This window comes from Caulobacter sp. CCNWLW153 (genome assembly GCF_036889365.1).
Lineage (GTDB): Bacteria > Pseudomonadota > Alphaproteobacteria > Caulobacterales > Caulobacteraceae > Caulobacter > Caulobacter radicis.
The window spans coordinates 456,371-512,743 of the sequence record NZ_JBAKFV010000001.1 but is presented as its reverse complement, the minus strand read 5'-3'; the positions used below and the strand labels follow the sequence as shown (position 1 = coordinate 512,743).

Genomic DNA, 56,373 nt, shown 5'->3' with positions numbered 1-56,373 from the left:
GTCTCGCGCTCGTTCGATTTCCGCACGCCGGGCATGGGCAGCGCTTACGCGTTCTCGATCACCTGGACGCCAGGCAGCATCGCCCTGGCCGGCGACGTTGGCGAAATCACGCTGACAAACCATTCGCTCGGGAATCTCGTGGGCGCCCTGAGCTGGGCGGCCACAAGCGACACCAGCTACCTCCTGGAGAAGACCGACCGCCGCAAAGTCTACGATCCCCAGCAGACGGCGGCCGACATCATCGGCTTCGCCAACGAAAGCGCCCTGTGGGAGGAAGGCGACCGGCTCAAAGACCATCGCCGTTGGCTTCGTGAGCGGCCCGATCCCTACGCTTGGGTCGAGCCCTGGACCAATGGCGAATACCACTGGTGGGATCAGGCCCCAGGCGAGTGGGAAATGTGGGCCGAAGATCGTCCGGCACCCCGGGCGTTCACCAAGGAACGCGCCTCCCGGAAGGACTTCTGGTCGGGCCGAGCGCTCGAAATGGAGGTCGTCGAACCTCCCCGCGGATGGTGGATCTGGCACCGGCTACGCGAGGAGATCGCGCCTGAGCTGCCCAACGAAGCGATTTTTCGGAGTCGCCATCGACGGCGGATCGCCCGCGGCCTGCTCACCCACCTCAAGCAGGCCCGGCCCGACCAGGCCGCCGAGCTGTGCTCCAACCTGCGCCTCGACGACTACTACGGCGCCACGCGCTGGGATCCGCGCTCACTCGGCCAGGTCGAGTGCATCCGCTACGGCGCCTGGCTGGCCCTGATCCACCTCGAGCCCGAGCGCGCCTACACGTGGCGACCGCCCGGCTGGAACGAGCTGAGCGACGCCTTCCCCGAAACCCACCGCGCCCTCGAAGCGCGGCGCGCCGAAGAGGCGAAGGCTTGGCGCGCGAGCAAGCTCCAGAAGGCGGCCGCGTGACCCCTCCAACCCGCCCCACTCTGCGATATCTCGGCGGCAAGTGGCTGCTGGCGCCCTGGATCCTGGAGCACTTTCCCGCGCACAGGACCTATGTCGAGCCATTCGGTGGCGCGGCCAGCGTGCTGCTGCGCAAGTCCCGCTCCCATGCCGAGGTCTACAACGATCTCGACTGCGATCTGGTGAACCTGTTTCAGGTCCTGCGCGATGACGCGATGGCGGAACGGCTGGTGCGCATGGTCGCCCTTACGCCGTTCTCGCGCGCCGAGTTCATGGCCACCTATGCCCCATCGGACGACCCCGTCGAGCGCGCCCGACGCCTGGTCGCCCGTAGCTTCATGGGCCACGGTAGCAATGCGGCGAACATTGAGCGCTCGACGGGTTTCCGGGCCGATAGCACCCGCAACGGCACCACCCCGGCCGTCGATTGGATGAACCTCCCGCCTGGCCTGGCGCTCGTCGCACAGCGCCTTCGCGGCGTCGTCATCGAACAACGGCCGGCGCTGGAGGTCATGCGTCGCTTCGATCGGCCTGACACGCTGGTCTATGTCGACCCACCCTATGTTCACGACACCCGGTCAGCGAAGAAGGTCCGAGGGGCGCTCTACAACGCCTATCGCCACGAGCTGAGCGACGAACAGCAGGTCGAGCTGCTGGAGGCCCTGGACGGCCTCAAGAGCATGGTCGTGCTCTCCGGCTACCCCCACCCGCTCTACGACGAGCGTCTGGCTCACTGGAAGCGCGTGACACGCGAGGCCATGGCCGACGGCGCCCGCGTCCGCACCGAAGTCCTCTGGATCAACCCCGCGGCCGCCGCGCGCGCCGCCGACCTGTTCGGAACAGCTGCATGACCGAGACGCCTACCTGCACCTACACAGCGCTCGCGACCGCCTGCCGGCAGTTCATGCCGAAGGGCCTGGCTCTAGACAATGCCAACGTCGCCGACGACCTGACCATCCCCCTCGACGCGACCATGGGGGAGCTACGGCGCCTGCAAGCCGCCATCGACGCGGCCGATCAGGCGGCAGACCGCGAGGTCTCGGGCGTCGCCCTCCTGAAGTTGGTCCAGGACGCCGAAGACCTGTCGACGGCCTCCGCCCTCGTGCAGGCCGCGCTCGATTTCTTGACCAACGACGAGGCGGCGCTTGCCGAGGGCCGCCGCTGGGCGCCCGACGAGGGAGGCGGGAGTAACTTGCAAAAAATGCAAGTTATTATGCCGGTGGAAGTCGTGCAGGACCTTGTGACCGCCGCTGTCGAGCTGGATCGCTTGTCCTTGGTGATCGACAGCGCCGTCCGCCACAGCGAGGGCGCTAACCACCAAAACACCAGGGAAGTCAAAGCAGCCCTGAAGTCCCTTCGCGTCGCTCTGGCCGCTGAAGGGGCCTCAAGCCGATGACCGTCCAGTACGAAAAGATAGTCGCAGCCCTCAAGGCCGCGCCAGGCGGCCGATATGAGGTGACAACCCGGCATCTGGCCGCCGATATCTACGAGGCCCTAGGCTATCAGGTCGTGCGCGGCCGGACTCAGCCGAAAGGCATCGTCTGGCGCTATCGCGGCGCCGGACAGCTGGGCCTAGTCACGCACTGGCGCACCATGCAGGACTTCACCACCTCGATCGACGACGCGCTGGGCCTGATCGAAAAGCTGATCGGGCGGGGGTTGCTTAGCATCGAGATCACTCACGAAACCTCGTCTCCGGGCGTCTACCCGGCCGTCGTCCTGCGCTGGCGGCCGATCGGCGAACCAGGCAACTGGCATTGCGCCATCCAGGGCGCAGCGACGGTTCCGCTGGCCCTGATGGCGGCATTGTTCGAGGCCATGGGCCGGCCCTCGTGGCGCGCCCCGGGGGGTGATCGTGGCTGATACGTTCCTCCCCTCAAGCCAGGGCAGCAGCGGATCCTCCGGCTGTTCTCCGGCTCGAACCACGACGTGATCTTCATCCCCCACGACCCGTTCGAGATCAGGATCTGCAATGCACTGGTCGCTCGCAAGTTGCTGCTGCCATTCGAACACGCAGAAGGGTCAGGCTACGAACTGTCTGACGCCGGCCGTGAGGCGGTTCAAAGGGAGGTCGACTAGGTGATTGCTCAGCAAGTCGCCCCCTCGCCGGCCAACTCGCCGCACACCGTGGCGATCGGGCCCATGACCGAGGCCAGGATCCGAGCGTACTTCGAGCGCAAGCCGATCATCACCGCGAAGGCCTGCGCCGACCTCCTGGATCTCGACCCCAAGACCTTGCGCGGCATGACCGCACAGGGCTTGATTAACTGCGTGCTGACCGGTGCGAAGGGAACCACGAAGGCCTATACCGAGGCCGACGTGCGGGACTATTTTACCCGTCCGCGCGCCCCTGTACGCCCGCAGGAGCTAGATAAACCTTGTCCGTCTATAAGCCGAAAGGCTCGCGCTTCTATCAATTCGACTTCCAATACAAAGGTAGTCGGTTTCACGGAAGCACTGGCCAGACGACGCTCCGAAAAGCCGAAGAAGTAGAGCGCGCCAAGCGGGAAACCGTCGCGCTCGCCTTCGCGCGAGCGCAGCCCGGAAAGGAACCCGACTTCGCCCCCAAGAAGGCCATGCCGACGCTCGACGTCGCCGCCCAGGAATGGTGGGAGAACAAGGGCCAGCACAACGGCAAGCCCCAGGATCCGGCTGACGTGCGCCTGCGCGAAACGCGCCTGGCCAACGCGGTGCGCTTCGTTGGCGGCGATCTGATCGTCACCGAGATCACGACCCAGGATATCTCCCGCGGTATGCAGCGCCGGCGGGGGCAGCTTGTCGACAACGGTGGTCGCTGGTCTGAAGCGAAGGTGCCGTCGAACAGCACCGTCAACCGCGACGTCATCGACACCATTCGACCTGTCATCCGGCACGCCTGCAAGCTGCGGCAAGTGCCCGCGCCAGCGATCGACTGGGGCGAAATCCGGCTCCCCGAGCCCAAGCCCAAGCCGAAGTATTTCGACCAGGCCCAGCTGGCGGCGATCGATAAGGCGCTGCCCAGGTGGTGGCGCTTCTTCGCCCACTTCCAGCGCCGCTACGCGCTGCGCGTCAGCGAGATGTTCTTTTCGCTGGAGTGCATCGACGTCCCGGGGCGACGGATCACCATTCCCGACCGTAAGGGTGACGACGACCACATCATCCCGGTTCTTGCCGACGACATGGCCGTGCTCGCCGCCCTGAAGGGTCGCGCGGCGGCCGCCGGCCTGGAGCACGTATGGTTCAGAGAGCTGAAGACCGGCGAGCTGCTGCCGCTGCACCGTGGTGGCGCCGTCAACGTCATCCGCATCGCCATGCGGCTGAGCGGCATGAGGGAGGCCAAAGGCGCCCGCGGCTCCCACGCCTTCCGCCACCACGCGGCCATGACCTACCTGCGCGCGACCAAGGACCTGCTCGGGACTAAGCAGCTGCTGGGCCACGCCAATATTCAGTCGACCCTGACCTACGCTCACGCGCTGGAAGACACGGTTCGGGCTGGCCTGGAGGCTGCTCTAAAGTCCCAGAATAATCCCGAAGAAGAAGCGATGACGCCTGATTTTGTCGCGCAAAATCAATTATTTATCAAGCGGTGACGCTGGAACCTAAATCCAGTGCGTCTACCAGTTCCGCCACATCCGCGTGGGCGCGTCATCTAGCGCGAGTGATCGCGTTCGTCATCCGAAACCGTGCCCCGCGCCAATTTCCCCAGTTCTCTACGGTGAGGCCGATGTAGTCGTAGAGCTTCTTGTGAATGGGGCCGGGTTCGGAGAGCTCGCCCCACGACGCCCAGTCGTCGACAAACGCCTGCGGCAGCGCGCCCGAGAGCACCACCAGGTTGTCGACGGCGGTTACATCGAAGCTCTGCGCGTCCTCCACGGACATGACATAGAATCCGGGCGTCGCCTCAGCCCGCAGATCATCCGCGCCGCCGATCCTGAAGCGACGCGGAAGCGCCGATGCCCGCCGCCAGGCCTCAAGTCGGTCCACCACCAGATGGTGATGGAAGGGCGAACAGATCAGGAAGCTCGTTTCGCTCGCCATCCGGAACTCGAAGTCCTGGGAGATGAATGCGCTGATCGCTTCCCGGGCGGCGTCCTCATTCATGCGCATGGCGCTGCGCAGCGCCGAGGCCGCCCCGCCAGCCTTGATGAACTCCACGGTGAGCCGCTTACCCTCGAGCTCCCGCCCCTCGAAGGCCATCGCGAAACGCAGGTTGTGGGGAAGATCCATGCCCACCGGAAGCCCTTGAGGCTCCCAGGACAGCACGCCGTAGATCCTTGCCGCGGGATAGGACCGCCTGAGGTCGGTCAGATCGCTGGCGGGATGGACGTCGGACACGAACAGGTGGCTGAAAAACTGCTCTCCGGCCCATCGGCCCATCTGCGCCACGGAGGCGACCTGGATCATTTCCGGATCGCTGGATCCTCGCCGGCCATCCAGCCCGGGCAGGCCCTTGAGGATGCTGTCCCTGAACTTGTCCCGCAGCGCCCTGTGCGGCGCCACGAACACGCCGCGCTCGATCTCGTCCTGCGCCAGAAGCTCGCCAGCCACGCGTTCGAGCACCGTGGTCTTGCCCGCGCCCGACGGCATCACGGCCCATGACACGTCCTGCCCTCGCAGCAGGGCGCGCGCCGCCCGGAGGCGATGATCGCGAAGCACCGGGACATCCCGGCGCGACCGCGGGGCGGGCGCGGGGCGCCCCGACTCCGCCGCACTCGGAACCGGGAACCTGGTTCCGTGCACCAACGCATCCCTGAAACACGCGCCCTCGACACGCGCCTGGCTCAAGTCCGCGCCCGAGAGGTCGGCGCCGGTGAAATCGAACCCCTTCAGGTCGGCGGCGGCGAAATCGACTCCTCTCAGGTTGGCGTGACGGAAGTCGCTTCCAGGGTCGAGGCCGGCCGCGACGACCTGCGCGGCGAAACCCTGGCCCTCGGCCGCGCGAATCGCGCGCACCCGCTCTCGCTGCTCTTCGGTGAGCTCCACTCCCCGCCCCCTTCCCGCGCCGCGCGATGCGCACGCGACCCGACGCAAGCAAAACAACCTTCGGTGCTCACTGAAGCTGATCTTGGCGGTGGATTGCAACGCCGCCTCGGCTCGCGCGAAGATTTTTATCGCAACCTCGGAACCGCCCTCGGGCGACGTCGTTTTCTCCGTGTCCCGTCGAGCGTAACGCCACGGGACATTGACCGGCCCGGGCCTTGCCCCCCCGACTGACGCCCGGGCCGGTTTTCCCTCTCCCTACGGATCAGGTCCGGCGCGCCATCAGGTCGCGCTTGAACTTTCGTGGATTTGCACGCAACCATTCCAGATCAGCGACGGTTAACTGCGCCATGGCGTAGGAGAACAGCGTATGCGGACGATCGAGGTCAACCAGACCGACGGCGGTTGGGAAGTCACCTGCGACCATCAGGTGGTGTTCACCGATGCCCTCGAGCAGCGATCGTTCCAGGCCGCGCTCGACTACGGCAGCCGGCTGTTCGACGAAGGCGTCCGCGCCGAAATCGTCCTGCACCGCCTCGAAGCCTGATCCGCCCTTCCCGCCTGTCCGCCCCGCGAGCGCGACGTCGCGTCCCCTTGCGGCCGCGCGCCCCGCGCTTTAAAGCCAAGCCTGCATCAAGAGTTGGGCTCGCCCAACGCCAACCTGCTTCCCGAGCAAGGTGGCGCCCCGTCGGGGGGATGCGGCCGCGACGGCAACGAAACGGGTGAGCCCTAGAGCCGTCGCGAGTCTTTGCTCTATCGACGGACGGACGCTGCCCATGCCCATCAAGATCCCCGACGACCTGCCGGCCCGCGCCTCGCTGGAAGCCGAAGGCCTGTCGCTGATGGCCGACACCGAGGCCGCCCGCCAGGATATCAGGCCGCTACGCATCGGCCTCCTGAACCTGATGCCCGACAAGCCCAGCACCGAGCGTCAGTTCGCGCGCCTCCTGGGCGCCAGCCCGCTGCAGGTGGAGCTGTCGCTGATCCAGCTGGCCAGCCATTCGCCCAAGACCACTTCGGCCGAGCACATGTTGGCCTTCTACCGCACCTGGGAAGAGGTGCGGCACGAGCGTTTCGACGGCCTGATCGTCACCGGCGCGCCGGTCGAGACCCTGCCGTTCGAGGAGGTCAGCTACTGGGACGAGCTGTCGCGCATCTTCGACTGGAGCGAAACCCACGTGCACGCCGGCCTGGCCGTCTGCTGGGGCGCCCAGGCGGGCGTGAAGCACTTCCACGGCGTGCCCAAGCACGTGCTGGCCGACAAGCGCTCGGGCGTCTTCCCGCACGCCAACATGGCGCCGGCCTCGCCCTATCTGCGGGGCCTGGCCGACGAGATCGACATCCCCGTGTCGCGCTGGACCGAGGTGCGCCCCGAAGACCTGCCGGCCGACGGCGACTTGAAGGTGCTGCTCGATTCGGAGGAATCGGGCCTTTGCCTGCTGGAGGACGCCCGCCGACGCTGGCTCTACATGTTCAATCACCCGGAATACGAGACCGGCACCCTGGCGGCCGAGTACGCCCGCGACCGGATGATCGATCCCTCGACCCCGCCGCCGGCCCATTACTTTCCTGGCGATGATCCGAGCCGTCCGCCCCGCAACCGCTGGCGCAGCCACGCCCACCTGCTGCTCGGCAACTGGCTGAACGAGGTCTACCAGACCACGCCGTTCGAGCTGGAGACGATCGGGGCGTAGGCCGGACAACCTCTCCCTATGGGAGAGGTTGTCCTCGTGCTTCCCACAGCCTCTTCAGCACCGCCGGCGCCAGGCCCGGCAGGTCCTCGGCGATCAGGCCCGGCCCATGGATCGCCGCGCATTCGGCGTGGATCCAGGCCCCAGCGCAGGCGGCGTCAAAGCTGTCCATGCCTTGCGCCGCCAGGCCGGCGATGAAGCCGGCCAGCACGTCGCCCGAACCGGCGGTGGCCAGCCAGGGCGAACCGTTGAGGCTGACGGCCGTGCGGCCGTCCGGCGCGGCGATGACCGTGTCGGGCCCCTTCAGCAGCACGATCGCCCCGGCCCGGCGCGCGGCTTCGCGCGCGGCGGCGATGCGCTCGGGCGAGGCCTTGAGCAGACCCGGAAACAGCCGCTCGAACTCGCCCGCATGCGGGGTCAGCACGTCGTCGCGATCCAGGCGCGCGAACAGCTCGTCGGGCGCGTGGGCGAAGCTGGTCAGGGCGTCGGCGTCGACCACCAGGGCCGCGCCCGTGCCGGCCAGGGCGGTCAGGTTTCGCGCCGTCGCCTCCCCCACCCCGGCCGCCGGGCCGATAACGGCGGCGGCCGCGCGATCGGCCAGCACGGCCAGATCGGCGTCGGTCTCGAACGGCGCCAGCATGACCGCTTCCAGGTGGGCGGCGTTGACGGCCAACGCCCCCGGCGGCGACAGCAGGGTGACCACGCCCGCCCCGACCCTCAGGCCGGCTCGGGCCGACAGGCGCGCCGCGCCGGTGCTCCAGGCCTCGCCGCTGACCACTACCAGCCGGCCGCGCGCGTGCTTGTGCGCGTCGTTGGACGGCCAGGGAAACCGCGCGCCCCACAGGCCCGGATCGTTCTCGACCAGATCGCCGGCGCCGGTTTCGGAAAGACCGATGTCGATCACCTCGACCTCGCCGCAGGCCGCGCGGCCCGGGGCCAGCACGTGGGCCGGCTTGCGGCGGTGGAAGGTGACGGTGAGCGCCGCGGCGAAGGCGTTCTCGCCCAGCGGCTCGCCGGTGTCGCCATGGACGCCGCTGGGCGTGTCGACGGCGACGATGCGAGAAGACAACCCTTGCGCCGCTCGCGCCAGTTCTTCGGCGAGCCCTTCCAGCGGCCGCGACAGGCCGGCGCCGAACAGGGCATCGACATAGAGTTCGGCCGGAGAGACGGCCGGGTTCAGCGGATGGACCTCGCCGCGCCAGCGCTCGGCCGCCCAGCGGCACGCGGGCGAGGCCGGCGACGCCAGGGCCTCGACCCGCACCGGCCAGCCGCGTCGCCTCAGGCTCCGGGCGATGACATAGCCGTCGCCGCCGTTGTCGCCGGGACCGCACCAGATCACCACGGGACGCCGCGACCAGCGCGCCCGGATCGCGTCGGCCGCGCCCTTGCCGGCCCGCTCCATCAGCGTGGTCACCGGCGCGCCGGCCGCCACCGCCGCCGCGTCGGCCGCCTTCATCTCGTCGACGGTCATGATCTGGCGGGGCGACACGGGCGGCTCCATCAAAGAACCCCGGTGGAGGCCTCCCTGCCTTTCTCGACCAGCCGCAGGCGGTTGTCGACGACTTCGAAGACGGTGACGCTGGCGTGGTCGGGCCTAAAGGCCATGACGGCGCCGGTCCCTTGCGCCGCCGCGACGGCGGCGTTGAGCGCGACGAAATGGCTGAAGACGGCGCATCCCTCGTATCGAGCCAGAGCGCCAGCGACCTCGATCGTCCAGGCCAGGTAGTCGCGGTCGCCCTCGATATCGGACCAGTCGCCGGCGAAGGCTCGCTTCAGCCAGGCCGGACGCGCCTCGGGCGCCAGGTCGGCCGGCGTCGGGATCTCGCCCACGGCCGGCTCGATCTCGACCTCGACGCCCAGCAGCGCGGCCAGGGGCGCGGCGGTCTCGCGGCAGCGGCGCAGCGGCGAGGAGACCACCCGGGCCGGCCTCTCGCCTTCCGGCAGGACGGCCAGCACGGCGGCCACCGCCCTCGCCTGCCCGCGCCCCGCCTCGTCGAGGCCCGGATCGTCATCATGGCCGCCCCAGGTCGAAGCCGGCTTGCCGTGGCGGATGACGTGAACCCGCCCCATCAGGCGGCGTCCGGCGTGAAGAGGTTGCGGACCCCGTCGGGATGCGGCCCGACCACGCCCTTGCGTCCGACGCCCTCGTGGCTCTCAAGGTCGGCCAGGGTCGCTTCGTCGTCCGGGGTATTGGCCACGAACCGCGCGCCGCCCTGAGTGCGCCCGATGACGATGCCCATGCGAGCCCCCTGCCGGGCATGGACGACGGTGTAGGTCTCGATGGTCGCGCGGCCTTGCGGCGCCTCGGCGATCGGCGGATGTGGCAGGGCGTCGATCTCCCTCTGGATCACGGCCGGATCCTCGCGTCGCCATTCGCCCTCGACGGGACGCGTGGAATAGACGCCCACCGACTGCTTGGTCAGGAACCAGCCGTTGGCGGTCGACAGGCCATAGGCGCCCGGCCGCTGGCGCAGCCGATCCATCAGCCGCACCACGGCGTGCAGGCTGTAGTTGTTCCCCGGTCCGCCGAAATAAGGCAGGCCGCCGGTGATGGTGAGGCCGCGCGGGTCGTCGAGCGCGATCCCCAGCTCCTCGGCGGCGACCTGCACGGCCGAGGGGAAGCAGGAATAGAGGTCGATCACGTCGAGATCGGCCAGATCGATCCCCGCCATGTCCAGCGCCCGCTTGCCGGTCAGGCGGATGGCCGGGCTGGAATGAAAGTCCTGGCGTTGCAGCGGATACCAGAGGTCGGCCGCGTCGGCGCAGCCGTGCAGGAACACCCAGCGATCCGGCGGCACGCCCAGTTCGCGGGCCATGCCGACGCTGGCGACCAGGACGGCGGCCGACTGGTCGACCTCCATGATGGCGTTGAGGTACTTGGGGTACGGATAGCCGACCATGCGGTTGCGCTCGGTCACCGTCATCAGCTCCTCGGGAGAACGCTCGACGGGGAACCAGGCCTCGGGATCGGCGGCTGCAATCTTGGTGAAGGGCGAGAACAGCGCGCCCAGACGCGCCTGATGGTCGGCCAGCGAACGCCCGTCGCGGGCCCGCAGGGCGTTCTCGAACAGGGGATAGGTGTTGACCGGATAACCGAGGCCATGGGCGGCCTCCTGCTTCGTCACGCCCGGACGCGGATCGCCGATGCGGGCGGGCTTGCTGTCGATGTCGTCGGCCCAGCCGTCGAAGCCCAGGCCGTTCTTCATCCGCTTCATCAGCGAACCGAGAAACTCCGCGCCCGTAACGAGACCCAGCCGCGACTCGCCCCGGGCGATGCGCTCGGCCAGGACGTTGATCGCCTGCTGGGGGCTGTTGCCGCCGGTCTCGGTATAGACCGACCAGGCCGGCGCCGCGTCGATCGCCCGCGCCAGGCTGGCCGGCGGATCCGACAGGCGGGGAAGCGGCAGTTTCGAAAGACCGCCCGGGGCGTCGATGCTGAACGCTACGACCGCCAGAGCGTCCAATCGCGCAAGAACCGTCCCTTCCAACCCGGCGTCGGCGACAGCGCGTTTCGCCGCAATCTTCAGCAATTCCAGCGGCGAAGGCGAATTTTCGGCGGGTCCGCGAAATGTGAACTGGCCCGCGCCGATCAAAACCGGCGTCTCGTCGCGCATGTTCACCCCCGTTCAAACGATCGTTTTCGCGATCCTAGGCAGCTATCGGGTCGCGACAAGGCCGTTTCCAGCCACAATTCCGAAATGCATATTTTTCGATCAAACGTCGCTCAAGATTCACTCATATGCCTGAATGCTCGTCCGAACCGCGACAATCCCTGGAACCCCGGCTTGTAGCGCTCCGGGCGGCGTGATCCTTGCCGCTCAAAGTCAGAGGCCATGCGCCGTCGGGCGCGGAAGAGACCGATGAAAAAGATCGAAGCCGTCATCAAGCCGTTCAAGCTGGATGAGGTCAAAGAGGCGCTCCAGGACATGGGCGTCCAAGGGATGACCGTTCTGGAAGCCAAGGGCTACGGACGCCAGAAGGGCCACACCGAGCTCTATCGCGGCGCCGAGTACGTCGTGGACTTCCTTCCCAAGATCAAGGTCGAGGTCGTCGTCGAGGACGGCCAGCTCGACGCCGCCCTCGAGGCGATCACCAACGCCGCCCGCACGGGCCGCATCGGCGACGGCAAGATCTTCGTCTCGGAGATCACCGAAGTCGTCCGCATCCGGACCGGTGAAACCGGTCCGTCCGCCGTCTAGCCCACGGCCCTCTCCTCAGACTTTCTCGCTCAAAGGGGATATCAATGAGCACCGCCAAGGAAATCCTGGACCTGATCAAGGAAAAGGACGTGAAGTACGTCGACGTCCGCTTCACGGACGTTCGCGGCAAGCTGCAGCACGTCACCTTCGACATCGACCTGGTCGACGACGAATTCCTGAACGACGGCACCATGTTCGACGGCTCGTCGATCGCCGGCTGGAAGGCCATCAACGAGTCGGACATGAAGCTGCGTCCGGACCTGACCTCGGCCATCATCGACCCGTTCTACCAGCAGACCACCCTGGCGCTGTTCTGCGACGTCGTGAACCCGGACGACGGCACCCCCTACAACCGTGACCCGCGCTCGATCGCCAAGGCCGCGCTGAACTACGTCAAGTCGGCCGGCGTGGGCGACACCGTCTACTTCGGCCCGGAAGCCGAATTCTTCATCTTCGACGACGTGCGCTGGTCGACCGCCCCGCACGACACCAGCTACTCGTTCGACTCGACCGAACTGCCGGTGAACTCGGGCAAGGCCTATCCGGAAGGCAACATGGGCCACCGCCCGGGCCCCAAGGGCGGCTACTTCCCGGTGAACCCGGTCGACTCGGCCCAGGACCTGCGCGGCGAAATGCTGGCCGTCATGGGCGAGCTCGGCATGAAGCCGGAAAAGCACCACCACGAAGTGGCGCCGGCCCAGCACGAACTCGGCCTGAAGTTCGACACCATGGTCACCATGGCCGACCGCATGCAGCTCTATAAGTACGTGATCCACAACGTGGCCCACGCTTATGGCAAGACCGCCACCTTCATGGCCAAGCCGATGTTCGGCGACAACGGCTCGGGCATGCACGTGCACCAGTCGATCTGGCAGGACGGCAAGCCGCTGTTCGCCGGCGACAAGTACGCCGGTCTGAGCCAAGAATGCCTGTGGTACATCGGCGGCATCATCAAGCACGCCAAGGCCATCAACGCCTTCTCGAACTCGACCACCAACAGCTACAAGCGCCTGGTGCCGGGTTACGAAGCCCCGGTGAAGCTGGCCTACAGCTCGCGCAACCGCTCGGCCTCGATCCGCATCCCGCACGTCGACTCACCGAAGGCCAAGCGCATCGAAGCCCGCTTCCCGGACCCGATGGGCAACCCGTACCTCACCTTCGTCGCCCTGCTGATGGCCGGCCTTGACGGCATCATCAACAAGATCGACCCGGGCGCGGCCGCCGACAAGAACCTCTACGACCTGCCGCCCCGCGAGCAGAAGAAGATCCCGGAAGTCTGCGGCAGCCTGCGCGAAGCCCTGGAAAGCCTGGACAAGGACCGCGCCTTCCTGAAGGCCGGCGGCGTCATGGACGACGACTTCATCGATAGCTACATCGAGCTGAAGATGGAAGAAGTGATGCGTCTGCAACTGCACCCGCACCCCGTCGAATTCGAGATGTACTACAAGTGCTAAGCCGAAAGGCCTGAAGCACTTTGGGATCGGCCCGGGGCGCAAGCTCCGGGCCTTTTCTTTTGGAAGGACGCCAGATGATCCGCACCAGCTGCCACTGCGCCGCCGTGGGCTTCGAGATCGAGACAGCGCCGGCCGAGGTGACGCAGTGCAACTGCTCGATCTGCCGCCGCTACGGAGTGCTGTGGGCCTATTACCCCCTGGGCGCCGTACGCCGCGCGGAAGATGGCCCGACCGACACCTACGAATGGGACGACCGCTCGATCGCCTTCCATCGCTGCCGCGCCTGCGGCTGCGTCACCCACTGGAGCGCCAACGACCCGGAGCGCGACAAGATCGGCATCAATGCGCGGCTGATGGAGCCGCGGGTGCTGGCCCAGGCGCGAATCCGCCACCTGGATGGAGCGGTGACGGAGCGGTATGTCGACGAGCCGAACCCCGACGCCTTCTGACTAGAAGCGCCCCGCCGCCGTGATGCGCACGACCCGGCCCAGCGGGTCCTGATCGTCGCGCCCGTAGGCCGGCGCCGGGCGGCCGTCACCGAGCCTGGCGCGAGGGCGCGCGTCGAACAGGTTCTCGACTTCCAGGACCAGCTTGAGGTCGGCGCGGCCCGCGCCCGTCCGGCCGGGCAGCCGCTGTAGAAAGCCGAGCTTCAGGTCGAGCCCGGCGAAGGCGGCCAGCCGCAGGTCATCGGGGCCATCACGACCGACATCGCGGCGGATGCGATAGGCCTGACGCCAGCGCGCCGTGGCGTTGACCGACCAGCGCCCGCGCCGGCCGTCCAGCGTCGCCGCCAGTTCGTGGCGCGGCGCCCCGCCGCCGTCGCCGGCCAGGCGATCCATCGCCGGCAGGCCTTCGCGGATCACCATGACGCTCTCCAGGCGCCAGGCGTGGCTCAACGACACCCGCAGCGAGGTTCCTGCCGTCTCGAACGGCGGGCCGAAGCCCAGATTAGACGACAGCATCCGCGAGTGGTCCGAGCGGATGTTGATCGGCCGCTGGTCGAGCCCGACCAGCCGCCCCTCCCCGTCTCGCAGGAAACGCTCGGGGAAAGCGGCCTCGACGGCCGGCGTAAGGGCGGGCAAGACGCCGACGCCGTCGCGGGTCGCGGCCGCCTCGAAGGCGATCGCGGCCGACGCCGTCCACCGCGTCAACGGTCCCGTCGAGACGCCCAGCGAGACGCGGTCGGCCTCTTGCGGGACCAGGGCCGGATTGCCGCCGAGGATCGGCAGGATCCGCACCGCTTGGCCGGTCCGAAAGTCGAAGACCAGCGTCGGCTCGCCGGACACGACGGGATCGAAGCGCTGGGCGTTGGTCGGATTGTCGGCGGCGCGCGACCAGGCGCCGTTAAGGCGCAGCTTCGGCAGCGGCGTCCAGGACAGACCGGCGGTCATGCCCGCACCGCCGCCGGTTCCGCTGGCCTGGCGCCGGCTCGCGCCCAGGCTCAGGACCACGTCGCCCAGCCTTTTGTCCGGCGAGGCGCGGGCCAGCGGCGCGGCGAGGCCGAACTGCAGATCGGCCGTGTCGCCATCGCGACGCGTTTCCTTGCCGCCGGTCTCGACGGTCGAGACGGTGCGCGACGCCCGGCCCGACAGGTTGGCCTGCACCGGCCCGGCCGGCAGGTCCAGCAGGCGACGGTCGGCGCCCAGGCTGGCGGCGATCGAGCGGCTGGCCGAGGCGGTGTCGGAAACGCCGCTGAGCACCGCCTCGGACAGTTGCCCGTCGACGCCGAGGCGCACCGACCAGCCGGCCAGCTCCCCGCCCGCGCCGGCGGTGAGCGCCAGGTTCCGCAATCGCCTGCGGGAGTCGACCATCCCCGCGCCCTGCCGCGCGGTCGAGCGGTCGGCCTGCGTGCGTCCGTTGACGCCGAGCGAGGTCGTCCAGTCGCCGAGCGCCCGGTTGAAGGACAGGTTGGCGCCGAAGGTCCGGCTGGCCGGACGCAGGGTGACCGCGTCGTCGCCGGGATGGTCGCGGCGATAGGCGTCACGCTCGCCGGCCCGCAGCGCGCTGTCGCGGGACGCCCGAGCGCCGAACTGCCGGGTGTCGTCGCCGGCGATGAAGGCGCGACGTGCGTCGGCCGCCAGGGCCGAACGGCCGCCAGCGGTGGGACGCGCCTCGCTGAGGCGAGCGTCGCGGCTGTCGTAGCGCCGCTTGAGGACGAGATTGACGACCCGGCGCGACGGATCGGCGCCATAGAGGCCCGCCGCCTCGGGTCGCAGGATCTCGACGCGATCCAGCGCGTCCGGCGGGAAACCCATGTAGTCGGCGGCGTTCAGCACCCGCCGGCCGTTGATGACGACGACGGGCCCCGCGCCCAGCCCCCGGACGGCGGTGATCCGGTCGACGGCCTCGCCTATGTCGTAGGCGCCCAGGGCGTCGATCTCGGCCTCGCCCAGTTCGACCTCGGGCGGCGCCTTCGCCGCGCCTCGGCGCGCGACGACCTCGACGCCGGCCACGGCCGTGGGCGTCATCGCCGCGTCGGAAAGCAACCAGGGCATCTGCGGAAGAGACGAAGGCGTCGGGGACGAAGCCGCCCCCGACGCCCTCGCGCCGGATCAGTTGATGGTGATCGACGGCGAGACGCTCAGGGTGCCGTTCAGTTCGCACACGCCGCCGCCCAGGGTCGTGCCGACCGGGAAGGTCACCGACGAGTTGGCGAAGGTCACCGGGATGTTGGTGTTGGCGCAGTCGCCGAAGCGGGTGCTGACGACCAGCGACTGGACGTTCAGTTGCGTGGCCGAAACGGCGTCCACGCGGATCGGGAAGACCAGCGAGTCGTCGCAGGCCAGGTCGCCGCCGTTGACGTTCGTGCCCGTGTAGGAGGTCAGGGTCAGACCGGTGGAGTCGGCGACGCCTTGGAAGACGACGTTGCAGACGGTCAGGAACTGACCGCCGGCGAGCGACTGGTTCAGTTGACCCGAGACGACGACCGGACCGGTCGGCGAGACAGTGGCGGCCGAAGCGGCCGAGGCCAGGCCCAGGGCGGCGATAGCGCTGATCACAGTCTTGGCGAGAAGTTTCATAATCTCAGTCCTTACTTGATGTGAAAGCGAACGCTGTAAAAGGTGTTTCCTCTACCAGCAGGTTCAATGTAGTCTTCGTTTTTGACAAAATGGATTCATTGACCGCACTCATCGAAATTTATATTTTCATCATACTTAATAATACTTGCAACGAAAAACGAAACTCAGTCCATGACGAAGTGACCTCTACATCTATGATGCAAGGTCGCAATTCATCTCGATCGATTGCTTTTACGAACGGCCGCACCTGATGTTGCGACGTCCGGCCGGCGGCTACCGAAGGGGCGAGACGGTCGCCGAAAGAACCTTCATGCGAGCCCCCTCGTCCGAATGAGAAAGGCGGACGCCGCGCGAACGCGGCGTCCGGGCGGTCGTCAGAAGCCCTTGCGCAGCGACACCCCAATGATCCGGGGATCGAGCGTGAAGACGTTGGTGAAGTTGCCGAGCTCGTCCGGGCCCGTGTAGGCGTCGGTGATCGGCGTGTCGTTCAGCACGTTCTTGACGTAGACCTGCAGCGCCAGGTCGTGCTCGCGATTGACCACCGTCGCCGACAGGTTGACGTTCTGCCAGCTCTTCAGGCGGTCGTATTCGCTGTTGTAGACGCGCGCGAAACTGTCGGACTGGCGGTAGTAGTCGCCCCGTAGCGTCATGTCCCAACTGCCCGGCAGGTTGATCCGGTACTGGGCGCCCAGGTTGAACGTCAGCTCCGGCGCGTTCGGCAGGCTGTTGCCCCCGAGATCGGCCGAGAAGCCCCGTCCCTGGTTGGTGGCGTGAACGCCGGTGACCGGGTCGATATAGGTCAGCGGATTGTAGACCAGCGGGCCCCACTGGTCCTTGTAGGCGTTGCTCCAGGTGCTGCCTGGCAGGAAGCCGTTCTGGAACACCGTCGGCCCCGGGCACAGCATCTTGATGAAGATCTGGCCGGTGCTGCTGGACGCCGCCTGCTTGACGTCGAGGTTCTGGATGTAGCGGCCCAGGATCTCGTTGGGCACGATGCAGGTCATCGGGCTGGTCGGCCACGGCCGCATGACGGTGTAGTCGGTGCGCCCCTGTAGGCGATCCATCACGTCGACCGAGGTCTCGCCGCTGGCGATCCGCGTCTGCAGCCAGCCCAGGGTGGCGTCGAGACGGAAGTTCCGGACCGGCGTCCAGGCCGCCTCCAACTCCAGGCCCCAGGTCTTGGCGTCGAAGGTCTCGGTATGCATCGAGCGGTCGATGAACTGCGAGACCTGATAGTCCTTGTAGTCGTAGTAGAACGCCGAGGCGTTCAGCATCAGCCGCCCGCCCTGCAGGGCGTTCTTGGTCCCCAGCTCGAAGGCGTCGACATATTCCGGATCGAAGGTGCGCGGCAGCTTCGGATAGTTGGAGTTGGCCTCGTTCCAGTCCGGCCCGGGCGGATTGCCGCCGCCGGCCTTGTATCCGCGCGAGTAGGACGCATAGACCAGGGTGTCGTCGGTGAACGACAGGTCGGGCTTGTAATCCACGGCCAGGCGTCCGGTGAGCGCGCTCCAGTTCTGGGTCTGCTCGGGGCCGCGCGGATAGCCCTTGCCGACCGTGCCGCCGCCCCAGAAGCTGTCGGCCGCCAGGAGCTGGGTCGGCACCGGGATCGTGCTCTTGGTGTCTTCGGTATAGCGCAGGCCGGCGGTCATGCGCAGCTTGTCGCTGAGCTTGAAGTAGCCCTCGCCGAACACCGCCCAGGACTCGGTCCGCGCCAGGTCCAGGCTGCGATAGTAGTTGTGCCCCTGCCCATCGATCTTATCGATCGGATTGGGATCGATGTAGACGCAGGCGTTCGGCTTGGCCGTCGCGGTCTTGGGCGTGCAGTCGGGATTATAGTTGGCGCTGAGGTTCTGCTGCACCGCGATCATTGTGAACGCGTTGCTGAATATGTAGTAATCCTCCTGCGTCTTGAACTTCAGGTAGTTGGCGCCGAGGTTGAAGTTGAAACGGCCGTCGAAGGACGACTGCAGGCGAAACTCCTGCGAATACTGGCTGCTCTTGGACTGGCTGATGTCGACGGCGGCCAGGCGGTCCAGCGTGCCCAGCTGCGGATCGACGAAGGTTCCGGCGCCGTTGATCGGCGCTCCCAACCAGGCGTTCCAGTCGGCCTTCAGGGCCCGCCCCTCGCGGTTGGCGATCAGGCCCGGCGCGGGATCGTAGCGAAAGAAGTCCTGCGAGCCGTAGTAGCTGTCTTCCATGTACAGCGTCTGCGAATGCAGGGTCAGCTGCGGCGTCAGGTCGAACTCGAGGTTCAGCTGGACGACGTCGTTCTCGGCCTTGAACTTCGGATCATAGAAGGTGGCGATCTCGCGCAGGTCGGTCGACTGTCGGCCCGAGGCCGACCCGAAGGGGTCGATGCCCATGCGGAACAGGTAGGTGTCGTTGTCCGGCCCGCCCCTTGTCGTGAACGGCAGGATGGTGATCAGGCCAGTGACCAGCGGCATGCCGCGACCGTTGGGCGTGCCGTAGGCCGCGTCCGTATAGAGCGACTTGTTCTGGCAACCAGGCGTCAGGCTGTCCATCGTCCAGCGGGTGAAGACCGGCGAGGTGCGCGAGGCGCCGCTGGGATCGGTCCAGAGGATGTCCTTGGGCGGCGCGCCGCGCGTGCACAGCTGCTTGCCGGTGCGCGAGCGATCGTCGTCCTCGTTGAAGTGCTCCCACAGGAGGTTGGCCGAGAACCGCGCGTTCGGCTTCCACAGCGCGCCGACGCGGGTGGACCACAGGTCGCGCCCGTTCACGTTCTGGTCGGTCGTGGTGTTGAAGTCGAACCCGTCACGCTGGGTCAGCGCGCCGGCGAAGCGCAGGGCGAGCGTCTCGCCGAGCGGCAGGTTGACGAAGCCCCTCGCCCGGCGGCTGTCGTAATTGCCGACCTCGCCCTGCGCCTCGGCGGTGAACTCGCCCAGCTTCGGCGCATTGGGCAGCATGTTGACGACGCCCGCCGTGGCGTTGCGGCCGTAGAGCGTTCCCTGCGGGCCGCGCAGCACCTCGACCCGCTGGACGTCGAAATATTCCTGCTCGAACAGGCGGTTTCGCAGCAGGGCGGTATTGTTGAAGCTGATCGCCACGGCCGGGTCGGCGGTGACCGACATGGCCTTGGTGCCCACACCCCGGATGGCGAAGTTGTAGCCCGTGAAGTTGTCCTTGGAGAACGACACGTTCGGCACGCCGCGCAGCAGTTCCGAGCCGCCCTCGATCTTCAGGTCGTTCAGTTGCTGGGCCGAGAAGGCCGACACCGACACCGGCACATCGATGATGCGCTCTTCCATGCGGCGGGCGGTGACGACCACCTCTTCGAGCGCCGCAGGCGAGCCGTTGGACGCATCGCCGCCGGCCTCGCCGGGCACGTAGGCGACGCGGCGGCGCGTGGCCACCGGCGTCGAACGGGCCGGGCGACGCACCACCACGGCGCCATCGGCGAGGAACTGGTGCTCGACGCCCAGCCCCGAGGTCATGCGGCGCAGCGCCGCCTGGGGCGTCATCGCCCCGCGAACGGCCACCGAGCGCAGGCCGGCCACCTGCCCGTCGTCGACCGCGATACGCAGGCCCGACTGACGTCCGAACGCCTGCAGAGCCTCCGGCAGGGGCTGAGCGGGAATGTCGAACGTCCTGGCCTGCTGAGCCAAGGCGGGCGCCGGCGCGGCCCCCGCGGCGAGCGCGACGCCCGCTCCGAAATAAACAGCGGTCGCGCCGAGCAAGGCCCGCATCCGCTTCCTGCCAACCGTCATGTAGCCCCCAAAGAACCTGAAGCGGGACCGCACTCGGCCCCACTTGAAGGACGTGGGCTAGGGGAGGCCCCCTATGGTTTTTCGCGTGAAGTTTTTGCGTCGCTTCCGCCCACGGACGAAGCCGGGCGGACGCTTTCAGCGCGGGGCCAGCACCATGTCGCCGTTGGGCGCGCGCCGCACCGACAGGTCGTAGAGGGCCGACAGAACCGTCGCCGCGCCATCGACGTCGCCGGCCCTCAGTTCGCCGCGAAACCGCTGTCCGGATGCGCCGGTGACGACCATGCGGCCAGGACCGTAGCGATTGAGTTCGGCGGCGACCTCGGCCAGCGAGGCCCCGGCGAAGACCAGGCGGCCGTCCGACCAGACCCAGGCGCCGTCCCGATCGAACCGGGCGATTTTAAGCGGCGCGGCCGATGCCGGAACCCGCACGCCGTCGCCTGGGGCAAGGCGCACGGGCCGCACCGATCCGTGCTCGGTGTTGCGCACCTCGACCGCGCCCTTGAACAGGTTCACCGCCGCCGAGCCGGCGTCCAGGCGCACGTCGAAGACCGTGCCCAGGGCCTCGACCCGCGCGGGGCCGGCCTCGACCACGAACGGGCGCGCCAGGTCGCGCGCCGCGACGAAGCGCGCCCGTCCCTCGGCCAGGCGGATGTCGCGCCGGCGCGGGCGCATCTCGACGGTCAGCCGGGTGGCCGTGTCGAGCCGGATCGTCGAGCCGTCGCTCAGCGTCACCGACCGCTGCTCGCCCTGGGCGGTCTGGTAGACCTCCGACCGCACGGGAGCGCCGACGCCGAAGTGGAGGGCAAGGCCGCCGCCCGCCGCGCCGGCCAGCACGAAGACGGCCAGGGCGGCGGCCCTGCGCGTCCAGGCCGCCCCCTGCCCTCGCCCGACCCGCGCCGGAGCCGCCGAGGGCGCGCCGTCGACCAGTTCGCGGATCGCCGGGTCATCGGCCAAGGCGCCGGCCAGACCCCAGACGTCATCGATCTCGGCGGCGACCTTGGCCCGGGCGGCGTTGCGCAGCCGCCAGCGTGCGTAGGCCGGCCGGAGCCGCGGGCCGTCGGGACCGCGCAGGCGCGCGAACCAGGTCGCCGCGGCCTGGATGGCCGCGGGCGTCGCCCTGCGATCGAAGCGGTGCTCGGTCATGATCGATCCTCTCCGCGTAAGGACGCACCGGAGCGATCCGACCCTACGGCCCGTCGCAGTTGGGCGAGGGCCGCCGACACATACTTCTCCACCGTCTTGACGGAAATCTTCATCGCCACGGCGATCTCGGCGTAGCTCATCTCGCGGTACCGGCTCATCACGAAGGCGGTCCGCATCGGCTCGTCCAGCGCCAGGATCGCGGCGCGGGTCCGCGCCAGGGCCTCGCGATGCTGCAACACGACGTCCGGCTCAGGCCCCGGATCGGTCAGGTCGTGGTCGTCGATGGGCTCGTGCCGGTCCTGGCGGCGCGCGCGGGCCCGGCGCCGGCGATCGCGCATCAGGTTCTCGGCGACCCGGAACAGGAAGGCCCGCGGGTTCTCCAGCGCCGCCACCGACGGATAGGCGGCCAAGCGCAGAAAGCTCTCCTGGACGATCTCCTCGCGCTCCCAGGGATCGACCTCCCGCGCGGCGAGGAACCGCCTCAGGTCGCCGGTGTGAGCCTGCGCGATGCTGTCGATCTCGCGACGCTGGTCGCCGGCGGCAGACGGCGCAGGGTCTGTGATCGAGGGCCTGTCGGCGCCGTCCATCCCAATAGCCTCGCACGCGTCACGCCAACTTCGACACGTCCGCCTTTGCCGCATTTGCGCCGCGCATTCAACTGGCGGCAGAGCCGGCGCCGCCGCGCAATCCTTTGACGCAAAAGGGTTGTCGCAAAAAATTCACGGCCGCCGCCGGGCGCTCAGCCTCAAACCGACGGGTCGCTCCGGGTCACGCGCCCGGATGCAGCCCCGGCGCTTCCTGGCCCGTGCGGGCGACATATTCGGTGTAGCCGCCGCCGTACTGATGGACGCCCTCGGGCGTCAGCTCCAGCACCCGGTTCGACAGCGCCCCCAGGAAATGGCGGTCGTGCGAGACGAAGAGCATGGTGCCCTCGAAGTCGGCCAGGGCCGCGACCAGCATCTCCTTGGTGGCCATGTCGAGGTGGTTGGTCGGCTCGTCCAGCACCAGGAGGTTCGGCGGATCGAACAGCATCTTGGCCATGACCAGGCGCGCCTTCTCGCCGCCGGACAGGACGCGGCAGGGCTTCTCGACATCATCGCCGGAGAAGCCGAAGCAGCCCGCCAGGGTGCGCAGGGCGCCCTGCCCCGCTTGCGGGAAGGAGCGCTCCAGCGACTCGAAGATCGTCTCTTCGCCGTCCAGCAGGTCCATCGAGTGCTGGGCGAAATAGCCCATCTTGACGCTGGCGCCGATGTTGACCGCGCCCTGGTCGGGCTTGGTGTCGCCCGCCACCAGCTTCAGCAGCGTCGACTTGCCGGCGCCGTTGGCGCCCAGCACGCACCAGCGCTCCTTGCGGCGCACCAGGAAATCCAGGCCGTCATAGATGGGCTTGTCGCCGTAGCCCTTGCGAATGCCCCGCAGGCTGATCACGTCCTCGCCCGAGCGCGGCGGGCTCTGGAACTCGAACTGCACCGTCTGGCGTCGGCGGGGGGCCTCGACGCGTTCGATCTTGTCGAGCTTCTTGACCCGGCTCTGCACCTGGGCGGCGTGCGAGGCGCGCGCCTTGAACTTCTCGATGAACTTGATTTCCTTGGCCAGCATCGCCTGCTGACGCTCGTACTGGGCCTGGCGCTGCGCCTCGCTGAGCGCGCGCTGCTGGTCATAGAAGTCCAGATCGCCCGAATAGGTGATCAGCGAGCCGGCGTCGATCTCGACCACCTTGCCGATGATGCGGTTCATGAAGGCGCGGTCGTGCGAGGTCATCAGCAGCGCGCCGTCGTAGTTCTTCAGGAACGCTTCGAGCCAGATCAGGCTTTCCAGGTCCAGGTGGTTGGACGGTTCGTCCAGCAGCATGCCGTCGGGCCGCATCAGCAGGATGCGGGCCAGCGCCACGCGCATCTTCCAGCCGCCGGACAGCATGCCGACATCGCCGTCCATGCGTTCCTGGCTGAAGCTCAGGCCCGCCAGGACCTCGCGCGCGCGGGCTTCCAGCGCATAGCCGTCCAGCTCCTGGAAGCGCTCCAGCACCTCGCCGTAGCGTTCCATGACGGCGTCTAGCTGGTCGGCCTGATCGGGATCGACCATGGCCGCCTCGAGCGTGGCCATTTCGGCGGCCAGCGCGCTGACGGGACCGACGCCGTCCATCACCGCGGCGACCGCGCTCTGGCCCGACATCTCGCCGACGTCCTGGCTGAAATAGCCGATCTTCATGCCGGGATCGATGGCGACCAGCCCGTCGTCGGGCTGTTCCTGGCCGGTGACCATGCGGAACAGCGTCGTCTTGCCGGCGCCGTTCGGGCCGACGAGGCCGACCTTCTCGCCCTTCTGGATGCCCATCGAAGCTTCGATGAACAGGATCTGGTGGCCGTTCTGCTTGGAGATATTGTCGAGGCGGATCATGGGGCGGTCTGCTAACGCGAGCGGAAGCAGAACGCCAGCCTTCGGGTCACATCAATTCAAACCGTCGGACCGGTTCAGAGCCCCACGCCGCCGACCGGCACGGTCTCGAACCGGTGGCCGAAGCCGGCGATGATCGGGCGGGCCCTGGCGATGGCGGCCTGCACCGAAGGCAGCTTCAGCGACGCGGCGTGGCTTTCCTTGTCGGTCCAGACCTCGGTGATCCAGATCGCGTCGGCGTCGATCGGGTCGAGCGCGAGAATGTAGGACAGGCAGCCGGGCATCGCCTCCGTACCTTCCCTGAGGATGGCGACTAGGTCGTCGCGCTTGCCGGGGGCGGCCTTCATCTGGCCGATCAGTCCGTACATCGTCTTGTCTCCCGCAACGGCGAGCGACGGCGCGAGAGCCGTCGCCGCGCCGCCGATCATGGCCTGCCTGCGGTCCATTCCTGTCAGGAGGCCTTGCATTCGCCCTCGTGGGCGACGCTGACGCCCTGGCCCGCGGCGCTGCAGGCGTTGCCGTAGGTCTTGCCGTCGCAGCCGCACACGGGGCGATAGTCCATGGTGCAGACCTGCGGACGCTTGCGGCAGATCCCCGAGGCGTCGGCCACCGTCTTGCAGGCGCCGACGGGCATGACGCAGGACAGGCCCTCGCCGCACTGGAAGCCGGCGATGCCGCCGCACATGCCGCCCTCGGCCACGGGCGCGCGCGACATCGGGGGCGGAGCCCCGGTGGAGGGGCCGGCGGGCTGGCCCGCGCAGGCGCTGATCAGAAGGGCGGCCGCGAGGCCCAGCCAAGAAGGCACGCTCATGATGTTCCTCCCGCGCGGATTCGACCGCAGGTCGCGATCCTCGCACGAAGCCCGCGCGACAGACAAACGCCGCGATCGGGGAAAAATGGGGCGCCGCGCTGCTTGATCAGGGGTCTGAATTAGTCTGTCCTCGCGGCCTCTTCGAGAGTCGGGGAAAATTGATGACACGATGGGGTACGACGGCCGCTGCCGTCAGTCTGCTCGCGCTGGGCCTTTCGGCCTGCGCCACGACCGGGACGACGGCGAAGCCGCAGGCGTCCGCCAAGCCCGCCGAAAAGGCCGAGGCCAAGCCGCTGCCCAAGGGCCTGGACGGCGAGGCCTCGTCGGGCTTCCCCTCGACCTACGCGCCCCTGCCCTCGCGACCGACGGCCTTCGTCGGCGCCACGGTGCTGACCGCGACCGGCGCCCAGATCGACAACGGCGTGGTCGTGGTCCAGGACGGCAAGATCATCGCCGTCGGCGGTCCCGAGACCGCCATCCCCGCCGGCGTCACGACCATCGACGCCAAGGGCAAGTGGATCACCCCCGGCATCATCGACTCCCACAGCCACCTGGGCGTCTATCCCTCGCCCGGCGTGTCGGCCAAGTCGGACGGCAACGAGGCCACCGATCCCAACACCGCCCAGGTCTGGGCCGAGCACTCGGTGTGGCCGCAGGACCCGGGCTTCAACCGCGCCCGCGCCGGCGGCGTGACCACCCTGCAGATCCTCCCCGGCAGCGCCAACCTCTTCGGCGGCCGCTCGGTGACGCTGAAGAACGTGCCCTCGACCACCATGCAGGGCATGAAGTTCCCGGGCGCGCCCTACGGCCTGAAGATGGCCTGCGGCGAGAACCCCAAGCGCGTCTACGGCTCCAAGAACCGCACGCCCTCGACGGCGATGGGCAACGTCTTCGGCTATCGCAAAGCGTGGATCGACGCGGCCGACTACGCCCGCAAGTGGGACGACTACCGCGCCAAGAAGGACAAGGGCGAGAAGGCCGACGCTCCCAAGCGCGACCTGCAGCTTGAGACCCTGGCCGGCGTGCTCAAGGGCGAGATCCTGGTGCAGAACCACTGCTATCGCGGCGACGAGATGGCCGTGATGATCGATGTGGCCAAGGAGTTCGGCTACAAGATCACCATGTTCCACCACGCGGTGGAGAGCTACAAGGTCGCCCCGCTGCTGGCCAAGGAAGGCATCTGCTCGGCCACCTGGGCCTCGTGGACCGGCTTCAAGATGGAAAGCCTGGACGGCGTCGATTCCAACGCCGCCATGGTGTGGAAGGCCGGCGCCTGCGTCGTCATCCACTCCGACGACCCGATCATGACCCAGCGCCTCAACCAGGAGGCCGCCATCGCCATGACCGCGGGCAACAAGATCGGCTACGGGATCACCCGCGCCGAGGCCATCAAGTGGATCACGGCCAATCCGGCCAAAGCCATGGGCATCGCCGACAAGACCGGCAGCCTGGAAGTGGGCAAGGCCGGCGACATCGTGGTCTGGAACCGCGACCCGTTCAGCGTCTACGCCCAGGCAGAGCAGGTCTATATCGACGGCGCCCTGACCTACGACCGCAGCGACAAGCGCTATCAGCCCAAGTCCGACTTCGAGCTCGGCCAGCCCGGCCAGGGAGCGTTCAACTGATGATCCGGTCCATCCTTCTCGCCGGCGCGGCCCTGACCGCCGTCGTCGCCGCTCCCGCCGCCGCCCAGACCTTCGCCATCGTCAACGCCCGCATCGAGCCGGTGTCGAGCGCGGCGATCCCGTCGGGGACCATCCTCGTCCAGAACGGCAAGATCGCCGCCGTCGGCGCCGGCGTCGCCGTGCCGGCCGGCGTGACGACCATCGACGCCAAGGGCGGGGTCGTGACCCCGGGCCTGGTGGCCCCGTCGTCGAACATCAGCGCCTCGGAGATCGGCGGCGTGCGCGAGACGCGCGACGACGGCACCGGCAATGCGCTCTCGGCCGGCTTCGACATCGCCTACAGCGTCAATCCGGCCTCGCCGATGATCGGCCTGGCCCGAGACAGCGGCGTCACCAGCTCGGCCGTGACCCCGATCCTGTCGGGCGTCGGCGGCGGGTCCCACGAGCATGCCGACGACGGCGTGGTCGAGGAGATGACGGCCGGCAAGGACGGCGGCGGCGATCCCCCGCTGTTCGGCGGCCAGGCGGCGTTCGTGCGCCTGAAGGCCGGCGAGGCCGACATCCTCGCCAAGTCGAAGACCGCAGTGACGCTGTCTCTGGGCGAGGCCGGGGCCCGCGCGGCCGGCGGCTCGCGCGGCGCGGCGATCGTGCTGGTCAAGTCGGCCCTGCAGGACGCCCGGGCGTTCGCCAGGAACCGCGCCGCCTTCGAACAGGGCGCCACGCGCGACTACGGCCTCTCGCGCCTCGATCTGGAGGCCCTGGTCCCGGTGGTGCAGGGCAAGACCCCGCTGCTGATCCGCGCCCATCGCGCCTCGGACATCCGCCTGGCCCTCAAGCTGGCGGCCGAGGAGAAGATCAGGATCGTGCTCGAAGGCGCCGAGGAAGGCTGGCTCGTGGCCGGCGAGATCGCCAAGGCCGGCGTGCCGGTGATCGTCGACACCCAGGCCGACCTGCCCGACAGCTTCGAGACCCTGGGCTCGCGCCTCGACAACGCCGCCCGCCTGAACGCGGCTGGCGTGACGGTGGCGATCAACGGCGCGCGGGACTTCAACAACCTGCGCCAGGAACGCCTGAACGCGGGCCTGGCCGTCGCTAACGGCCTGCCCTATCCGGCCGCCCTGGCGGCGATCACCCTGACGCCGGCGAAGATCTGGGGCATGGCCGACCAGATCGGCTCGCTGGACGTCGGCAAGACCGCCGACCTGGTGCTGTGGACCGGCGATCCGCTGGAAACCACGACCTGGGCCGACAAGGTGTTCATCGGCGGCGTCGAGCAGCCGGCCGACAGCCGCCAGAGCCAGCTGCGCGACCGCTACGCGGCGGGCGACAACGGCCTGCCCCCGGCCTATCGGTAACGGACCGGACGGCCCGCTCCTCCCCGGAACGGGCCGTCGCTTTTCGAGGGAAGAGATGGAAGCCGCCGCCGTCGTCATCCGCCCCTATCGGCCGGACGATGCGCCTCACATGGCCCAGCTCTACTACGAGGCCGTTCGCGGCCTTGGCCGGCGCGACTATTCCGCCGCGCAGGTGGCCGCCTGGGCGCCCGCGCCTCTGGCGCCGATCGACGTCCTGACCCGCGCCGCCGACGGTCGCACGACCTTCGTCGCCGCCGACGCCGGCGACCAGGCCGTGGCCTATGTCGACCTCGAGGCCGACGGCCATGTCGACCACCTCTATTGCCATCCCGATTTCGCGGGCCAGGGCGTGGCCTCTCGCCTGCTGGAGACGGTGATCCAACGCGCCGTGGAGCAAGGCCTCACCGCCCTGCATGTCGAGGCCAGCGAACTGGCGAGGCCCGTGTTCGAGCGCCACGGCTTCACCGTGACCTCGCGGCGGGACTTCGAGGTGCGCGGCGTGCCGATCCACAACTACGCCATGCGGCGCGAGCTGGCCTGAGCCATGCCCGCGCCCGTCTAGACCTAGGTCTAGACGGCCCCTCCCCATGCCTTCGCGCGGCAAACCCATGGATGGCTACCTGGCCGGCGTCCTCGCGCCGAAAGTCCTGACGTCGCCCGCCGGCAGCATCCGGCGCCGCGGGCAGGTTTTCGACGGAAGGAGACGGCGATGTCGGACATCATCATCACGGACAAGCAACTGTCGGCCTCGGCCTATACCGCGACCATCAACGCGCCGATCGAGGCGATCGACATCGCCGACTGGCTGTTCAATCTACCCGAGGCCGAGTACCAGCGCTGCTGCGCGCCCGACCATATCTCGGCCGGCGCCACCTTCACCGACGACGGCCGGCGCATGTCGATCAATGTCGAAATGATCGGCCAGACGCTGATGGTGCAGCACTACGTGGCCGAGGTCGCCACCCCCACCCTGTGCAGGATGGTGTCGACCTCGGACGCCTTCACCCCCAACGGCCGCACGCGGGTGCAGGTGATCTGGACCCTGAGCGCCAGGAAGATCGACGAGGCGACCTGCGAATACACCAACAGCGTGGTCGCCCACCCCACCCAGGCCTTCCTCGACTTCATCGACAAGCACGGCACGCCGTTCGAGGACGCCGCCGACGCCCGCCAGCGTGACGGCGGCGACCACAACAGCCGCGAGACGCCGCTGTTCGCCGCCAGCATCGAGCGCCGCGCCCTGGCCCGCATGGCCGCCAAGGCCGCTTGAGGGCAAACGGCGCCCGAGACGAAAACCTCGCCCTTCGACAGGCTCAGGGTGAGGTTTTCGAGCGGCCAGCCAGTGGTCCTCATCCTGAGCTTGTCGAAGGACGAGGACCCCGCGCGGAGCCTGAACGTCACTCCGCCCAGCCCCTCAAGGCCAGACGTTGTTGGACGTCACGCTGTCGCCGCCCGTCGGAACCTGGCAGTCGTTGAAGCTGATCGCCACCGACTGGCCCCAGTTGGTCGAGTCCGCCTGGACCTGGAAGTGCAGGTGCGGGCCGGAGGTGCGCCCCGTATTGCCCGAGGTGGCGATCGGCTGGCCGCGCTGGACGACGTCGCCGACGTTCACCAGCACGCCGTTCTGCTGGATGTGGAAGTACCAGCTGGTGAAACCGCCCGGATGGCGGAGGCGCACGGCGTTGCCCCAGTTCTGCAGGCTGCCGCCCGGGAACGGCGTGTTGCTGGGCGTGGTCGGGGCGTTGGGGTTGTAGGTCGTGCTCTGGCTTTCCTGCAGCCACTCGACGGTACCGCCGCGCACGGCGCGGATCTGGGTTCCGACCGGCATCGAGAAGTCGAAGGCGAAGGCCTGGCTGCCGTTGTGCGAGCCGCCGGGATTGTTGTTGCCCTGGCCGACATTGCGGGTGTCGCCCGCTTTCCACGGATAGCGATAGGCGCCGACGGCGCTGTCCTGCTGCTCGATGAACTCCATGCGCAGGCCGCGGCTGAAATAGGCCGCGTCCTCGGTCTTGAAGTCGACCATGCAGCGGCGGTGGCTCCACCACTGGGTTCCCGTCCCCGGCCGCCAGACCGCGGCGTAGGCGTCGCCGTCCACCGACAGCGCCGCCAGCCGCAGACCCTGGTTGAAATAGGTCTGGTCCTGGGTCTCGACCTGGGCGCCGGTCATGCCCGAACGCCACCACTGGGCGCCTGTCCCCGGCCGCCAGACGGCGGTGTAGCGACCGCCGTCGACCTCCAGCAGGGTGATGCGCAGGCCGTTGTCGAAATGGGTCTGATCCTGCGCCTTCATCTGGTCGACGGTCATGCCGGTGCGCCACCATTGCGCGCCGGAACCGGGCCGCCAGACGGCGGTGAACCGGCCGCCATCGAGTTCCAGGGCGGTCAGGCGGAGGCCCTGATTGAAGTAGGTGGTGTCCTGGGCCTTCAGCTCGTCCAGCGTCATGCCCGCCCGCCACCACTGGGCGCCTGTCCCCGGCCGCCAGACGGCGGCGAACCGACCGTCCCTCACCGACAGGGAATGGATGCGCAGGCCGTTGTCGAAATGGGTTTTGTCCTGGGCCTTGAGCTGATCGAGGCTCATGTCCGAGCGCCACCACTGGGCGCCGCCGCCCGGACGCCAGGCGGCCGCATAGCCGGTGTCGGCGAAAGCCAAGCCGGGCGCAGCCACGGCCAACAGGCCAGCGCAGAGCGCCGGCGCAAGGATCGCACGCATCAAACCCTCCCATTCGGGCGCGTCTCTATGGAGCGCCGCTCGAAAGCCGGAAACCGATGAAAGCTTGGAACCGTGCGCCGATCACCGGTCAGGCCCGGACGTCGCGCACGACAAGCTTAGGCGCGCCGGCCCGCTCCAGGAAGGGCGTATGGGCCTCGCCGCCCGGGCGAGGCCCACCAGGCGTCAGGTCGCCCAGGTGATCTTCACGATCGAGGGCCGATCGCTGTTGTAGGAGACCGTGTGCTGCTCGCGGCGGCTGGCGGTGATGGCCAGCTTGTAGGTGTCGCCGGTCTGGTCGGTGAAGGCCAGGTTGATGCTGCCCGAGAAGATGCCCGACGGCCCCTGGGCGTCGACCTGCACCTGGTAGCTGTAGATGCCGGCGTTCGACACCAGGCGGATGCCGTAGACCTTGCCCTCGCTGTTGCCGATGATGCACGAGCTGAGGTCGGTGCTGCCGTTGATCGAGACGGCCGAGCCGACCGGCAGCAGCCCGTTGGCCGTGCCGCTGGTGTCGCCGCAGTCGGTGGTGGTGAATTCGGCGGTCCCCGCCTGCGCAGTCGCAGTCGTCATGACGCTTCTCCCTCTTCCGATGGACCGGCCGCCGCTCGGGCCGGTGGAAGGGAGCATTCACTCAACCCGAGGCGATATCAACGAAAATACACGTGAAGATTGTCACATTCGTGCATGCACACTGAAGCTGCAAACCAATCCCCAGGCAGCGCTTTCCTTGGGGGCGAGCTCGGGTCATACGGGGCGGGACACCCGAATCGCCGCAAAATCCCCACATGTCTTCCAAAGACCCCAACTCGCTGTTCTCGCTGTTCGACGACGACGCCCTGGCGCCGCCGAGCGCCCCGCCCCTGCCCGCTCGCGAACCGCATCCGCAGCCCAAGCCGCAGCCGCCGCCTCCCCCGCCGCCGGGCAAGGTCGAGGCCGCGCCGGCTCAGGCTCCGTCTTCGGGCGGCTACGACGCCAGTTCGATCGAGGTGCTGGAAGGCCTGGAGCCCGTGCGCATGCGTCCGGGCATGTACATCGGCGGCACCGACGAGCGGGCCCTGCACCACCTGTTCGCCGAAGTGCTCGACAACTCGATGGACGAAGCCGTGGCCGGCTTCGCCAAATCGATCGAGGTCAAGCTCGACGCCGACGGCTACCTGTCGGTCAAGGACGACGGCCGCGGCATGCCCGTGGACCCTCACCCCAAGCATCCGGGCAAGTCGGCGCTGGAAGTGATCATGACCGTCCTGCACGCGGGCGGTAAGTTCAGCGGCAAGGCCTACGAGACCTCGGGCGGCCTGCACGGCGTCGGCGCCAGCGTCGTCAACGCCCTGTCGGAACTGGTCGAGGTGACCGTCTGGCGCGACGGCTTCGAGCACCGCCAGAGTTTCGCCCGCGGCAAGCCGCTGGGCCCGGTCGAGAAGATCCAGCCCAGCCGCAAGCGCGGCACCATGGTGCGCTTCAAGCCCGACGAGCAGATCTTCGGCGAGGGCTGCGCCTTCAAGCCGGCGCGCCTGTACCGCATGGCCCGTTCGAAGGCCTATCTGTTCCGCGGCGTGCAGATCAAATGGTCCTGCGCCCAGGAGCGCATCCACGACCAGACGCCCGCCGAGGCGGTGTTCCACTTCCCCAACGGCCTGGCCGACTTCCTGGCCGAGCGCACCAAGGGCCTGGAGACGGTCACCCCGACCAGCTTCGCCGGCCGCATCGAGCGCGAGGGCGAGGCCGGCGCGGTCGAATGGGCCGTCACCTGGACCCCGCGCGGCTTCGGCGAGCACGACGGCTTCATGCAGTCGTACTGCAACACCGTGCCGACCCCCGAGGGCGGCACGCATGAAAGCGGCTTCCGCGCCGCCCTGACGCGGGGCCTCAAGGCCTATGCCGACCTCAAGGGCGAGAAGCGCGGCACGATCATCACCGCCGACGACGTGGTGGCCCAGGCCGGCGCGCTGATCTCGGTGTTCATCAAGAACCCCGAGTTCCAGGGCCAGACCAAGGAAAAGCTGTCAACGACCGAGGCCCAGCGCTTCGTCGAGAACGCCCTGCGCGACCCGTTCGACCACTGGCTGACCGGCAGCCCCAAGGCCGCCCAGGCCCTGCTGGAGTTCGTCATCGAGCGCGCCGAGGAACGCCTCAAGCGCCGCAAGGACAAGGAAGTCTCCCGCGCCTCGGCGACCCGCAAGCTGCGCCTGCCCGGCAAGCTGGCCGACTGCGCCGGCGGCGCGGTCGACGGCGCCGAACTGTTCATCGTCGAAGGCGACTCGGCCGGCGGCTCGGCCAAACAGGCCCGCAACCGCAAGAACCAGGCGATCCTGCCCTTGCGCGGCAAGATCCTGAACGTGGCCTCGGCCTCGGGCGAGAAGTTCACGGCCAACAAGGAACTGTCGGACCTGATGCTGGCCCTCGGAGCCCAGGGCGGGAACAAGTACCGTGAAGAGGATCTGCGCTACGAGCGGATCATCATCATGACCGACGCCGACGTCGACGGCGCCCACATCGCCTCGCTGCTGATCACCTTCTTCTACCGGACCATGCCGGACCTGATCCGCGCCGGCCGCCTGTATCTCGCCCTGCCGCCGCTCTACCGCATCAGCCACGGCGGCAAGACCGAGTACGCCCGCGACGACGCCCACAAGGACGAGCTGCTGGCCACCATGTTCAAGGGCAAGAAGCCCGAGATCGGCCGCTTCAAGGGCCTGGGCGAGATGATGGCCGCCCAGCTGAAGGAAACCACCATGGACCCGGCGGTCCGCACCCTGGCGCGCGTGACCCTGCCGCGCCACGAGGAGACCGTCGAGGACCTGGTCGAGACGCTGATGGGCCGCAAGCCCGAACTGCGCTTCAAGTTCATCCAGGACAACGCGGCCTTCGCGGCGGACGATCTGGATCTGTGATCCCCTCTCCCCTTGCGGGAGAGGGTGGCCTCCGAAGGAGGTCGGGTGAGGGGTCGCACAGAACGTCAGCTTCCCAAGCTGAGTGTTCGGAAGCCGCGTTAGATTTCTGAGAGACCCCTCATCCGTCGCCTACCGGCGACACCTTCTCCCGCAAGGGGAGAAGGAAACTACCCGATCAGCGCCCGGGCCGCGGCACGCGCCGCCTCGGTAACCTCCGCGCCCGACAGCATCCGGGCGATCTCTTCCTCGCGTTCGGCGGGCGACAGGGGTTCGACCTTCGTGCGGGTCGAGGTGTCGTCGCCGGACTTGGAGATGCGCCAGTGGGCGTCGCCGCGGGCGGCGACCTGGGCCGAATGGGTCACCACCAGCACCTGGGCGCCCCCCTGCCCTTCACCTTGCGCCAGGCGCTTGAGGCGCAGGCCGACGGCGTCGGCCACGGCCCCGCCGACGCCCTGGTCGACTTCGTCGAAGATCATCAGCGGCTGCGGGCCGCCGCCCTTCCCCGCCAGCGCCGCCTTCAGCGCCAGCGCGAAGCGGGCCAGTTCGCCGCCGGAGGCGATCGCTTCCATCGGGCCGAAAGGCGCGCCGGGATTGGTCGAGATCTCGAAGGCGATGCGGTCGAGACCTGAGGGCCCGGCCTTGTCCTCGTCCAGCGGCTCCAGGGCGACGCGGAACCTGGCCTTCTCCAGCTTCAGCGGGCCGAGCTCGGCCTCGACGGCTTGAGCCAGGCGGTCGCCGGCGGCGCGTCGCTCGGCCGATAAGGCCTGGGCGGCATACAGATAGGCCTCGCGGGCCTCTGCGGCCTGCGCCTCCGCGGCGACCAGGGCCTCGGCCGAGGTCTCGACGGCCTGCAGGCGGGCGGCGAACTCGGCGCGGACGGCGGGCAGGTCCTCGACCAGCACGTTCAGCTTCCTGGCCATGCCGCGCAGGGCGAACAATCGCTCCTCGGCCTTCTCCAGGCGGTCGGGTTCGAACTCGAAGCTCTCGGCGGCCATGTCGATGGCGGCGCTGGCTTCCTGGGCCTCGACGAGCGCGCGGTCGACCGCCTCGCAGGCGGCGGCCAGGCGGGTCATGGCCGGACCGTCGGCGGGCGCGCCGGCGTTGGCGGCGCGGTCGCGGGCGCGCTCCAGGGCGCGGAAGGCCGAAGCCAGCTTGCCCGACAGGTTGTCGCCGCCCAGCGCGTCCTGCGCGGCGGCGATGTCGGCCAGGGCCTTCTCGGCGGAACCCAACAGGGCCCGCTCCTCGGCCAGGGCGGTCTCCTCGCCCTCGCGCGGGTCCAGCCGGTCGAGTTCGGACAGGCGGAGCGTCAGTTCCTCGGTCTCGGCCGCGGCGCGGTCGGACAGGGCCTTCAGCTCGGCGGCGGTCTCGCGGGCGGCGCGCCAGCCGCTCCAGGCCGAGGCCACGGCTCCGACGCTGACCTGGCCGTAGGCGTCCAGCAGGGTGCGGTGGGTGCGCGGATCGAGCAGGCCGACCGTCTCGTGCTGGCCGTGCACCTCGAGCAGCAGGGCGCCGAGATCCTTGAGCACGCCGACGCTGGTGGCCTGGTCGTTGACGAAGGCCCGGCTGCGGCCGTCGGGCGACAGCTGGCGGCGCAGGACCAGATCCTCGTCGCGGGCGTAGTCCAGGCCCTTGTCGTCGAGATAGGCGAAAGCGGGATGGTCGGGAGCCAGGGCGAAAATGGCCGTGGCGCTGGCGTGGCCGGCGGCTCCGCGGCGCACCAGGCCGGCGTCGGCGCGGGCGCCGGTGGCCAGGCCCAGGGCGTCGAGAATGATCGACTTGCCCGCCCCGGTCTCGCCGGTCAGCGCGGTCAGGCCCGGCCCAATGGCCAGGTCGAGGCTCTCGATGAGCACCACGTCGCGGATGGAGAGACCGATCAGCATGGCCGGAAGGATCACCGGGAATCGGGCTTTTTCAAAGAGGAAGCGGTAGGCGCTTGAGAACAAAAGAAAAACGGGCCGTTTTGCAACGGCCCGCTTTCGCTTACATCCCGAGAACGCCCATCAGGCCGCCCTTTTTCTTCTTCTCGCCGGGAGGCGCCAGCGCGCTACCCTTCTCGCGATTGAGGGTGCGGTCGATCAGGTTGCGCTTGTTGCCTGCCTTCAGCGGCTCGACGGCCGGCTTCAGGCCCGCGTCGTTCAGCAGCTTGTAGGCGTCGGCGTACCAGCGGTCGCCCGGGAAGTTGTAGCCCAGCACCGCGCCGTTGCGCTTGGCTTCCTCGGTCAGGCCCAGGGTCATGTAGGCCTCGACCAGGCGGTAGAGGGCTTCGGGCGTGTGCGAGGTGGTCTGGTGACGGTCGACCACGGTCTTGAAGCGGCCGATGGCGGCCAGCGTCTTGCCGTCGCGCAGGTACCAGCGACCAATGGCCAGTTCCTTGCCGGCCAACTGGTCGTTGACCATGTCGATCTTCAGGCGGGCGTCCTGGGCGTATTCGCTGTTGGGATAGCGCTGGACGACGTCGCGCAGGGCGGCGAGCGCCTGCTCGGTGGCGGCCTGGTCGCGGTACACGTCGACGATCTGCTCGAAGTAGCAGATGGCCTTCAGGTAGTAGGCGTACGAAGCCGACGGGTTGCCCGGATAGAGCGAGATGAAACGGTCGGCGTCGCCGATGGCGTCGGCGTACTGGTTGCCCTGGTAGTGGGCGTAGCCGGTCATCAGGATCGAGCGGCGCGACCATTCCGAATAGGGGTGCTGGCGCTCGACCTCGCGGAAGTAGTCGACGGCCTCGTTCCAGTTGCCGCGGTCCAGGCGATTGGCGCCGGTGGAGTACAGCAGCTCGACCGGACGCTCTTCATAGGCCAGCGTCGGCTTCTTGGGCTTGCCCGCGCAGGCGGTCACCGAAAGAGCGGCGAGCACGGCCACGATGGAGACGGCCGAACGTCCCGAGATTTTGCGAAGCACGGACTCTCTCACCCTCGAAGCAACCTTGCGCGCCCCCGCGCCGAACCAAGGCTTCTACACCACGTCGATGCGGGCGCAAACGAAAGCCGAGCGGCGGGAGCGATCCCCCGTTTTGATCAGACCGCTTCGGCCAGCTCCGGCGCATGGGCGCGCCAGCGCCAAGCGCGCGGTTGCTCCATCAACGCACGAACAGCGGCGTTATTGAGGCCGTGTCCGGCCAGAATTCCTTCGAACCTGCCAAGGATCGGAGCGCCGACGACATAAAGGTCGCCGACGGCGTCCAGGGCCTTGTGGCGCACGAACTCGTCGGCGCGGCGCAGGCCTTCGGGATTGAGCACGCGGTCGCCGTCGATGACCACGGCGTTCTCCATCGAGCCGCCGCGGGCCAGGCCGATGTCGCGCAGCGCCTCGACTTCGCGCAGGAAGCCGAAGGTGCGGCAGTTCGACAGTTCCTTGCGGAAGCTTTCCTCGTCGATGGCGAGGTCGACGCGCTGGCGGCCGATGGCCTTGCTGGCGAAGGCGATCTCGAAGGCCACCTCGAAGGATTCGGCCGGCGTCAGGGACGCGCGCTTGTCGCCCTCGACCACCTCGATCGGCGAGAGAATCTCGATGTAGCGGCGCGCGGCTTCCTGGCGGCGGCGACCGGCGCGGTCGAGGATCTGCACGAAGGGCTCGGACGAGCCGTCCATGATCGGCACTTCCGGACCGTCCAGCTCGACGACGCAGTTGTCGACCGACAGGGCGGCCAGGGCGGCCATCAGGTGCTCGATGGTCGAGACGCGCACGTCGGCGGCGTTGGCGATGACGGTGCCCAGCTGGGTCTGCACCACGGCGTCGCCGCGAACCGGCACGCGGTTGTCGCGATCCTGGACGTCGGTGCGCACGAAGACGATCCCGCTGTCGGGAGCGGCGGGGCGCACGGCGACGCGCACATGCGCGCCCGTGTGCAGGCCGATCCCTGCGAAGATCACCGGTCCAGCGACCGTGTGCTGATGATAAGGCGAAACCGACACGAGAAACCTTTGTAAACTTGGGAGCGGCTCTGCGGCCGCCTATTCGTCCCCATTTACCGTCTACGAGCTTTGCCGCGACGCAGCAACGCAAGTCCTGTTTCGGATTGTTACCTTCATAAGTCGTTGTCCGATATGGCATTTTCGCCACGCGGAAGACCAAATTCCGCCACCTTCGCTAACGGCGCCGCAGCATGGAGCAAAGCTTGCCCTTCGGGCTGTCCTCACCGGCACGGCGCCGCTAGGCTCGCGCCGTTTTTGGCAACCTTGCCGCCTGGACCACGACTTCCATGACCAAGACCTTGCGCCTCGCCGCCTCCGCTCTCGCCCTCTCGCTGGCCGCCTTTGCGGTCGTCCCGGCCGCCGCCCAGGCGCAGGGTCGCGGCTTCACCGCCAAGGACATGGTCACCCTCGACCGCGTCAGCGAGCCGAAGGTGTCGCCGGACGGCCGCCAGGTGATCTACCTGGTGCGGACGATGGACCTGCCGGCCAACAAGGCCTCGTTCTCGCTGTGGGTCGCCGACCTGAAGGCCAGGATCGCCCCACGCCGTCTGGCGGTGTCGGACGGCGGCGTCTCCAGCGCCCGCTGGTCGGCCGACGGCAAGAGCATCTACTTCCTGTCGGGCCGCGCCGGCTCCGACCAGGTGTTCCGCACGGACGCTTCGGGCGAGACCGCCGTCCAGGTGACCAAGGCCCCGTTCGACGTCGGCGCCTTCAAGGTCTCGGCCGACGGCAAGACGGTGGTGGTCAGCCAGGCCGTCTTCCCCGACTGCCCCACCCTGGCCTGCACCCAGGAGCGCCTGGACCAGAAGAAGGCCCAGAAGACGACCGGCGTCGTCTACGACAAGCTCTTCATCCGTCACTGGGACACCTGGAACGACGGCACGAAGAACCATCTCTACGCCTACGACCTGGACGCTTCGGGCGTGGCGGCGGGCGAGGCGAAGGCGCTCATGGCCGGCTTCGACGGTGATTCCCCGACCAAGCCGTTCGGCGGCGACGAGGACTTCACCATCAGCCCCGACGGCAAGACCGTGGTGTTCTCGGCCAAGATCGCCGGCCGCGACGAGCCCTGGCAGACCAACTACGACCTATGGTCGGTTCCGGTCGACGGCTCGGCCAAACCGGCCAACCTGACCGAAGACAACAAGGCCTGGGACGCCCAGCCCACCTTCTCGCCGGACGGCAAGGTCCAGGCGTGGCTGGCCATGAAGCGCCCGGGCTTCGAGGCCGACCGCTTCGGCGTCATGGTGCGCGAGAACGGCAAGGTGCGTGAAGTGGCCCCGGCCTGGGACCACTCGGCCCAGTCGATCACCTTCAGCGGCGACGGCAAGACCATCTACACGACCGCCGAGGACGTGGGTCAGACCAAGCTCTTCGCCATCGACGTCAAGACCGGCAAGGCCACGGCCCTGACCGGCGAGGGCCACGTGGGCGCGTTCAGCGCCGCCGGCGGCTCGACCGTCATCGCCCAGGACAATCTGAAGACCCCGGCCCAGCTCTATGCGCTGGCTCCGAAAGGCGCGCCGATCAAGCTGACCGGCCTGAACGCCGACAAGCTGGAAGGCGTCGCCCTGGGCGAGGCCGAGCAGTTCAGCTTCAAGGGCTGGAACGACGAGACCGTGCACGGCTATCTCGTGAAGCCGGCCAACTTCGATCCGTCTAAGAAGTATCCGGTCGCCTTCCTGATCCACGGCGGCCCGCAGGGCTCGTTCGGGAACCTCTTCCACTACCGCTGGAACGCCCAGACCTACGCCGGCGCCGGCTATGCCGTGGTGATGATCGATTTCCACGGCTCGACCGGATACGGCCAGGCCTTCACCGACGCGATCAGCCAGCATTGGGGCGACCGCCCGCTGGAAGACCTGCAGAAGGGCTGGGACTTCGCCACCAAGAAGTACGGCTTCCTCGACCAGGACCGCGCCTGCGCCTTGGGCGGCTCGTACGGCGGCTTCATGATCAACTGGATCGCCAGCCAGTGGAAGGAGCCGTGGAAGTGCCTGGTGAACCACGACGGCATCTTCGACAGCCGCTTCATGGGCTACTCGACCGAGGAGCTGTGGTTCAGCGAGTGGGAAAACGGCGGCGCGCCGTGGGAAGGCAAGACCACCTACAGCCAGTTCAACCCGGCCGACCACGTGGCCGAGTGGACCGTGCCGACCCTCGTCGTCCAGGGCCAGAACGACTTCCGCGTGCCCCTCGAACAGGGCATCGCCACCTTCACGGCGCTGCAGCGCAAGGGCGTGCCCAGCAAGTTCCTCTACTACCCCAACGAAAACCACTGGGTGCTGAAGGCCCAGAACTCGGTCCAGTGGCACGACGAGGTGCTGGGCTGGCTGAACCAGTGGACGGGGAAGTAAGGCCCACGGCGGCAAACTCCTCCCTCGCGCAGCGGGGGAGGAGCTTCAATCAAATCCGGCCCGTCGCGACCGACCAGGTCAGGCGGGCCTTTTTTTCGAGCTCGCTCATCTCGCGCCCCTTTGCCTGGCGCGCCGCCAGGGCGGCCGGCGCTACGGCCGGAAAGGCGGCGATCGGCAGGGTCTTGAGCTCGGCGGCCGCCGCCTTGCGCTGCTGCGTCACCCGGGCCTCGACATCGGCGGCGGTCCAGGCCAGCGGCAGGCGCGAGCGACCGGCCAGCTTCAGCCGCCACAGGCCCGCGAGGCCATAAGCGCGGGCGGCGGCGCGGACGGCGGCGGGATCGGCCGAGGCGTCCAGGCGCCGGGCCATCAGGCCGGCCAGGGCGCCGGCGGTGGCGTCCAGATAGGCCAGCACAGCGGCCTCGTCGGCCAGCGGCACCTCCTCCAGGTCGGCCAGGCGCGCCTCGGCCATGGCCGCCAGGGCCAGCGGATCGACGCCCGAAGCGGCCAGTGCCTCGACGGCCGGGTGCTTGCGCGGGGCCTTGCCGGCGGCCAGTTCCTCCATCGCCTCGCGCCACCAGGTCAGGCGGATCTCGCCCATCAGCGCGCTGGTGACGCCGCCGGCCACGCGCGCCAGCTCGTAGTTGAAGGCGACCAGGGCGACGATGTCGGTCCGCGCCGCGAGGTCGGAGACGAACCGGCTGGCCAGCCAGCGATCGTTGTCGATGCGGCGGACCAGATCATCGAGGCCGGAATCGTAGGGGTTTTCGGGGGCGGCGGACATGGCGCGGCTTATGCCCCCCTCTTACCCGAAGAGAAAGGCCCGCCGTACCGGCGGGCCAACCGTCCAAAGAAAAAGGCCCGCCGGACGGGCGGGCCTTCGTCTCGATCCGGCGGACGGATCAGTTGAACAGCGTCTGGTACATCGTCATCGTAACCAGCATCGGAATGCTGAGCAGCAGGTTGATGCGCGAGAATAGCATGGCGGTCGTAGCCGCCTTGGCCTTGGTCGCGTCGTCGGCCGGCACCAGGCCGAGGGCCCGCTTCTGGTTCGGCCAGATCAGGCCCCAGACGTTGAAGAACATCACGGTGGCCAGCCACATGCCCATGCCGATGAAGGTGAAACCCATGTCGACGCCGCGCTGGTAGCCCTGCCAGGCGCCCAGCGTGATGGCCTCCATCAGGTAGCCGCGGCTGAAGGCGACGATCATGCCCATGATCCAGGTGGCCAGGGCCGACCAGCGGAACCAGAACAGCGCCTCGGGGGCGATATACTTGCTGACCGCCGGCTTCAGCTCGGCGGGGATGGTCGGCATCACCCGCATCTGCACGAAGTTGAAGTAGTAGAGCAGCCCGATCCACAGGATGCCGAACAGCACGTGCAACCAGCGGAACACCGCCTGCCAGTAGGCGCCGTGGAAGCCGTTGGGGCTGTGCCCGAAACCGAACACCATCACCAGGGCCAGCACGAAGCTGACGATGATGGTGCTGCGGAAGTTGGTGAGAATCCCAGTCAATTCAGCCCCCTGAGCCGTGTCTTGGCGTGCAGGATAGGCGGTGTGGGAGAGTCGGGGAAGCGGCCCCCTCAGTCGCTTCGCGACAGCTCCCCCAGAGGGGGAGGTGGCGCGTAGGGCCGGAGGGGGTTCAGACCGCGATCAGCGCCGCGGCCATGCGCCGGCCTTCGCTGGCCAGGACGTTGTAGGTGCGGGCGGCGGCCTCGGTGCTCATGAACTCGAGGCCCAGGCCCGCGGCCTTCAGCGCGTCGCGCACGGGGCGCGGCGGCAAGGCGTTGGCTAGGCCCATGCCCAGCAGCACGAACTCGACCGCCCCGCCGGCGGCGAACACCGGGGCGAAGGCGTCAGGCGTCAGCTCCGCCAGGCTGGCGACGGCCCAGTCCAGCGGCTGGTCGTCGATGACCAGCAGCGAACCGGGCCGCCAGACGCCGGAAACCCGGAAGCCGCCGCCGCCCCAGGCGTCGATCGACGGGGGCTGGCGGGGGGTAGGCCCCTGGCTCACGGCTGGCTGGCCGCGCCGAGCTTCACCGGCTTGGCCTCTTCGTCGCCGCGCTTGACGCCCCAGACCAGGATCAGGGGCAGAGCGATGTAGATCGACGAATAGGTGCCGATGGCGATGCCGAACACCATGGTGAAGACCAGCGGGAACAGCACCGGACCGCCGAAGATCATCGTGCCGCCCAGCGCCAGCAGCGCCGTCGAGCCGGTGATGATCGTCCGCGACAGACGCTCGTTCTCCGACAGGTCGATGATCTCGCGCAGCGGCGTGGTCTTGTACTTGCGCAGGTTTTCCTTGAGGCGGTCGAAGGTGATGACCTTTTCGTTCATCGAGTAGCCGATGACCGTCAGCAGGGCCGCGACCGAGGTCATCGAGAACTCGATCTGCATCACCGACAGGATGCCCAGGGTCAGGATGATGTCGTGGAACACGGCCACGACGGCGCCGACGGCGAACTGCCACTGGAAGCGGAACCAGATGTAGCCGAGCATCAGCAGCAGGGCGATGCCCAGCGCCTTGAAGCCGCCGAGCAGCAGCTCGCCCGAGACCTTGGCGCCGATGACGGTCGGCGCCGGCATGGTCATGCCGGGAAACTTCTGGACGATCTCGGTCTTGATCCGGTTGGCCTCGACGTTGGCGTTGACGCCTTCGGTCGGCAGGAAGCGGATCATCGCCGAGTTGGGCGAGCCGAAGCCCTGGACCTGCACGTCATGCGCGCCGGTAGCCCGGGCCACCTTGCGCAGTTCGTCGAGGTCGATGGCCGTGGGCATGCGGGCTTCCAGGGCGACGCCGCCCTTGAAGTCGATGCCCAGGTTCAGGCCCTGGGTGAAGAACGACACGCCCGAACCGACGATCAGGATGAGCGAGAAGATCGCGGCGACCGGGGCCCAGCGCACGAAGCGGTAGTGGGTCGAACGCGGGATCAGGCGAATGAGGGGCCAAGCAGCCATGAGCTTTGATCCTTACGCGATCGGCAGCTTCTTCGGCTTGGCGGTCTTGAACCACCAGCCGATGAGCACTTGAGTGATGATGATGGCGGTGAACAGCGAGGTGAACACGCCGATCGCCAGGGTCCAGGCGAAGCCCTTCACGGGGCCCGAGCCGAAGCTGAACATGATACCGGCCGAGATCAGGCTGGTGATGTTGGCGTCGAGGATCGACACCAGGGCCAGCCTGTAGCCGGTATCGGCCGCCGACATCGGCGACTTCCCGGCCGCGGCCTCGTCGCGCATCCGCTCGTAGATCAGCACGTTGGCGTCGACGGCGACGGCGAGCGTGAGGATCAGGCCGGCGATGCCGGGGAAGGTCAGGGTCGCCTGGCTGAACGACATGATGCCGACGATCAGCAGCACGTTGGCGATCAGGGCGATGGCCGCGAACACGCCGAACAGGCCGTAGGCCAGGATGATGAAGACGAACATCGCCGCCGCGCCGATGGCCAGCGAGATCGCGCCGGCCTTCACGGCGTCCGCGCCCAGTTCGGCGCCGACGGTGCGTTGCTCTTCGATGTTCAGCTGGGCCGGCAGCGCGCCCGAACGCAGCAGCAGCGACAGTTCGCTGGCGCTTTCGACGGTGAAGTTGCCGGTGATCTGGCCCGAACCGCCGAGGATCGGCGTTTGGATGGTCGGCGCCGAGATGACCTTGTTGTCGAGCACGATGGCGAAGCGCTTGCCGAGATTGCGGGAAGTGGCGTCGCCGAACTTGCGGGCGCCCGAGCCGTTGAAGCGGAACGAGACCACCGGACGGCCGCTCTGGCCGTCGAAGGCCTGCTGGGCGTCGACCAGTTCCTCGCCCGAGACGACGGCGCGCTTCTTCAGGGCGTAGGCGGGGACGTAGCCGTCGCCGCTGGGCACCAGCACGGTGCCGGGCGGCAGGCGGCCCGAAGCCATTTCTTCCTGGGTGACCGTCTCGTCGACCATCTGGAAGGTCAGCTTGGCGGTCTTGCCGATGACGGCCTTCAGGCGCTCGGGGTCGCTTTCGCCGGCGGCCTGGATGACGATGCGGTCCGCGCCCTGGCGGGTGATCGTCGGCTCCTTGGTGCCCAGGCTGTCGATACGGCGGCGGATGGTCTCGATCGACTGGTCGACGGCCTTGGAGGCGTCGGCGCGAGCGGCGTCGGGCGAGAAGGTCAGCTCGATGCGCTGGTCGGGCTTGGTCGAGACGTTGACGTCGGTGCCCACGCCGCTGGGCAGCGGGCTGCCCAGCTTGCGCAGTTCGGCGACCGCGGCGTTGACCTTGGAGGCGTCGTCGATGCGCACGCCGATCACGCCGTTGGCCTGGGCCAGGCCGTTGAAGTCGATTCCCGCGGTGCGCAGGGTGTTGCGGGCGTCCTCGACCAGGTTGTCGAGGCGCTCCTTGCGCAGTTGGGCGGTGTCGACCTCATACAGGAGGTAGGACCCGCCCTGGAGGTCGAGGCCAAGGTTCAGCTTCTGCTTGGGAACCCATCCCGGCAGGGCGTCTAGCGTCTTCTGCGGCAGAAGATTCGGCAGGGTGAAGACGATGCCGAAGATCACCGACAGGGTGACCAGGATAATCTTCCAGCGGGATAGGCTCAGCATGGACTACGAGGCTCTCGACGACGCCGGGGGCGCCAGGGCGGGCTTGATACGAACTAGACTTAAGCTCAGTTCTTGGGGTCGTTGGCCGGAGCCGGTTCGCCCTTGGCCGTGACTTCGGTGATCATGGCCTTGCGGACCTTCACCGTGACGCCCTGAGCGATTTCGACGCCGACTTCCTTTTCTTCCACGCGCACGATCTTGCCGATCACGCCGCTGGACAGAACGACACTGTCGCCGCGCTTGATGTTGCTCAGGGTCGCGAGGTGTTCCTTTTGGCGCTTCTGCTGAGGACGGATCAGCATGAAGTAGAACAGCACGACCATGAGGATGATCGGCGCGATGCCGATGAGCTGCTGCTCCAGGCCACCAGAGGGGTTCATAACGTCTCCACGAATTTCTGCGGGCGGAGCGCCTGAAATAGGGTCCCCGCCAAGTCGGCGGAAGCTATGCGTTCACCTCCTCTTTTGCAATGAGGGCGCGAGGGCGTTAGGAGCGTGGCCATGACCGAAGCCGCCCTGCCCCTGCTCGCCCGCATCGCCGACGCCCTGGATCGCCTGGCGCCGCCCGCTCCCGTCGCGCACAGTTTCGACGGCGCGCGCCTCTTCCGGCACGAGCCGGTCTCGGGCGCCTTCCTGCCCGCGCCCGACTACGCGATGGACATCGAGCTGCTGGTCGGCATCGAGCGCCAGAAGGAGCGCTTCCTGCAGAACCTGCGCCGGTTCGCCGTCGGCCTGCCCTGCAACCACGTGCTGCTGTGGGGCGTGCGCGGCACGGGCAAGAGCTCGCTGACCAAGTCGGCCTTCATGGCCCTGGCGGCCGAGTATCCCGACCTGAAGCTGGTCGAGGTCGACCGCGACGAGGTCGCCGCCCTGCCCCCGCTGTTCGACGCCCTGCGCGCGCGCACCGAGCGCTTCGTGGTGCTGTGCGACGACCTGTCGTTCGAGGACGGCGCGGCGGCGGCCAAGGCCCTGAAGTCGGCGCTCGAGGGCGGCGTCGCCGGCCCGCCCGAGAACGTGCTGTTCGTCTCGACCTCGAACCGCCGCCACCTGATGCCGCGCGATCACGCCGAAAGCCAGGGCGCCATCGCCTCGGCCGAGAACGCGGAAGAAGAGATGAGCGTCTCCGACCGCTTTGGCCTGTGGATCGGCTTCCCGCCCATGGACCAGCCGACCTATCTGGCGGCCATCAACACCTATGCCGAGCGTTTCGGCCTTCAGGTCGAGAACCTGGAGCGCCGGGCCCTGCAATGGTCGCAGCTGCGCGGGGCCCGCTCGGGCCGGGTGGCGTGGCAATTTGTCCGCGACCTAGCCGGCGAACTGGGCGTACGCTTGCCCGGATAACACTAATCCGGGGGGAAGCGTGGCCGACGGCAAGCCGTGGTTCAGGGTCAAGCGTCATGGCTATGGCGCGGGCCCGCCTTGCAGTTGGGAAGGCTGGGCCGTCGTCGCCCTCTATATCGGCCTGCTGCTGGCCTCGGCCGTCCTCTACGGCAAAGCCCACCCGCGCCTCGTCGGCGCGTTCGTCGTGGTCATAACCCTGGTCGTCATGCTCGTCGCCCGCTGGAAGAGCGACGCGCCCTGGCAGTGGCGCGACGGCGAGGAAGACTAGGCCGGATCGCCGCTGGTCGCCGGCGGGGTCTTCTTCTCGGTCAGGGCCACCAGCGCCACGCCGACCATGGTCGCGCCGCCGCCGATGACCAGTTGCAACGACAGGGCGTCGCCCATGAACAGCACGCCGATCGTGCACGAGACCAGCGGCGTCAGCAGGAAGTAGGGCGTCACGCGTCCCGGCTCGCGCCGCTGCACCAGCCAGAACAGCAGGGCGCTGGCCCCGATGGTCGAGACGACGCCGGCGAACACCACGCAGGCCCAGGCCAGCGGCGGCGCGGACGAGACCTTGGCCACCACATCGTCCTCGAAGGCGAAGGACATGGCGATCAGGATCGGCGCGGCCACGAAGGCGGTCAGGCCTTGCACCTTCAGCGGCTTCACGCCCGGCGTCTTGCGCACCAGCACCGTGGCCACCGCCCAGATGGCGGCGGCGGTGACGCCCAGGGCGATGGCCGGCAGGTCGGCCGCGCCGTGCGGATCAAGGCTCATCCACGCCACGCCCGCGAAGGCGACGGCCAGGCCGACGACGGCCGGAATGCGCATGGTCTCACCCAGCATCCGCCAGGCGAACAGGGCGGTGAACGGGATCCACAGCTGGGTGGCCACCACCAGCGGGCTCAGCGACTTGGCCATGCCGAAGGCGATGTAGATCAAGGCGAAGTGGATCGGTCCCGACAGCAGCACGATGGTCAGCAGCCGCTTCCAGTCCGGAAACGGCGGCCGCACGAACGGGAACAGGAAGGCCAGCGCCAGGGCGAAGCGCAGTCCGCCCACCATCATCGGCGGCAGGGCGGCGGTGGCGAACTTGGCCGCGGCGTTGTTCAGCCCCCAGGTCAGGATGATCGCCAGGATCGCCAGGCGTTCGATCGTCGTCAGGGGGCCGGTGGACGCGGACATGGGGCCGCTTGGATCAGACCCCGCCCGATCCTTCAACCCCGCCGGCGCCGATCACCTGCCGAATGGCCGACAAGAGGATTTCCAGGTCCGCGTCGGGCGTCGTGAAAGCCGGCGTCAGGTAGACGACCTTGCCCATCGGCCGGATCCACGCGCCCTTGGCCGCGAAGGCCTGGCACAGCGCGCCGACGGCCACCGGCGAGGCGAACTCGACGACGCCGATCGCGCCCAGCACCCGCACGTCGACGACGCCCGGCGCTTGGCGGCAAGGCTCCAGCCCTTCCTTCAGCGCCGCCGACACCCGCGCCACGTCGGCTTTCCAGGTTCCGGCCTCGAACAGGTCCAGCGAGGCGTTGGCCGCGGCGCACGCCAGCGCATTGCCCATGTAGGTCGGCCCGTGCATCAGGGCCGCGCCGGCGTCGTCGGACCAGAAGGCCTCGAACACCTTCTTGGAGGCGACGGCGGCCGACAGCGGCAGGGTGCCGCCGGTCAGGGCCTTGGACAGGGTGACGATGTCGGGCTCGATCCCCGCCGCCTGCATGGCGAAGAGCTCGCCCGTGCGGCCAAAGCCGGTGAAGATCTCGTCGAAGATCAGCAGCACGCCGTGCTTGTCGGCCAGCCGGCGCAGGCGGCGCAGCACCTCCGGATCGTGGAACAGCATGCCGCCGGCGCCCTGCACCAGGGGCTCGGTCAGCATGGCGGCGATCTCCCCGCCCCGCTGCGCGAGCAGGATGTCCAACGCGGCCTCGGAGGCGTCGTCCAGCGGCAGGTCGGCGATCACCTGGGCGGGCATGACGCCCGAGAACAGGCTGTGCATCCCCTCCTCCGGGTCGCAGACCGTCATCGTCGCCAGGGTGTCGCCATGATAGCCGCCGCGGAACGACAGGAAGCGCGTGCGGCCCGTCTCGCCGCGATTGATGTGGAACTGAAGCGCCATCTTCATGGCGATCTCGACCGACACCGAGCCGGACTCGGCGAAGAACACATGGTCGAGTTCGCCCGGCAGCATCGCCGCCAGCCGCGCGGCCAGACGGTAGGCCGGCTGGTGGGCCAGGCCGCCGAACATCACGTGCGGCATGGCCTCCAGCTGCTGGCGGACCGCCGCAGCGATGTGGGGATGGTTGTAACCGTGAACCGCCGTCCACCAGCTGGCGATGCCGTCGACCAGCTCGCGCCCGTCCTCCAGCACGATCCGCGAGCCGTGGGTGCGCACGACCGCAAGCGGCGCCGGGGCGGTCTTCATCTGGCAGTAGGGCCGCCAGACATGCTTGGCGCCTTCCGAGAGCCAGTCGGGAGCAGTCATGACGATCCTTTCGTTGCGCCGGAGGGGCGCCCCGCCTAGACGGGCTCGGCCCCAAGGGCAAACGGGAATCTGAATCGGAATGCACAGTCTGGACGCCTTCGCGAGCGGCAAGCTCGCGGCCCTGGAGGCCATGAGCCTGCGCCGCCGCCTCAAGCCCACCCGCCGCCTGCCCGGCGCGGTCGTCGAGCGTGACGGCAAGCGCCTGCTGTCTTTCTCCTGCAACGACTATCTGGGCCTGTCGCAGCATCCGGCCGTGATCGCCGCCGCCCAGGCCGCCGTGGCCGAGCACGGCGCGGGCTCGGGCGCCTCGCGCCTGGTCACCGGCGACAACCCGCTGATCGAGGAGCTCGAGGCGCGCCTGGCCCGCCTCAAGGGAACCGAGGCCTGCGTCGTGTTCGGTTCGGGCTATCTGGCCAACACCGGCGTCATCCCCACCTTCGCCGGCAAGCAGGACGTGGTGTTCGTCGACGAGCTGGCCCATGCCTGCATCTGGGCCGGCGCCCAGCTCTCCGGCGCCAAGGTCGTATCCTTCCCGCACAACGACAGCGACGCCCTGGCCGAACTGCTGGCCGAGCATCGCTCGATCTTCCGCCACGCCATCGTCGCCACCGACGGGGTGTTCTCGATGGACGGCGACGTCGCGCCGCTGGACTGGCTGTCGGCGGTCTGCGAGGCCAATGACGCCTGGCTGCTGGTCGACGACGCCCACGGCGTGGGCGTGCTGGGCGAAGGCAAGGGAACGGCCGCCCTGTTCCCCGACGCCGTGATCCCCTTGCAGATGGGCACGCTGTCCAAGGCCCTGGGCTCTTACGGCGGCTATCTGTGCGCCTCGCAGAGCGTGGTCGACTTCCTGAAGACCCGGGCCCGCACCGTCGTCTACACCACCGGCCTGCCGCCCGCCTCGGCCGCCGCCGCCATCGCCGCGCTCGACCTGATCGAGGCCGACCCCGCCTTCGCCGCGCAGCCGCTGCGCAAGGCCCGCCTGTTCACTAAGGCCGCCGGCCTGCCCCGCGCCGAAAGCCCGATCGTGCCGGTGGTGATCGGCGAAGCCGATGCGGCCCTGGCCGCCTCCGCTTCCCTGGAGGCCGAGGGTTTCCTGGTGGTGGCCATCCGTCCGCCGACCGTGCCCGCCGGCACGGCCCGCCTGCGCCTGGCCTTCAGCGCCGAGCATCCCGACGACGAGGTGCAGCGCCTGGCCGCCCTCGTCCGTCCCCATGTGGAAGCGGGCCGATGAGCGCCCTGTTCGTCGCCGGGACCGGCACCGACATCGGCAAGACCCACGTCGCCTGCGCGCTGATCCGGGCCCTTAAGGCCAGGGGCGTGGCCGTCGACGCCTTCAAGCCGGTGGTCAGCGGCTTCGATCCGGCCGATCCGTCCAGCAGCGATCCGGCGCGCCTGGCGCTGGCGCTAGGCGATCCCGCCGCCCTGCCCCGCATCTCGCCGCGCCGCTACCTGGCCCCGCTGGCGCCCAACCTCGCCGCGCGGCTCGAGGGCGACGTCCTGCGGATCGAGGACCTGGCCGCCGACTGCCGTGCGGCCCTCGCCGGCGAGCACGAACTGATGCTGGTGGAAGGCGCCGGCGGGGTGATGTCGCCGCTCACCGACGAGGCGACCAATCTCGACCTGATCGCGGATCTTCGCCTGCCGGTCCTGCTGATCGCCGGCTCCTATCTCGGCACGATCAGCCACGTGCTGACCGCCCTGGTCGCCCTGCGGGCCCGTGGCGCGACCGTGGCCGCCATCGTCATGAGCGAGAGCCTCGACGCGCCCGACCTCGCCCAGACCGCCGACGCCCTGGCCGCCTTCGAGCATGAGACGCCAATCTTCCTTGCGCCGCGCGACGAAGCCTGGAACGCAAGCGAGCTGGCCGACCATCTGGTAAAGGGGCTCTGACGCATGCGCGTGGCGATGATCGGCCTGGGCGACATCGCCCGCAAAGCCTACCTGCCGGTTCTGGGAACCCGCGCCGACGTGCAACTGGCCTTCGTCACCCGCAGCACCGCCACGCTCGATGAACTGGGCGCGGCCTGGCGGGTCGATCGCCTGCACACCGACCTGGACGAGGCTCTAGCCCAGGGCCTCGACGCCGCCTTCGTGCATGCGGCCACCGAGGTGCATCCACACATCGTCCGTCGCCTCATCGAAGCGGGTGTGCCCACCCTGGTCGACAAGCCGATCGCCGACACGCTGGAGGCCAGTGAAATCCTGGTCGACCTGGCCGAGACGCGGGGTGTGTCGCTGATGGTCGGCTTCAACCGCCGCCACGCCCCCGCCCAGGCCGAGGCGGCGGCGCTGAACGCCCCGTTCGTGCTGATGCAGAAGAACCGCACGGGCCACGCGGACGGCGTGCGGCGCACGGTCTTCGACGACTTCATCCACGTGGTCGATTCCTTGCGCTTCCTGGCGCCCGGCGCGATGGACGCAAGGATCAGCGGCCGCCTGGACGGCGACCTGCTGGAGCACGTGATGCTGCACCTGACGGGTTCCAACCGCGACGCCGTCGGGATCATGAACCGCGTCAGCGGCGCCAACGAAGAGGTTCTGGAAGTGATGGGCGGCGGGATCAAGCGCCGGATCGTCAACCTCGCCGACGTCACCGACTTCGCCGGCGGCGAGCGCCTGGCCCGCCGCGGCGACTGGACGAGCGTCGGCCGTCAGCGCGGCTTCGAGGCGATGATCGAGGCCTTTCTCTCCGCCGTGCGCGAGGACCGACGCCTGTCGGCCCTCGACGCCCTGGAAACCCACCGCCTGTGCGAACAGGTGGTGTCGGAACTGTCGGCCTAGAAATCCGCCGACAGCGTCACCTGGAAGGTCCGGTGCGAGCCGGGCCGGAAGGTGGCCAGGGTGTCCACGGTGGTGCTGATCGTGCCGAGATAGTCCTCGTCGAACAGGTTATCGACGTTGATCCGCGCCTTGACCTGCTTCAGCGGCCCCACGCCGAAGCCGTCGCCCAGGTCGATATAGGCGTTCCACACCGTGTAGCCGTCCGTCTTCTCGGTGTTGCGCATGTTGGTGTAGCGGTCGCTGAGGTGGCGGGCCGAGATGTTGACCAGCGCCCAGTCGGTCGGCTCCCAGGTCACCCCGCCCTGGAACAGCCAGGTCGGGAAGTCCGGCAGGGTGTTGCCCGCGATCGGCTGAACCCCGAAGTTGTTCTCGAACTCGGCCCGGTTGTACGACAGGTTGGCGTTGAAATAGACCTTGCCGCCCAGGACCTGCGGTTTCCACTGGCCGCTGAACTCGGCCCCGTGGGCCTCCACCCCGCCGACGTTCTGGAAGAAGGTCTCGGTCGTCGTGCTGCCCGGCACCACCGAGGCGTAGGACTGCAGGCGATTGTCGAAGGCGGTGTAGTAGGCCACGACCGAGGCGTTGAAGGTCGGCCGGTTGGCGCGATAGCCGATCTCGAGGTTCTGCGAGGTCTCGGCGTCGGGGCCGGGCGCTCCTGGGCTGGCGGCCGAGTAGATGTCGTCGGCGCCGCGTGGCAGGGCCAGGTTCTCCGAATAGGACGCGAACACCTGGTCTCGGCTGTTGATCGAGTAGACCAGGCCCACCTGCGGCAGGAAGCTGTCCTTCCAGTTGTCGGTGATCCGGGGCCGGCGCTGGGCGATGTAGTCGGCCGGATTGCGATAGCCGGCGATCTCGTAGTCGATGTCGGTGGCCTTGAAACCCAGCTCGACCTTCAGCCTGTCGTCCAGCAGCCGCACCGTGTCCTTCAGGAAGAACTGAGTGGTCTCGCGGGTGGAGACGTAGTTGCGCTGCAGGTGCACCGGCTCGTTCAGCAGCGCCGCGCCGTCGGGGTGGCCGCCCGCGGTGTTATAGCGGGCCTGGGTGCGGTGGTAGTCGTCCTTCTCCAGCCAGACGCCGGCCTGGACGGTGTGGATGCCCGCTCGCCAGGTTCCGCCGACGGTGATCCCCTTGCGCGTACCGTCGACGCCCGATAGGCCGTACTGCACGCCCTTGGGCGCGGTCAGGCCGGCCACGATCAGGCGCTCGGCGTTGTAGCTGGACAGCGAGGTGGCGTAGGCCTCGGGCGAGACGCCGTAGCCGCCCTTGTCCTCGTAATAGGCGGTCGAGCGGATCTCGAAGGCCTCGCCGATCGGCTTGTTCAGCGACAAGCCGTAGAGGTGGTCCTGCCGGGCGTTGACCGCGAACTTGTAGTACTGGTTGTAGGCGGTGTTGGAGTACGGCACGCCCGTCGCCGTGACCGGCAGGTTGGGCACGTAGCCGAGATAGGCGAAGTCGCGCCCCTTGCGGCCGAATAGGTCGCCCGCCGTCCCGTCGTACTGGGCCTTGGTGATCGACGGGGAGTCGTAGTCGTAATAGTCGTTGTGAACGGTCTGGAACGTCAGGTTCCCGCCGCTCTCGAAGGCGTAGTCGAGCTTGCCCTCGTAGTGCTCGCGCTTGATGAAGCCCGGACCGCGCCACAGGTCGCCCTTGATCCAGGAACCGGCGACATAGCCAGACAGCCGCCCGATCCTGCCGCTTTCCAGGCGCAGGAAGCTGCGGCGCAGGTTGTCCTCGCCCAGGGTCTGGCTGATCGAGCCGCCGGCCTCCGCGTCCGGGGTCTTGGTGAAGTAGTCGACGATCGGTCCCAGCGAGGCGTAGCTGGGCAGCGAGACATCGCCGGCGCCGGCCGAGGCCTGCACCCGCGCCAGGTTCTCGTTGTCGACATAGCGATAGATCGGGCTGCCGCCGAACTGGTCGCTGCGGCCCATCGGGATGCCGTCGAGCAGAAAGCCGATCTGCTGAAAGTTGAAGGCCCGCACCGAGACCGAATTGCCGAACTCGTACATGCCCAACGCGTCGTTGGCCTGGACGTTGAAGCCCGGCAGGCTCTCCAGCATCTTCAGGCCGGTCACGCCGGCCGGGGCCGACAGCAAGGCCTCGCGGGTGATCGAGACCGTGGCGGTGGCCTGATCGGTGCCGATGGCGACGCTGGCCTCCGACACCCGCTTGCCGGTGACCACCACGGCGTCGACCGTGTCGGCGGACGCCTTGGGATCTTCCTCGGCCAGGGCCGGCGCCCCCGCCCCCATGACGCTGGCCGCCAGCAAGGCGGCCTTCAGACGACGAAACGCGTGCTTGTTCGACTGGACTTGGATCACGGCTATCCCCTGCTTTTCGATCCCCCGACGAGACTGGCTCCCGACCGCAGGTCAAAAAACAGAAATCGCCGTTACAGGAGCCCACTTTTCTTCGTGGTTCCGCCAGCGACAAACGAGATCATTTAATATGCACCAGCACCGTTACTCGACAGGACACGGAAAACACGCCATCCCCCGCCGCGCATACTGACGGCGCGACGGCTTCTGGTCGATCTGGCCTTGGCGACGGACCTCACCATCCGGCGCCCTTCGCGACGACACTGCACGCTGCGCCGCCCTGCTCGTCAAACGCCGCGAGGGCCGTGGGCGCGCACCAAGCTTCGGCGCCGCGCGCTCCGGCGCCGAACGCGCAAAGAAAAGGCGGCCGCCCCTTTTCGGAACGGCCGCCTCTTCGAATTCATCCGACGACGGATGCTTAGAAGGGGATTTCGTCGTCCAGGTCGGCCGAGAAGCTCTCGCGCGGGCCGCTGGGCTGGCTGCGCGGGGCGCCGCCGCCGAAGTTGCCGCCGCCTTGGCCGCCGCCGTAGCCGCCACCGCCGCCGCCCTGGCCGTAACCGTCGTCATAGCCGCCGCCCGACGAGGCGCCGGCGCCGGCGCCGGCGCCGTCGCCGCGACCGCCCAGCATGGTCAGTTCGCCGCGGAACTTCTGCAGCACGATTTCGGTCGAATACTTTTCCTGGCCCTGCTGGTCGGTCCACTTGCGCGTCTGGATGGCGCCCTCGATGTAGACGGTCGAGCCCTTGCGCAGGTAGCTCTCGGCCACCTTCACCAGGTTGTCGTTGAAGATCACGACCCGGTGCCACTCGGTCTTTTCCTTGCGCTCGCCGCTGGAGCGGTCGCGCCAGGTCTCTGACGTGGCGATGCGCAGGTTGGCGACGCGGTCGCCCGAGTTGAGGGTGCGGATTTCGGGGTCGGCCCCGAGGTTGCCGACGAGGATGACCTTGTTGACGCTGCCAGCCATGGCGATGCCCTGTTCTCGCCCGGCGACCCAACGCGCCGGAATCTCGAAGCCAGGACGTTAACGACTCGGCAAGACCAAAATCAAGATTTGTTCTACGAACGTTCCTGTGAACGGAGGGCGGTTATCCACCGCCCTCTCCTGCTCAATTCAAGCGTCAGCGCGCCGGCAGCGCCCCCGGCACGGCCAGGCGGCCGTCGCCCGTGCGCACCAGCGACATGAACCGGGCGCCCTCGTAGCTGTCGCCCAGATAGATGCCTTCCTTCTCCACGAAGATGAACTTGCCCTGGTAGGAGCCGGTCAGTTGCTCCCTGCGCAGGCCCATGCGCATGAACCGGATGCGCATGCCCTCAAGCGTGGCCGCGCAGGTCTCCATGTTGGGCACGTTGCGCTCGACCGGGTTGAACTGCAGCGTGCCATCCTTCTTCTCGATGACGTGGTTGCAGACGCCCTGGTCGAAGGGCGCCTTGGTCTGCTTGACGCAGCCCGACAGGCCGATGGCGGCGGCGCCGAGGGCCAGGACGGCGGCGATGGAGGAAACGCGCATCAGAGAGCTCCTTGGCCCAAGAACCTTCCCCGAAGGGAAAGGTTCGTATTCAAATATCAAAGCGCGCCCAGGCGCGCTTTAGCCGACGCTGGGAATGGCGCAGTTGGCTGCCTGCTCGACCACCAGGTGGAACGAGCGGTTGTCGGACGAGGCTTCGACCCGGCCCGGCAGCAGGCGCAGGGTCTCGTCGCCCCAGCGGCCGTAGGTGGCGCCGCCCGGACGCTCGCACTTGCCGGCGAACAGTTGCTGGATGCAGGCGTTCTGGGTGATCTCGCCCGGCAGCTTGTTCCACTGGCCGCCCGAATAGCGCTGGCAGACGCCCAGCGGCGCGCTGGCCACCGCGGGCCCGGTCGGCGTGGAGGTGGGCGCGGTGGCGACCGGCGCGGCGACGGTCGGCGGCGGCAGCGGCGTCAGCACCGTGCCGGCCTGGTCGGCCGCGGCCAGGGCCCCGGTCTCGTCGACGCCCACGTCGAGCGCGCCGGTGGCCACGCCGTTCTTCTTGGCGCATTCGGCCAGGGTGGTCTCGCCCACGAACTGGCCGCCGACGAAGCAGCGCAACGGACGAGCCGGATCGTTGAGCTTGGTGTCATCGGGACGCCCCGTCTCGACGATCAGGCCCGCGCGCGAGGCCGGCGGTTCCTCGGCCGGCTTGCGGTCCTTGCCGCCCATCAGCGCGAAGGCCACGCCGAGGCCGGCGATCACGGCCAGGGCCGCTCCGCCGCCCAGCAGCACGCGTCGGTCTTTGAGAAGTTCCATGCCCCCTGGCTACGACGCGTTGGTGACGGTTTCAAGCGTCGCCGCGCCGTAGGGCGCTTACAATTGTCAACCGCCGGTCAGGCGGTCGAGCGCGGCCTGGTAGTTGGCGATCTGGTTGGTCAGGTAGGCGGGCGCCGTGCCGGTGGTGTTGCTCTTGGTCGAGGACGTGTCGACCTTCACCCCGTTGGCGATGTCGGCCATCTCGCGATAGGCGTTGCGGATCGCCGCCGTCGCCGACTTCAGGAGGTCGGCGGTCGTGGCGCGCGACTCGGCGTCGGCCAGGCTCATGTCGAGATTGAGCTTGAGGCCGTAGACCGGCCCCTTGCCGTCGGCCGAGACGGTGCGGCCGCTCTCGGTCTTGGTGTTGCGCACCACGCCCGAGGCCAGGCCCAGCGCGTCCAGCACGTCGCTGTCGCCCTTGCCCGGCAGGATCTCGACGGTCGAGGTCTTGAAAGCCGGCGTGATGCTCAGCTTGCGCATGTTGCCGTCGCTGCTGATCGACACCTTGGCGGCGTTGCCCGAGGCGCGGCGGATCTTGTCGGCCAGGGTCTCGAGCGTGTCGTTGGCGCTGATGGTGATGGTCGTCAGCGGACCGCGCTCGCGCGTGCGGATCTGGAAGGTGTCGCCCGGGCGGGCCGAGGTCGCCGAGACGATCTTGTCCGACTGGGTGAAGTTCATCGCCCCGCGCGGCAGGCCGAAGACATCGAGGGCGCTGGAGCCGGAGGCGTCGACCGCGATCGAGGTCGGGGTGGCGTAGCCGTCCTTGCCGGTCAGGCGCTGTTCCCAGGTCGCCGCGCCGGTGTCGATGTCGATCTGGGCGACGTAGCCGTCCTTCTGGCCCACGGTGGGCAGGCCCGCCAGGTCCTTGCCGGCCGCGCCGACCAGCCAGACCTGGCCGTTCGAGACGGCCATGCCGGTGACGGTGTCGTCGCCCGTGCCGCCGTAGTAGGCCATCGTATCGTCGGCCGTGTCGGTCAGGTCGAGCGAGATCCGAGCCACGAAGCCGTCCGAACCGCCCGAGGCGGCCGAGGTGACGTTGCCCACCGACAGCTCGCCGTTGGTGGTGTAGCCGCCGATATAGAGCTGGCCGTTGTCGATGGTGAGGCCGGCGATGTCGCCGCCCTTCAGCGTGCCCAGGTCACGCACCGCGCCGACATTCATGGTGGCGGCCTTGGTGTAGGTCACCGCCTTGGTCTCGTAGATGCCGGCCGAGTTCAGCGACGTGCGGTTCTCGGTGACCACGGTCGTGGCGACGTCGAAGCTGCGCAGCTTGGCCTGGCTGCCTTCCTTGCTGGCGACGATCACCTTGCCGCCGTCGACGACGATGCCCGAGACCGTGTCGTTCTCGGCGCTGCCGAAGTGGGTAGTGAACAGCGCCTTGGGCGTGCCGGCGATGTCGGTGGCGAAACCGGTCAGGTAGTTGTCGTAGCCGCCCTTCGAGGCCGAGCCCGTCGCGCCGGGCAGGTCCGACTTGGTGC

General features: G+C 68.5%; 52 protein-coding genes and 1 riboswitch (2 of these 53 only partly in view). Of the genes, 22 read left to right on the top strand and 30 right to left on the bottom strand.

From position 1 onward, the window contains the following. The 6 genes from V6S85_RS02205 to V6S85_RS02180 form a co-directional block, all read left to right on the top strand. On the top strand, positions 1 to 912 hold the 3' portion of the coding sequence (locus V6S85_RS02205; RefSeq protein WP_334347863.1) for a hypothetical protein. 87 nt of this gene lie to the left of the window's left edge; the window shows 912 of its 999 coding nt (coding positions 88–999); its start codon lies off the left edge, out of view; it ends in the stop codon at positions 910 to 912. Beyond that, positions 876 to 1,760: a DNA adenine methylase gene (locus V6S85_RS02200; RefSeq protein WP_334347862.1), complete on the top strand. Its 885-nt coding sequence runs from the start codon at positions 876 to 878 to the stop codon at positions 1,758 to 1,760. The genes V6S85_RS02205 and V6S85_RS02200 overlap by 37 nt, the downstream gene beginning before the upstream one ends. Continuing rightward, positions 1,757 to 2,305 (top strand): hypothetical protein, encoded by a 549-nt coding sequence (locus V6S85_RS02195; RefSeq protein WP_334347861.1) that lies wholly within the window; start codon positions 1,757 to 1,759, stop codon positions 2,303 to 2,305. Before V6S85_RS02200 ends, V6S85_RS02195 begins: the two co-directional genes overlap by 4 nt. 59 nt (positions 2,306 to 2,364) lie before the next feature. Continuing rightward, the gene (locus V6S85_RS02190) at positions 2,365 to 2,772 is read left to right on the top strand and encodes a hypothetical protein (RefSeq protein ID WP_334347860.1); all 408 of its coding nucleotides are present in this window, start codon (positions 2,365 to 2,367) and stop codon (positions 2,770 to 2,772) included. 216 nt (positions 2,773 to 2,988) lie between these two features. After that, positions 2,989 to 3,402, top strand: a complete 414-nt coding sequence (locus V6S85_RS02185) for a hypothetical protein (protein WP_334347859.1) — start codon at positions 2,989 to 2,991, stop codon at positions 3,400 to 3,402. Further along, the gene (locus V6S85_RS02180; RefSeq protein WP_334347858.1) at positions 3,288 to 4,478 is read left to right on the top strand and encodes a tyrosine-type recombinase/integrase; all 1,191 of its coding nucleotides are present in this window, start codon (positions 3,288 to 3,290) and stop codon (positions 4,476 to 4,478) included. Before V6S85_RS02185 ends, V6S85_RS02180 begins: the two co-directional genes overlap by 115 nt. 55 nt (positions 4,479 to 4,533) lie before the next feature. On the opposite strand, the gene V6S85_RS02175 is transcribed toward V6S85_RS02180, so the two are convergent. Beyond that, positions 4,534 to 5,871, bottom strand: a complete 1,338-nt coding sequence (locus V6S85_RS02175; protein WP_334347857.1) for a pentapeptide repeat-containing protein — start codon at positions 5,869 to 5,871, stop codon at positions 4,534 to 4,536. 367 nt (positions 5,872 to 6,238) lie between these two features. Here V6S85_RS02175 and V6S85_RS02170 point away from each other — a divergent pair, with 367 nt between their 5' ends. Both V6S85_RS02170 and V6S85_RS02165 read left to right on the top strand, forming a co-directional pair. Next, the gene (locus tag V6S85_RS02170; RefSeq protein ID WP_165828804.1) at positions 6,239 to 6,415 is read left to right on the top strand and encodes a hypothetical protein; all 177 of its coding nucleotides are present in this window, start codon (positions 6,239 to 6,241) and stop codon (positions 6,413 to 6,415) included. A gap of 78 nt (positions 6,416 to 6,493) precedes the next feature. Further along, positions 6,494 to 6,596: riboswitch (SAM-I-IV-variant riboswitch) on the top strand. Between the two features lie 48 nt (positions 6,597 to 6,644). Continuing rightward, positions 6,645 to 7,562, top strand: coding sequence for a homoserine O-succinyltransferase (locus V6S85_RS02165; RefSeq protein ID WP_334347855.1), 918 nt, complete (start codon positions 6,645 to 6,647; stop codon positions 7,560 to 7,562). A 16-nt stretch (positions 7,563 to 7,578) separates the two neighbouring features. Here V6S85_RS02165 and V6S85_RS02160 read toward each other — a convergent pair whose 3' ends face one another. From V6S85_RS02160 to V6S85_RS02150, 3 genes are read right to left on the bottom strand one after another with little or no spacing between them, the layout of a single operon-like run. After that, on the bottom strand, positions 7,579 to 9,030 hold the full coding sequence (locus tag V6S85_RS02160; RefSeq protein WP_334348109.1) for an NAD(P)H-hydrate dehydratase: 1,452 nt from the start codon (positions 9,028 to 9,030) through the stop codon (positions 7,579 to 7,581). 29 nt (positions 9,031 to 9,059) lie between these two features. Next, entirely contained in the window at positions 9,060 to 9,629 is a 570-nt protein-coding gene (locus tag V6S85_RS02155; protein ID WP_334347853.1) for a histidine phosphatase family protein, read from the bottom strand. Further along, a complete protein-coding gene (locus V6S85_RS02150; RefSeq protein ID WP_334347852.1) occupies positions 9,629 to 11,173 on the bottom strand; it encodes an acetyl-CoA acetyltransferase in 1,545 nt (514 codons plus the stop codon). The genes V6S85_RS02155 and V6S85_RS02150 overlap by 1 nt, the downstream gene beginning before the upstream one ends. Before the next feature lie 246 nt (positions 11,174 to 11,419). Between V6S85_RS02150 and V6S85_RS02145 the strand changes: the two genes are divergently transcribed. From V6S85_RS02145 to V6S85_RS02135, 3 genes are all read left to right on the top strand, one after another. Further along, complete coding sequence (locus V6S85_RS02145) at positions 11,420 to 11,758, top strand: P-II family nitrogen regulator (protein ID WP_116491509.1); 339 nt, start codon at positions 11,420 to 11,422, stop codon at positions 11,756 to 11,758. Positions 11,759 to 11,802: 44 nt separating this feature from the next. Then, a complete protein-coding gene (gene glnA, locus V6S85_RS02140) occupies positions 11,803 to 13,212 on the top strand; it encodes a type I glutamate--ammonia ligase (RefSeq protein WP_116491510.1) in 1,410 nt (469 codons plus the stop codon). A 74-nt stretch (positions 13,213 to 13,286) separates the two neighbouring features. Next, positions 13,287 to 13,661, top strand: a complete 375-nt coding sequence (locus tag V6S85_RS02135; protein ID WP_334347850.1) for a GFA family protein — start codon at positions 13,287 to 13,289, stop codon at positions 13,659 to 13,661. Here the strand turns inward: V6S85_RS02135 and V6S85_RS02130 are convergent, their stop codons facing one another. The 8 genes from V6S85_RS02130 to V6S85_RS02095 all read right to left on the bottom strand — a co-directional run bounded on the left by V6S85_RS02130 (position 13,662) and on the right by V6S85_RS02095 (position 24,305). Then, on the bottom strand, positions 13,662 to 15,698 hold the full coding sequence (locus V6S85_RS02130) for a TonB-dependent receptor (RefSeq protein ID WP_334347848.1): 2,037 nt from the start codon (positions 15,696 to 15,698) through the stop codon (positions 13,662 to 13,664). Positions 15,699 to 15,764: 66 nt separating this feature from the next. Then, positions 15,765 to 16,232 (bottom strand): hypothetical protein, encoded by a 468-nt coding sequence (locus tag V6S85_RS02125; RefSeq protein ID WP_116491512.1) that lies wholly within the window; start codon positions 16,230 to 16,232, stop codon positions 15,765 to 15,767. 374 nt (positions 16,233 to 16,606) lie between these two features. Next, positions 16,607 to 19,957 (bottom strand): TonB-dependent receptor domain-containing protein, encoded by a 3,351-nt coding sequence (locus V6S85_RS02120; RefSeq protein WP_334347847.1) that lies wholly within the window; start codon positions 19,955 to 19,957, stop codon positions 16,607 to 16,609. A 135-nt stretch (positions 19,958 to 20,092) separates the two neighbouring features. Continuing rightward, the gene (locus V6S85_RS02115; protein WP_334347846.1) at positions 20,093 to 21,100 is read right to left on the bottom strand and encodes a FecR family protein; all 1,008 of its coding nucleotides are present in this window, start codon (positions 21,098 to 21,100) and stop codon (positions 20,093 to 20,095) included. Then, a complete protein-coding gene (locus V6S85_RS02110) occupies positions 21,097 to 21,687 on the bottom strand; it encodes an RNA polymerase sigma factor (protein WP_165828802.1) in 591 nt (196 codons plus the stop codon). Before V6S85_RS02110 ends, V6S85_RS02115 begins: the two co-directional genes overlap by 4 nt. A 181-nt stretch (positions 21,688 to 21,868) precedes the next feature. Then, positions 21,869 to 23,497, bottom strand: a complete 1,629-nt coding sequence (locus tag V6S85_RS02105) for an ABC-F family ATP-binding cassette domain-containing protein (RefSeq protein WP_116491516.1) — start codon at positions 23,495 to 23,497, stop codon at positions 21,869 to 21,871. 74 nt (positions 23,498 to 23,571) lie between these two features. Then, on the bottom strand, positions 23,572 to 23,940 hold the full coding sequence (locus V6S85_RS02100; RefSeq protein ID WP_442885627.1) for a putative quinol monooxygenase: 369 nt from the start codon (positions 23,938 to 23,940) through the stop codon (positions 23,572 to 23,574). Between the two features lie 5 nt (positions 23,941 to 23,945). Then, positions 23,946 to 24,305 carry a Kazal-type serine protease inhibitor family protein gene (locus tag V6S85_RS02095; protein ID WP_334347844.1) on the bottom strand — a complete coding sequence of 120 codons (360 nt, stop codon included), beginning with the start codon at positions 24,303 to 24,305 and terminating at the stop codon, positions 23,946 to 23,948. Between the two features lie 161 nt (positions 24,306 to 24,466). Here V6S85_RS02095 and V6S85_RS02090 point away from each other — a divergent pair, with 161 nt between their 5' ends. The 4 genes from V6S85_RS02090 to V6S85_RS02075 all read left to right on the top strand — a co-directional run bounded on the left by V6S85_RS02090 (position 24,467) and on the right by V6S85_RS02075 (position 28,555). Next, the gene (locus V6S85_RS02090) at positions 24,467 to 25,930 is read left to right on the top strand and encodes an amidohydrolase (protein ID WP_334347843.1); all 1,464 of its coding nucleotides are present in this window, start codon (positions 24,467 to 24,469) and stop codon (positions 25,928 to 25,930) included. Then, positions 25,930 to 27,285: an amidohydrolase family protein gene (locus tag V6S85_RS02085; RefSeq protein ID WP_334347842.1), complete on the top strand. Its 1,356-nt coding sequence runs from the start codon at positions 25,930 to 25,932 to the stop codon at positions 27,283 to 27,285. Before V6S85_RS02090 ends, V6S85_RS02085 begins: the two co-directional genes overlap by 1 nt. Positions 27,286 to 27,340: 55 nt before the next feature. Continuing rightward, positions 27,341 to 27,826 carry a GNAT family N-acetyltransferase gene (locus V6S85_RS02080; RefSeq protein WP_334347841.1) on the top strand — a complete coding sequence of 162 codons (486 nt, stop codon included), beginning with the start codon at positions 27,341 to 27,343 and terminating at the stop codon, positions 27,824 to 27,826. Positions 27,827 to 27,994: 168 nt separating this feature from the next. Continuing rightward, positions 27,995 to 28,555 (top strand): hypothetical protein, encoded by a 561-nt coding sequence (locus V6S85_RS02075; protein WP_116566741.1) that lies wholly within the window; start codon positions 27,995 to 27,997, stop codon positions 28,553 to 28,555. Positions 28,556 to 28,699: 144 nt separating this feature from the next. Here the strand turns inward: V6S85_RS02075 and V6S85_RS02070 are convergent, their stop codons facing one another. Continuing rightward, positions 28,700 to 29,998 (bottom strand): M23 family metallopeptidase, encoded by a 1,299-nt coding sequence (locus tag V6S85_RS02070; RefSeq protein ID WP_334347839.1) that lies wholly within the window; start codon positions 29,996 to 29,998, stop codon positions 28,700 to 28,702. 183 nt (positions 29,999 to 30,181) lie between these two features. Next, complete coding sequence (locus V6S85_RS02065) at positions 30,182 to 30,568, bottom strand: hypothetical protein (protein ID WP_116491523.1); 387 nt, start codon at positions 30,566 to 30,568, stop codon at positions 30,182 to 30,184. 215 nt (positions 30,569 to 30,783) lie between these two features. Here V6S85_RS02065 and parE point away from each other — a divergent pair, with 215 nt between their 5' ends. Continuing rightward, positions 30,784 to 32,889 carry a DNA topoisomerase IV subunit B gene (gene parE, locus V6S85_RS02060; protein ID WP_116566737.1) on the top strand — a complete coding sequence of 702 codons (2,106 nt, stop codon included), beginning with the start codon at positions 30,784 to 30,786 and terminating at the stop codon, positions 32,887 to 32,889. A 167-nt stretch (positions 32,890 to 33,056) separates the two neighbouring features. On the opposite strand, the gene recN is transcribed toward parE, so the two are convergent. The 3 genes from recN to lpxC all read right to left on the bottom strand — a co-directional run bounded on the left by recN (position 33,057) and on the right by lpxC (position 36,800). After that, positions 33,057 to 34,769 carry a DNA repair protein RecN gene (recN, locus tag V6S85_RS02055; protein WP_334348108.1) on the bottom strand — a complete coding sequence of 571 codons (1,713 nt, stop codon included), beginning with the start codon at positions 34,767 to 34,769 and terminating at the stop codon, positions 33,057 to 33,059. 100 nt (positions 34,770 to 34,869) lie between these two features. Continuing rightward, positions 34,870 to 35,799 carry an outer membrane protein assembly factor BamD gene (locus V6S85_RS02050; protein WP_116566735.1) on the bottom strand — a complete coding sequence of 310 codons (930 nt, stop codon included), beginning with the start codon at positions 35,797 to 35,799 and terminating at the stop codon, positions 34,870 to 34,872. 104 nt (positions 35,800 to 35,903) lie between these two features. After that, entirely contained in the window at positions 35,904 to 36,800 is an 897-nt protein-coding gene (gene lpxC, locus V6S85_RS02045; RefSeq protein WP_334347837.1) for a UDP-3-O-acyl-N-acetylglucosamine deacetylase, read from the bottom strand. 287 nt (positions 36,801 to 37,087) lie between these two features. On the opposite strand from lpxC, the gene V6S85_RS02040 reads away from it, so the two are divergent. After that, positions 37,088 to 39,157, top strand: coding sequence for a S9 family peptidase (locus tag V6S85_RS02040; protein WP_334347835.1), 2,070 nt, complete (start codon positions 37,088 to 37,090; stop codon positions 39,155 to 39,157). A 49-nt stretch (positions 39,158 to 39,206) separates the two neighbouring features. Here the strand turns inward: V6S85_RS02040 and V6S85_RS02035 are convergent, their stop codons facing one another. The 6 genes from V6S85_RS02035 to yajC all read right to left on the bottom strand — a co-directional run bounded on the left by V6S85_RS02035 (position 39,207) and on the right by yajC (position 44,105). Next, entirely contained in the window at positions 39,207 to 39,938 is a 732-nt protein-coding gene (locus tag V6S85_RS02035) for a squalene/phytoene synthase family protein (RefSeq protein ID WP_334347834.1), read from the bottom strand. 118 nt (positions 39,939 to 40,056) lie between these two features. Then, positions 40,057 to 40,671 carry a urate hydroxylase PuuD gene (locus V6S85_RS02030; protein WP_334347833.1) on the bottom strand — a complete coding sequence of 205 codons (615 nt, stop codon included), beginning with the start codon at positions 40,669 to 40,671 and terminating at the stop codon, positions 40,057 to 40,059. A 127-nt stretch (positions 40,672 to 40,798) separates the two neighbouring features. Then, complete coding sequence (locus V6S85_RS02025) at positions 40,799 to 41,170, bottom strand: Mth938-like domain-containing protein (protein WP_334347832.1); 372 nt, start codon at positions 41,168 to 41,170, stop codon at positions 40,799 to 40,801. After that, the gene (gene secF, locus V6S85_RS02020; protein ID WP_116566723.1) at positions 41,167 to 42,117 is read right to left on the bottom strand and encodes a protein translocase subunit SecF; all 951 of its coding nucleotides are present in this window, start codon (positions 42,115 to 42,117) and stop codon (positions 41,167 to 41,169) included. The genes V6S85_RS02025 and secF overlap by 4 nt, the downstream gene beginning before the upstream one ends. A 12-nt stretch (positions 42,118 to 42,129) precedes the next feature. Next, entirely contained in the window at positions 42,130 to 43,725 is a 1,596-nt protein-coding gene (gene secD / locus V6S85_RS02015) for a protein translocase subunit SecD (RefSeq protein ID WP_116566721.1), read from the bottom strand. A 65-nt stretch (positions 43,726 to 43,790) separates the two neighbouring features. Next, on the bottom strand, positions 43,791 to 44,105 hold the full coding sequence (gene yajC / locus V6S85_RS02010; protein WP_116566719.1) for a preprotein translocase subunit YajC: 315 nt from the start codon (positions 44,103 to 44,105) through the stop codon (positions 43,791 to 43,793). A 120-nt stretch (positions 44,106 to 44,225) separates the two neighbouring features. On the opposite strand from yajC, the gene V6S85_RS02005 reads away from it, so the two are divergent. Both V6S85_RS02005 and V6S85_RS02000 read left to right on the top strand, forming a co-directional pair. Next, positions 44,226 to 45,065: an ATP-binding protein gene (locus V6S85_RS02005; protein ID WP_334347831.1), complete on the top strand. Its 840-nt coding sequence runs from the start codon at positions 44,226 to 44,228 to the stop codon at positions 45,063 to 45,065. Positions 45,066 to 45,084: 19 nt separating this feature from the next. Continuing rightward, positions 45,085 to 45,333 (top strand): hypothetical protein, encoded by a 249-nt coding sequence (locus tag V6S85_RS02000; RefSeq protein WP_334347830.1) that lies wholly within the window; start codon positions 45,085 to 45,087, stop codon positions 45,331 to 45,333. On the opposite strand, the gene V6S85_RS01995 is transcribed toward V6S85_RS02000, so the two are convergent. Next, complete coding sequence (locus tag V6S85_RS01995; protein WP_334347829.1) at positions 45,330 to 46,232, bottom strand: DMT family transporter; 903 nt, start codon at positions 46,230 to 46,232, stop codon at positions 45,330 to 45,332. The two genes, V6S85_RS02000 and V6S85_RS01995, sit on opposite strands and share 4 nt — an antisense overlap. A gap of 13 nt (positions 46,233 to 46,245) precedes the next feature. Then, on the bottom strand, positions 46,246 to 47,532 hold the full coding sequence (locus tag V6S85_RS01990) for an adenosylmethionine--8-amino-7-oxononanoate transaminase (RefSeq protein ID WP_334347828.1): 1,287 nt from the start codon (positions 47,530 to 47,532) through the stop codon (positions 46,246 to 46,248). 79 nt (positions 47,533 to 47,611) lie between these two features. Between V6S85_RS01990 and bioF the strand changes: the two genes are divergently transcribed. From bioF to V6S85_RS01975, 3 genes are read left to right on the top strand one after another with little or no spacing between them, the layout of a single operon-like run. Next, positions 47,612 to 48,766, top strand: coding sequence for an 8-amino-7-oxononanoate synthase (bioF, locus tag V6S85_RS01985; protein WP_334347827.1), 1,155 nt, complete (start codon positions 47,612 to 47,614; stop codon positions 48,764 to 48,766). Next, the gene (bioD, locus tag V6S85_RS01980) at positions 48,763 to 49,425 is read left to right on the top strand and encodes a dethiobiotin synthase (RefSeq protein WP_334347826.1); all 663 of its coding nucleotides are present in this window, start codon (positions 48,763 to 48,765) and stop codon (positions 49,423 to 49,425) included. The genes bioF and bioD overlap by 4 nt, the downstream gene beginning before the upstream one ends. Positions 49,426 to 49,428: 3 nt before the next feature. After that, a complete protein-coding gene (locus V6S85_RS01975) occupies positions 49,429 to 50,316 on the top strand; it encodes a Gfo/Idh/MocA family protein (RefSeq protein WP_334347825.1) in 888 nt (295 codons plus the stop codon). On the opposite strand, the gene V6S85_RS01970 is transcribed toward V6S85_RS01975, so the two are convergent. The 5 genes from V6S85_RS01970 to V6S85_RS01950 form a co-directional block, all read right to left on the bottom strand. Next, on the bottom strand, positions 50,313 to 52,631 hold the full coding sequence (locus V6S85_RS01970) for a TonB-dependent receptor family protein (protein WP_442885637.1): 2,319 nt from the start codon (positions 52,629 to 52,631) through the stop codon (positions 50,313 to 50,315). The two genes, V6S85_RS01975 and V6S85_RS01970, sit on opposite strands and share 4 nt — an antisense overlap. Before the next feature lie 418 nt (positions 52,632 to 53,049). Continuing rightward, on the bottom strand, positions 53,050 to 53,595 hold the full coding sequence (ssb, locus tag V6S85_RS01965; RefSeq protein WP_334347823.1) for a single-stranded DNA-binding protein: 546 nt from the start codon (positions 53,593 to 53,595) through the stop codon (positions 53,050 to 53,052). Positions 53,596 to 53,749: 154 nt separating this feature from the next. Further along, positions 53,750 to 54,139: a hypothetical protein gene (locus V6S85_RS01960; RefSeq protein WP_116491540.1), complete on the bottom strand. Its 390-nt coding sequence runs from the start codon at positions 54,137 to 54,139 to the stop codon at positions 53,750 to 53,752. A gap of 78 nt (positions 54,140 to 54,217) precedes the next feature. Then, positions 54,218 to 54,895, bottom strand: a complete 678-nt coding sequence (locus tag V6S85_RS01955; protein WP_116566703.1) for a hypothetical protein — start codon at positions 54,893 to 54,895, stop codon at positions 54,218 to 54,220. 66 nt (positions 54,896 to 54,961) lie between these two features. Continuing rightward, on the bottom strand, positions 54,962 to 56,373 hold the final stretch of the coding sequence (locus V6S85_RS01950; protein WP_334347822.1) for a hypothetical protein. Its footprint extends 1,423 nt past the window's final position; 1,412 of the gene's 2,835 nt are visible here — the last part of the coding sequence; its start codon lies off the right edge, out of view — the gene reads right to left on this strand; its stop codon occupies positions 54,962 to 54,964.

Bases quoted from the DNA above. Each gene is read 5' to 3' on its own strand.
- parE (WP_116566737.1), top strand. From the start codon at position 30,784: ATGTCTTCCAAAGACCCCAACTCGCTGTTCTCGCTGTTCGACGACGAC.
- V6S85_RS02105 (WP_116491516.1), bottom strand. From the start codon at position 23,497: ATGATCCGCCTCGACAATATCTCCAAGCAGAACGGCCACCAGATCCTG.
- V6S85_RS02095 (WP_334347844.1), bottom strand. From the start codon at position 24,305: ATGAGCGTGCCTTCTTGGCTGGGCCTCGCGGCCGCCCTTCTGATCAGC.
- V6S85_RS02155 (WP_334347853.1), bottom strand. From the start codon at position 9,629: ATGGGGCGGGTTCACGTCATCCGCCACGGCAAGCCGGCTTCGACCTGG.
- V6S85_RS02080 (WP_334347841.1), top strand. From the start codon at position 27,341: ATGGAAGCCGCCGCCGTCGTCATCCGCCCCTATCGGCCGGACGATGCG.
- V6S85_RS01990 (WP_334347828.1), bottom strand. From the start codon at position 47,532: ATGACTGCTCCCGACTGGCTCTCGGAAGGCGCCAAGCATGTCTGGCGG.
- V6S85_RS02075 (WP_116566741.1), top strand. From the start codon at position 27,995: ATGTCGGACATCATCATCACGGACAAGCAACTGTCGGCCTCGGCCTAT.
- V6S85_RS01960 (WP_116491540.1), bottom strand. From the start codon at position 54,139: ATGCGCGTTTCCTCCATCGCCGCCGTCCTGGCCCTCGGCGCCGCCGCC.
- secD (WP_116566721.1), bottom strand. From the start codon at position 43,725: ATGCTGAGCCTATCCCGCTGGAAGATTATCCTGGTCACCCTGTCGGTG.
- glnA (WP_116491510.1), top strand. From the start codon at position 11,803: ATGAGCACCGCCAAGGAAATCCTGGACCTGATCAAGGAAAAGGACGTG.
- V6S85_RS01995 (WP_334347829.1), bottom strand. From the start codon at position 46,232: ATGTCCGCGTCCACCGGCCCCCTGACGACGATCGAACGCCTGGCGATC.
- recN (WP_334348108.1), bottom strand. From the start codon at position 34,769: ATGCTGATCGGTCTCTCCATCCGCGACGTGGTGCTCATCGAGAGCCTC.
- yajC (WP_116566719.1), bottom strand. From the start codon at position 44,105: ATGAACCCCTCTGGTGGCCTGGAGCAGCAGCTCATCGGCATCGCGCCG.
- V6S85_RS02165 (WP_334347855.1), top strand. From the start codon at position 6,645: ATGCCCATCAAGATCCCCGACGACCTGCCGGCCCGCGCCTCGCTGGAA.
- V6S85_RS02005 (WP_334347831.1), top strand. From the start codon at position 44,226: ATGACCGAAGCCGCCCTGCCCCTGCTCGCCCGCATCGCCGACGCCCTG.
- V6S85_RS02090 (WP_334347843.1), top strand. From the start codon at position 24,467: ATGACACGATGGGGTACGACGGCCGCTGCCGTCAGTCTGCTCGCGCTG.
- V6S85_RS02115 (WP_334347846.1), bottom strand. From the start codon at position 21,100: ATGACCGAGCACCGCTTCGATCGCAGGGCGACGCCCGCGGCCATCCAG.
- V6S85_RS02150 (WP_334347852.1), bottom strand. From the start codon at position 11,173: ATGCGCGACGAGACGCCGGTTTTGATCGGCGCGGGCCAGTTCACATTT.
- V6S85_RS02120 (WP_334347847.1), bottom strand. From the start codon at position 19,957: ATGACGGTTGGCAGGAAGCGGATGCGGGCCTTGCTCGGCGCGACCGCT.
- V6S85_RS01975 (WP_334347825.1), top strand. From the start codon at position 49,429: ATGCGCGTGGCGATGATCGGCCTGGGCGACATCGCCCGCAAAGCCTAC.
- V6S85_RS02145 (WP_116491509.1), top strand. From the start codon at position 11,420: ATGAAAAAGATCGAAGCCGTCATCAAGCCGTTCAAGCTGGATGAGGTC.
- V6S85_RS02085 (WP_334347842.1), top strand. From the start codon at position 25,930: ATGATCCGGTCCATCCTTCTCGCCGGCGCGGCCCTGACCGCCGTCGTC.
- V6S85_RS02195 (WP_334347861.1), top strand. From the start codon at position 1,757: ATGACCGAGACGCCTACCTGCACCTACACAGCGCTCGCGACCGCCTGC.
- V6S85_RS02070 (WP_334347839.1), bottom strand. From the start codon at position 29,998: ATGCGTGCGATCCTTGCGCCGGCGCTCTGCGCTGGCCTGTTGGCCGTG.
- V6S85_RS02125 (WP_116491512.1), bottom strand. From the start codon at position 16,232: ATGAAACTTCTCGCCAAGACTGTGATCAGCGCTATCGCCGCCCTGGGC.
- bioD (WP_334347826.1), top strand. From the start codon at position 48,763: ATGAGCGCCCTGTTCGTCGCCGGGACCGGCACCGACATCGGCAAGACC.
- ssb (WP_334347823.1), bottom strand. From the start codon at position 53,595: ATGGCTGGCAGCGTCAACAAGGTCATCCTCGTCGGCAACCTCGGGGCC.
- V6S85_RS02135 (WP_334347850.1), top strand. From the start codon at position 13,287: ATGATCCGCACCAGCTGCCACTGCGCCGCCGTGGGCTTCGAGATCGAG.
- V6S85_RS02040 (WP_334347835.1), top strand. From the start codon at position 37,088: ATGACCAAGACCTTGCGCCTCGCCGCCTCCGCTCTCGCCCTCTCGCTG.
- V6S85_RS02170 (WP_165828804.1), top strand. From the start codon at position 6,239: ATGCGGACGATCGAGGTCAACCAGACCGACGGCGGTTGGGAAGTCACC.
- secF (WP_116566723.1), bottom strand. From the start codon at position 42,117: ATGGCTGCTTGGCCCCTCATTCGCCTGATCCCGCGTTCGACCCACTAC.
- V6S85_RS01955 (WP_116566703.1), bottom strand. From the start codon at position 54,895: ATGGAACTTCTCAAAGACCGACGCGTGCTGCTGGGCGGCGGAGCGGCC.
- V6S85_RS02100 (WP_442885627.1), bottom strand. From the start codon at position 23,940: ATGGACCGCAGGCAGGCCATGATCGGCGGCGCGGCGACGGCTCTCGCG.
- V6S85_RS02160 (WP_334348109.1), bottom strand. From the start codon at position 9,030: ATGACCGTCGACGAGATGAAGGCGGCCGACGCGGCGGCGGTGGCGGCC.
- V6S85_RS02065 (WP_116491523.1), bottom strand. From the start codon at position 30,568: ATGACGACTGCGACTGCGCAGGCGGGGACCGCCGAATTCACCACCACC.
- V6S85_RS02035 (WP_334347834.1), bottom strand. From the start codon at position 39,938: ATGTCCGCCGCCCCCGAAAACCCCTACGATTCCGGCCTCGATGATCTG.
- bioF (WP_334347827.1), top strand. From the start codon at position 47,612: ATGCACAGTCTGGACGCCTTCGCGAGCGGCAAGCTCGCGGCCCTGGAG.
- V6S85_RS02110 (WP_165828802.1), bottom strand. From the start codon at position 21,687: ATGGACGGCGCCGACAGGCCCTCGATCACAGACCCTGCGCCGTCTGCC.